General features: G+C 61.7%; 51 protein-coding genes, 1 pseudogene and 1 riboswitch (1 of these 53 cut by a window edge). Of the genes and pseudogenes, 23 read left to right on the plus strand and 29 right to left on the minus strand.

All coding sequences use genetic code 11. The annotated features are described in order from the left end of the window. From DKK66_RS00260 to DKK66_RS00275, 4 genes are all read left to right on the plus strand, one after another. Positions 1-319, plus strand: partial view of a carbon-nitrogen hydrolase family protein gene (locus DKK66_RS00260; protein ID WP_207389828.1) — the final stretch only. The gene continues 623 nt to the left of window position 1, outside the view; 319 of the gene's 942 nt are visible here — the last part of the coding sequence; the start codon falls outside the window, past its left edge; its stop codon occupies positions 317-319. 125 nt (positions 320-444) lie between these two features. After that, positions 445-1,899, plus strand: a complete 1,455-nt coding sequence (locus DKK66_RS00265; RefSeq protein WP_131354411.1) for a biotin carboxylase — start codon at positions 445-447, stop codon at positions 1,897-1,899. Positions 1,900-1,961: 62 nt separating this feature from the next. Continuing rightward, positions 1,962-2,954, plus strand: a complete 993-nt coding sequence (locus DKK66_RS00270) for a C45 family autoproteolytic acyltransferase/hydolase (protein WP_131354413.1) — start codon at positions 1,962-1,964, stop codon at positions 2,952-2,954. 247 nt (positions 2,955-3,201) lie between these two features. Continuing rightward, complete coding sequence (locus DKK66_RS00275; RefSeq protein WP_131354416.1) at positions 3,202-3,612, plus strand: hypothetical protein; 411 nt, start codon at positions 3,202-3,204, stop codon at positions 3,610-3,612. A gap of 128 nt (positions 3,613-3,740) precedes the next feature. Here the strand turns inward: DKK66_RS00275 and DKK66_RS00280 are convergent, their stop codons facing one another. Further along, on the minus strand, positions 3,741-4,616 hold the full coding sequence (locus DKK66_RS00280) for an endonuclease (RefSeq protein ID WP_242673532.1): 876 nt from the start codon (positions 4,614-4,616) through the stop codon (positions 3,741-3,743). A 171-nt stretch (positions 4,617-4,787) separates the two neighbouring features. On the opposite strand from DKK66_RS00280, the gene DKK66_RS00285 reads away from it, so the two are divergent. The 3 genes from DKK66_RS00285 to DKK66_RS00295 all read left to right on the plus strand — a co-directional run bounded on the left by DKK66_RS00285 (position 4,788) and on the right by DKK66_RS00295 (position 7,818). Further along, positions 4,788-5,807, plus strand: coding sequence for a LacI family DNA-binding transcriptional regulator (locus DKK66_RS00285; RefSeq protein ID WP_207389829.1), 1,020 nt, complete (start codon positions 4,788-4,790; stop codon positions 5,805-5,807). Between the two features lie 154 nt (positions 5,808-5,961). After that, positions 5,962-6,483 carry a gluconokinase gene (locus DKK66_RS00290; protein ID WP_131354419.1) on the plus strand — a complete coding sequence of 174 codons (522 nt, stop codon included), beginning with the start codon at positions 5,962-5,964 and terminating at the stop codon, positions 6,481-6,483. Positions 6,484-6,510: 27 nt separating this feature from the next. Next, the gene (locus DKK66_RS00295; protein WP_131354421.1) at positions 6,511-7,818 is read left to right on the plus strand and encodes an MFS transporter; all 1,308 of its coding nucleotides are present in this window, start codon (positions 6,511-6,513) and stop codon (positions 7,816-7,818) included. A 44-nt stretch (positions 7,819-7,862) separates the two neighbouring features. Here the strand turns inward: DKK66_RS00295 and DKK66_RS00300 are convergent, their stop codons facing one another. Then, positions 7,863-8,153: a putative quinol monooxygenase gene (locus tag DKK66_RS00300; protein ID WP_131354424.1), complete on the minus strand. Its 291-nt coding sequence runs from the start codon at positions 8,151-8,153 to the stop codon at positions 7,863-7,865. 191 nt (positions 8,154-8,344) lie between these two features. Here DKK66_RS00300 and DKK66_RS00305 point away from each other — a divergent pair, with 191 nt between their 5' ends. Continuing rightward, positions 8,345-9,526, plus strand: a complete 1,182-nt coding sequence (locus tag DKK66_RS00305; RefSeq protein ID WP_131354427.1) for an acetyl-CoA C-acyltransferase family protein — start codon at positions 8,345-8,347, stop codon at positions 9,524-9,526. A gap of 199 nt (positions 9,527-9,725) precedes the next feature. Beyond that, positions 9,726-10,766 carry a substrate-binding domain-containing protein gene (locus DKK66_RS00310; RefSeq protein ID WP_131354430.1) on the plus strand — a complete coding sequence of 347 codons (1,041 nt, stop codon included), beginning with the start codon at positions 9,726-9,728 and terminating at the stop codon, positions 10,764-10,766. An 18-nt stretch (positions 10,767-10,784) separates the two neighbouring features. Here DKK66_RS00310 and DKK66_RS00315 read toward each other — a convergent pair whose 3' ends face one another. Then, positions 10,785-12,062 (minus strand): haloacid dehalogenase-like hydrolase, encoded by a 1,278-nt coding sequence (locus tag DKK66_RS00315; protein ID WP_131354433.1) that lies wholly within the window; start codon positions 12,060-12,062, stop codon positions 10,785-10,787. 207 nt (positions 12,063-12,269) lie between these two features. On the opposite strand from DKK66_RS00315, the gene DKK66_RS00320 reads away from it, so the two are divergent. The 5 genes from DKK66_RS00320 (at position 12,270) to DKK66_RS00340 (ending at position 15,908) form a co-directional block, all read left to right on the plus strand. Continuing rightward, entirely contained in the window at positions 12,270-13,037 is a 768-nt protein-coding gene (locus DKK66_RS00320) for a DeoR/GlpR family DNA-binding transcription regulator (RefSeq protein ID WP_131354436.1), read from the plus strand. A gap of 108 nt (positions 13,038-13,145) precedes the next feature. Then, positions 13,146-14,075 (plus strand): CysB family HTH-type transcriptional regulator, encoded by a 930-nt coding sequence (locus DKK66_RS00325; RefSeq protein WP_131354438.1) that lies wholly within the window; start codon positions 13,146-13,148, stop codon positions 14,073-14,075. A gap of 123 nt (positions 14,076-14,198) precedes the next feature. Beyond that, a complete protein-coding gene (locus DKK66_RS00330) occupies positions 14,199-14,564 on the plus strand; it encodes a hypothetical protein (RefSeq protein ID WP_131354441.1) in 366 nt (121 codons plus the stop codon). 118 nt (positions 14,565-14,682) lie between these two features. After that, positions 14,683-15,237 (plus strand): lipid IV(A) palmitoyltransferase PagP, encoded by a 555-nt coding sequence (gene pagP / locus DKK66_RS00335; RefSeq protein ID WP_045848016.1) that lies wholly within the window; start codon positions 14,683-14,685, stop codon positions 15,235-15,237. Positions 15,238-15,509: 272 nt separating this feature from the next. Next, entirely contained in the window at positions 15,510-15,908 is a 399-nt protein-coding gene (locus tag DKK66_RS00340) for a hypothetical protein (RefSeq protein WP_131354444.1), read from the plus strand. Between the two features lie 86 nt (positions 15,909-15,994). Here the strand turns inward: DKK66_RS00340 and ureG are convergent, their stop codons facing one another. The 12 genes and pseudogenes from ureG to urtA all read right to left on the minus strand — a co-directional run. Then, entirely contained in the window at positions 15,995-16,606 is a 612-nt protein-coding gene (gene ureG / locus DKK66_RS00345) for an urease accessory protein UreG (RefSeq protein ID WP_131354446.1), read from the minus strand. Between the two features lie 26 nt (positions 16,607-16,632). Then, a complete protein-coding gene (locus DKK66_RS00350; protein ID WP_131354449.1) occupies positions 16,633-17,316 on the minus strand; it encodes an urease accessory protein UreF in 684 nt (227 codons plus the stop codon). After that, a complete protein-coding gene (gene ureE / locus DKK66_RS00355; protein WP_131354452.1) occupies positions 17,313-17,810 on the minus strand; it encodes an urease accessory protein UreE in 498 nt (165 codons plus the stop codon). Before ureE ends, DKK66_RS00350 begins: the two co-directional genes overlap by 4 nt. Positions 17,811-17,891: 81 nt before the next feature. Beyond that, positions 17,892-19,592, minus strand: coding sequence for an urease subunit alpha (ureC, locus tag DKK66_RS00360; protein ID WP_131354455.1), 1,701 nt, complete (start codon positions 19,590-19,592; stop codon positions 17,892-17,894). Then, positions 19,589-19,894: an urease subunit beta gene (locus DKK66_RS00365; RefSeq protein WP_131354458.1), complete on the minus strand. Its 306-nt coding sequence runs from the start codon at positions 19,892-19,894 to the stop codon at positions 19,589-19,591. The genes ureC and DKK66_RS00365 overlap by 4 nt, the downstream gene beginning before the upstream one ends. Before the next feature lie 25 nt (positions 19,895-19,919). Beyond that, positions 19,920-20,222: an urease subunit gamma gene (locus DKK66_RS00370; protein WP_045848009.1), complete on the minus strand. Its 303-nt coding sequence runs from the start codon at positions 20,220-20,222 to the stop codon at positions 19,920-19,922. A 14-nt stretch (positions 20,223-20,236) separates the two neighbouring features. After that, positions 20,237-21,097 (minus strand): urease accessory protein UreD, encoded by an 861-nt coding sequence (locus tag DKK66_RS00375; protein ID WP_242673533.1) that lies wholly within the window; start codon positions 21,095-21,097, stop codon positions 20,237-20,239. A 77-nt stretch (positions 21,098-21,174) separates the two neighbouring features. Beyond that, complete coding sequence (urtE, locus tag DKK66_RS00380; RefSeq protein ID WP_131354461.1) at positions 21,175-21,873, minus strand: urea ABC transporter ATP-binding subunit UrtE; 699 nt, start codon at positions 21,871-21,873, stop codon at positions 21,175-21,177. Position 21,874: 1 nt separating this feature from the next. Continuing rightward, positions 21,875-22,711 carry an urea ABC transporter ATP-binding protein UrtD gene (gene urtD, locus DKK66_RS00385; RefSeq protein WP_131354464.1) on the minus strand — a complete coding sequence of 279 codons (837 nt, stop codon included), beginning with the start codon at positions 22,709-22,711 and terminating at the stop codon, positions 21,875-21,877. After that, positions 22,708-23,808, minus strand: coding sequence for an urea ABC transporter permease subunit UrtC (gene urtC / locus DKK66_RS00390; protein WP_045848007.1), 1,101 nt, complete (start codon positions 23,806-23,808; stop codon positions 22,708-22,710). Before urtC ends, urtD begins: the two co-directional genes overlap by 4 nt. A 10-nt stretch (positions 23,809-23,818) precedes the next feature. Then, positions 23,819-25,402 carry an urea ABC transporter permease subunit UrtB gene (urtB, locus tag DKK66_RS00395; protein WP_207389830.1) on the minus strand — a complete coding sequence of 528 codons (1,584 nt, stop codon included), beginning with the start codon at positions 25,400-25,402 and terminating at the stop codon, positions 23,819-23,821. Positions 25,403-25,543: 141 nt separating this feature from the next. After that, a pseudogene (gene urtA / locus DKK66_RS00400) lies at positions 25,544-26,731 on the minus strand (urea ABC transporter substrate-binding protein); the annotation flags it as partial. Between the two features lie 261 nt (positions 26,732-26,992). Here urtA and DKK66_RS00405 point away from each other — a divergent pair. The 4 genes from DKK66_RS00405 (at position 26,993) to DKK66_RS00420 (ending at position 30,295) form a co-directional block, all read left to right on the plus strand. Next, the gene (locus tag DKK66_RS00405) at positions 26,993-28,183 is read left to right on the plus strand and encodes an MFS transporter (protein ID WP_131354467.1); all 1,191 of its coding nucleotides are present in this window, start codon (positions 26,993-26,995) and stop codon (positions 28,181-28,183) included. 47 nt (positions 28,184-28,230) lie between these two features. Further along, entirely contained in the window at positions 28,231-29,325 is a 1,095-nt protein-coding gene (locus DKK66_RS00410) for an FUSC family protein (protein WP_131354470.1), read from the plus strand. Between the two features lie 180 nt (positions 29,326-29,505). Then, positions 29,506-29,958 (plus strand): MerR family transcriptional regulator, encoded by a 453-nt coding sequence (locus DKK66_RS00415; protein WP_131354473.1) that lies wholly within the window; start codon positions 29,506-29,508, stop codon positions 29,956-29,958. Beyond that, positions 29,915-30,295 carry a carboxymuconolactone decarboxylase family protein gene (locus DKK66_RS00420; protein ID WP_131354476.1) on the plus strand — a complete coding sequence of 127 codons (381 nt, stop codon included), beginning with the start codon at positions 29,915-29,917 and terminating at the stop codon, positions 30,293-30,295. Before DKK66_RS00415 ends, DKK66_RS00420 begins: the two co-directional genes overlap by 44 nt. A gap of 80 nt (positions 30,296-30,375) precedes the next feature. Here the strand turns inward: DKK66_RS00420 and DKK66_RS00425 are convergent, their stop codons facing one another. The 4 genes from DKK66_RS00425 to DKK66_RS00440 are packed head-to-tail and all read right to left on the minus strand — an operon-like array spanning position 30,376 to position 36,512. Further along, positions 30,376-31,296, minus strand: a complete 921-nt coding sequence (locus tag DKK66_RS00425) for a DNA-binding response regulator (RefSeq protein ID WP_131354478.1) — start codon at positions 31,294-31,296, stop codon at positions 30,376-30,378. A 13-nt stretch (positions 31,297-31,309) separates the two neighbouring features. Continuing rightward, entirely contained in the window at positions 31,310-34,699 is a 3,390-nt protein-coding gene (locus DKK66_RS20630) for an ATP-binding protein (protein WP_207389831.1), read from the minus strand. Positions 34,700-34,753: 54 nt separating this feature from the next. Next, entirely contained in the window at positions 34,754-35,587 is an 834-nt protein-coding gene (locus tag DKK66_RS00435; protein WP_131354484.1) for a DMT family transporter, read from the minus strand. Between the two features lie 28 nt (positions 35,588-35,615). Next, positions 35,616-36,512 (minus strand): LysR family transcriptional regulator, encoded by an 897-nt coding sequence (locus DKK66_RS00440; RefSeq protein WP_131354487.1) that lies wholly within the window; start codon positions 36,510-36,512, stop codon positions 35,616-35,618. A 238-nt stretch (positions 36,513-36,750) separates the two neighbouring features. Here DKK66_RS00440 and DKK66_RS00445 point away from each other — a divergent pair, with 238 nt between their 5' ends. Further along, complete coding sequence (locus tag DKK66_RS00445) at positions 36,751-37,965, plus strand: MFS transporter (protein WP_131354489.1); 1,215 nt, start codon at positions 36,751-36,753, stop codon at positions 37,963-37,965. Here the strand turns inward: DKK66_RS00445 and DKK66_RS00450 are convergent. The 10 genes from DKK66_RS00450 to htpX all read right to left on the minus strand — a co-directional run bounded on the left by DKK66_RS00450 (position 37,947) and on the right by htpX (position 50,560). Continuing rightward, entirely contained in the window at positions 37,947-38,729 is a 783-nt protein-coding gene (locus tag DKK66_RS00450; protein WP_131354492.1) for a CDP-diacylglycerol diphosphatase, read from the minus strand. The genes DKK66_RS00445 and DKK66_RS00450 overlap by 19 nt on opposite strands. 62 nt (positions 38,730-38,791) lie before the next feature. Further along, on the minus strand, positions 38,792-40,009 hold the full coding sequence (locus tag DKK66_RS00455; protein WP_082696185.1) for an MFS transporter: 1,218 nt from the start codon (positions 40,007-40,009) through the stop codon (positions 38,792-38,794). 327 nt (positions 40,010-40,336) lie between these two features. Then, the gene (locus tag DKK66_RS00460) at positions 40,337-41,074 is read right to left on the minus strand and encodes an IclR family transcriptional regulator (protein WP_207389832.1); all 738 of its coding nucleotides are present in this window, start codon (positions 41,072-41,074) and stop codon (positions 40,337-40,339) included. Positions 41,075-41,160: 86 nt separating this feature from the next. Next, entirely contained in the window at positions 41,161-42,780 is a 1,620-nt protein-coding gene (locus DKK66_RS00465; protein ID WP_131354498.1) for a GMC family oxidoreductase, read from the minus strand. Beyond that, on the minus strand, positions 42,777-44,024 hold the full coding sequence (locus tag DKK66_RS00470) for a mandelate racemase/muconate lactonizing enzyme family protein (protein WP_131354501.1): 1,248 nt from the start codon (positions 44,022-44,024) through the stop codon (positions 42,777-42,779). Before DKK66_RS00470 ends, DKK66_RS00465 begins: the two co-directional genes overlap by 4 nt. Then, entirely contained in the window at positions 44,024-45,307 is a 1,284-nt protein-coding gene (locus DKK66_RS00475; protein WP_131354504.1) for a nitrate/nitrite transporter, read from the minus strand. Before DKK66_RS00475 ends, DKK66_RS00470 begins: the two co-directional genes overlap by 1 nt. Positions 45,308-45,416: 109 nt before the next feature. After that, positions 45,417-46,841, minus strand: a complete 1,425-nt coding sequence (gene aldA, locus DKK66_RS00480) for an aldehyde dehydrogenase (protein ID WP_131354507.1) — start codon at positions 46,839-46,841, stop codon at positions 45,417-45,419. Positions 46,842-47,002: 161 nt separating this feature from the next. Then, complete coding sequence (locus tag DKK66_RS00485; RefSeq protein WP_131354510.1) at positions 47,003-48,286, minus strand: voltage-gated chloride channel family protein; 1,284 nt, start codon at positions 48,284-48,286, stop codon at positions 47,003-47,005. A gap of 77 nt (positions 48,287-48,363) precedes the next feature. Then, positions 48,364-48,463, minus strand: a riboswitch (Fluoride riboswitch). Positions 48,464-48,572: 109 nt separating this feature from the next. After that, positions 48,573-49,577 (minus strand): TerC family protein, encoded by a 1,005-nt coding sequence (locus tag DKK66_RS00490; RefSeq protein ID WP_242673534.1) that lies wholly within the window; start codon positions 49,575-49,577, stop codon positions 48,573-48,575. A 101-nt stretch (positions 49,578-49,678) separates the two neighbouring features. Beyond that, complete coding sequence (gene htpX / locus DKK66_RS00495) at positions 49,679-50,560, minus strand: protease HtpX (RefSeq protein WP_062790904.1); 882 nt, start codon at positions 50,558-50,560, stop codon at positions 49,679-49,681. Between the two features lie 141 nt (positions 50,561-50,701). Between htpX and nhaR the strand changes: the two genes are divergently transcribed. The 4 genes from nhaR (at position 50,702) to ald (ending at position 57,127) form a co-directional block, all read left to right on the plus strand. Further along, entirely contained in the window at positions 50,702-51,601 is a 900-nt protein-coding gene (gene nhaR, locus DKK66_RS00500) for a transcriptional activator NhaR (protein WP_131354515.1), read from the plus strand. A 208-nt stretch (positions 51,602-51,809) separates the two neighbouring features. Next, positions 51,810-53,840, plus strand: a complete 2,031-nt coding sequence (locus DKK66_RS00505; RefSeq protein WP_242673536.1) for a site-specific recombinase — start codon at positions 51,810-51,812, stop codon at positions 53,838-53,840. A gap of 114 nt (positions 53,841-53,954) precedes the next feature. After that, positions 53,955-55,556 (plus strand): GGDEF domain-containing protein, encoded by a 1,602-nt coding sequence (locus tag DKK66_RS00510; protein ID WP_131354518.1) that lies wholly within the window; start codon positions 53,955-53,957, stop codon positions 55,554-55,556. Between the two features lie 446 nt (positions 55,557-56,002). Further along, positions 56,003-57,127, plus strand: coding sequence for an alanine dehydrogenase (gene ald, locus DKK66_RS00515; RefSeq protein ID WP_131354522.1), 1,125 nt, complete (start codon positions 56,003-56,005; stop codon positions 57,125-57,127). The last annotated feature ends 50 nt before the right edge of the window (positions 57,128-57,177 follow it).

A 57,177-nucleotide genomic window follows, 5' to 3' on the forward strand; every position in this document is an offset into this window, starting at 1 on the left:
GGACCCGTCCGGTCATGTATTGCACCAGGCCGGGTCGGGCGCGGAAATCATTCCGGTGGAAGTGGATTTCGACAAGGTAAGGCGCGAACGCGAACGCGGCCTGCGTGGTCTGGGCCAGCCCCTGAAGAGCTTTCGCGATCGCCGTTGTGAATTCCCCGTCTATCAGCGCGACAGCGGGGTGGATGGCTTCCTGCATACGCTGGGACCGCTGGTCAAGCCGGAAGACCACGACCAGAGCGGGCTGTCCGGCCCAGGTGGCCCCGTGCCGGACACCCCGGCCCTGCAGACCGCCGGGACCGGTGAGCAAGACCCGCAATGATAGCCAGTGCCATGGCCATGCGCTGGCTGCGCCATTGCCGGCAGTGGCTGCAATCCATGTCAACCGCCAGCCGGCAGCACCAGACAGCAAAAACACCACCGCGAGCCGTTCAGGGAGAACCAACCATGCAAAAAGTCAGCAATATTTCCGATCTGCGCCTGCTGTTTCACCGCAATGAACGGCCGATCTACTTCATCAGCGCCACCAATTTCAATCTGCTGGGCATAGACCAGTGGGTGAACCGCTTCAAGTACATCAACTACATCGACTGTTTCGATGGCCGCCACCCCAATGTCTTTGTGCCGCCACAGTTGCCGCACGAAGAATTCCAGTCCATCGAAGACATCAATAACTACCTGCTGCAGCACAAGGACGTGGTGGATTATGTCGAGCGCGCCGGAGGTCGACCGGTGGCGGTATTCCTGATGTTCGATGCAGAAACCGAACGGCTGTGCCATGAGCTGGGCATCGAAGTATGGTTTCCCAGCGCCAGCTTACGCGAGCGCTGCGACAACAAGATGGAAACCGTGCGCATCGGCAACAAGGCCGGCGTGCCCTCCGTCCCCAACGCCCTGTGCAAGGTGGATAGCTATGCCCACCTGCGCGAGATTGCCGACGCGCATGACCTGGGCGAACAGCTGGTGGTGCAAACCGCCTTTGGCGACTCCGGCCATACCACCTTCTTCATTTCCAGCGAAGCCGATTTCGACCGTCACGCCCAGGACATCATCCAGGACCCTGAGGTCAAGATCATGAAGCGCATCAACTGCCGTGGTGCCACGCTGGAAGCCTGTGCCACCCGCAGCGGCACCCTGGTGGGGCCACTGCTTACCGAGGTGGTGGGCGAACCGGAGCTGACCCCCTATCGCGGCGGCTGGTGCGGCAATGAAATCTTCCCCGGCGCTTTCAGTGAAGAAGTACGCGCCAAGGCACGCGAAATGGCTTACCGTTTTGGCAACCAGCTGATGGCGGAAGGCTACCGTGGCTATTTCGATCTGGATTTCCTGATCGACAAGGACACTGACGAAGTCTATCTGGGCGAGCTGAATCCGCGCATTTGCGGTGCCAGCCCGATGACCAACCACGCAGCCTTTGCCTATGCCGATGTGCCGCTGTTCCTGTTCCATCTGCTGGAATTTTCCGGCATCGACTTTGAACTGGATGTGGAAGAACTGAACGCCCGCTGGGCCAACCCGGCCTTCATCGACAGCTGGAGCCAGCTGGTAATCAAGCATACCGCCAACAATGTGGACATCATCACCCATGCCCCGGCCACCGGCATCTACCGCATGGCAGAAGACGGCTCGGTGTCCTACCATCGCTTCGATTACAAACGCCAGGATATCGAATCGGAAAACGAAGCCTTTTTCCTGCGCATCAGCGGGCCGGGCGACTATCGTTATGAGGGGGCGGACCTGGGCATCCTGATTACCCGTGGCCGTTCGATGAGCGACGACTTTGCGCTCAATGAACGTGCGCGCCACTGGATAGCCGGCATCAAGAAATACTATGCAGCCAAGCCCATCATGGCAGTGCATGATGAAAGCCTGCCTGCACCCGGAGCCTTCAAGATCCTGTAGTCCCCGCTACCAACCTGGCAGTCGCCTGCAGCACGGCGGTGGCCTCAGCCCCAGTGAGACACATGCGCTGTACATTTGAAGCGATACGAGAAGATACGCCGGGAGCACGCTGGCAAGCACTGTTTCAATTACGCTGGCCAGCCTATCAGCAGTGGTTCCTGCGCGATGGCTACCGGGCACGGCCCTCTTACCTGGCGGGGCGGCGCGCACTGCGCCAGCACATGCCGGAACTGTCCGGGCTGTATCAGCAATTGTGCGAACTGGCTGGCGGTGGCGATCTGGAAGCCCGCTTCCTGTCGCAATGGTGCCCGCCCTCCTACATCACCGGCTGTTCGCAGGCCGTCTGGCTGGACCCGACCGGGCAGGAAGGGCCTGTACTGGCACGCAATTACGACTACGCTCCAGCCCTGCTGGAAGGCAGCTGGCTGTCTACACGCTGGCTGGGCCGCCAGGTGCTGGTGATGAGCGATTGCCTGTGGGGTGCGCTGGATGGCATCAACGAAGACGGCCTCGCCGTTTCCCTGTCGTTTGGCGGGCGCACGGCAGTGGGCGAAGGTTTCGGCATTCCGCTGGTGCTGCGTTACCTGCTGGAGGCAGCCAGCAATACCGCCGAAGCCATCGCCATCCTGCAGCGGCTGCCGGTACACATGACTTACAACATCAGCCTGCTGGACCAGCACAGCCACTGGGCCACGGTATTTGTCGCACCGGACCGGCCGGCCGAAGTGGTGCATCGGCCGGCGGTGGCCAACCATCAGCATGGGGTGGAATGGCAGGCCCATGCCAGGGCAACACTGTCGGAAGAACGCGAATGGATGCTGAGCCAGGGGGTGCGCAAGGCAGCGCATGCGGATGATGTGGTACGTACCCTGTTGCGGCCACCCTTGTTCCAGACCGCCTATGGGCGTGGCTATGGCACGCTCTACACGGCGGCCTACCATCCTCAAACCCTGATGGCCGAACTGTTGTGGCCAGACATGCGCTGGCCGCAATACTGCCTTGATGTGCAGGAAGGTGTGCTGAACGTACGCTTTGATGCCAATCACAGCCTGTAATGCCAGCGGCAGCCAGCGCAGTGGCTTGCTACGGCTGCTGGCTTGCAATCCTGTTTGATCACAAGCCGACACATTCATACAGCATGAAAAAACGGGTCAAATCATGACAGAATGACTATTTGTCATGAAAAGGTAATAATTTATTCGCATTGCCTGTGGCAGACTGTGCCTTGCTTTTACAACATTTATGTACAGTTGTTATGACTGCTTCGTCCAGTAATACACCGTACCAGCAAGGATCATTACCATGAATGCCGCCAAGAAAATCCGTCGATTCATTGAAGAAAACCAGGACCCGGAACAAGTCCAGGTACTCAAGGATCTGGCAGCGGCGCTGGAAATGGGACGTGCTTTTGACCTCGGCAGCCTGTACCAGATCGATATGCGCTATTTCGAAGTTGCCCTCGACCTGCTGAAAGACTGGCGATTTGATCACCACATCGCCGCCCGCAGCAAGCTGCTGGAGCAGCTGCTGACCGAGATCGCCCCGGACCTGCGTGCCGACAACAGCAGTGCCACACCGGCAGCTGCGGTTGAAACCAGTGTGGAAGCCGCAGAAACCAGCAGCCCGGAACAAGCAAGCAAACCAGACAGCGCTGAACCGGCAGCCAGCAGCAAGCCTGCCACCAGCCGCCGTCGCAAAACCGCCGCCGAGTAAGTCTGGCTGTCAGCCGTTCTGACTCAGAGCGGCTAACAGAATAGTCCTGGGGCAAGGCGCGCCGACGCCGACACTACAAGGTACGGCAATAAGGCGCAACGCAGCAGCAGGGGCTTTGTCAGCGGTGCTTACTGGCATAGTTCCGCCAGCCGCTGCGGCTGGCTGACCAGGTAATTGCCCTCCCCTTGCAGGCTGACAATGCGCGCATTGCGGCGTGTCTCCCAGCTGTCCACCGGGTACTGCCTTGCCCAGGCACACATCAGTTGCCGGTCCTGCCGGCTCATGTTCAAACCGTAGCGCTGATGCATGTACAAGGTAATGCGGGCAGCACGCCCGCGCACTTCCTCCCGCGGTTGCACCCGCTTGCCGGCAAAATCCACCACCGTGCCACACTGGCCGTAAATGCGTGTCGGCTGCTTGGCCCAGGCACCATAGGAAAGATTGCTGCGGTCGGCATTCACCTCGCCCACGGCCGGTACCAGATTGTTCAGATCCCCCTCCGCCTGCCGGAAAACCGCATCATTGGTCGCGCAATTCTTGCGTCCACCTGCCTGCCAGCACTGGCGCTGATGTCCCAGCACCCAGGCCGGCACCACATGTTCCCATTCGATACGCTTGGCCCGCTCCGGATTCTTGCGTGGCACATAGCCACAGGACAGCCAGTCCACCTCTTTGCCCTCATATGAGCAACCGCAGTAGAAATCCTGCTGCATGCCGGCAAATACCCTGGGCAATACACGTTTGGCGGCGATGAAGTCGCGGTGCCCCACAGCCTTTTCTCCACGCACCAGCGGCGATAGCTCCACCTTGTCCTGAGCCCGATCCGCCCGTGCGGATTGGCCTGTGCCGCTTACATCCAGCTGGCGCACGACTGTTTCGCCCAACTGGGCCAGTGTTTTCACTTCGCGCGGCAGTTTGACCGCTCCGTCCTTGTCACAAGCGCCCAGCGCCAGTAGCAAGACGGCTAATACCAGTTTTCTCATTGTTGGCAAGGCCAGCAACATGCCATTTCGTACTGGCCACATCCTGTACTTTAGGGAGGGGCACTATAACCGCAGCCAGACCATTTTCAAACCATCTGCGGTAGAGATCTGCCAGCAACCGGCACGCCGCCTGCGTTACAATCCCGCCATCAGGCCAGTTGGCCTGGCCATTCACAGCAGATCAGGTCCCGCATGTCCAGAAAACCCCGCTTGCGTTCCGGCACTGGCGTCACCATGCATGATGTCGGCCAGGCCGCCGGTGTCAGCGCCATTACCGTCTCCCGCGCCTTGCACTCGCCAGAGCGCGTGTCTCCCGCCCTGCGTGAGAAAATCCTGCAGGTGGTGGAACAGCTGGGCTATGTGCCCAACCGCTCTGCCCGCCAGCTGGCCTCGGCCCGCTCCCATACCGTACTGGTGCTGATTCCCTCACTGAGCAACACCGTTTTCATTGATGCACTGGCCGGCATCGAGTCGGTGTTGCAGCCGGCCGGTTACCAGATGCTGATCGGCAATACCCATTACAGCGACAGCGAGGAACTGGCCCTGCTGCGTGCCTATTTGCAGCACAGCCCGGACGGCCTGCTGGTCACCGGGTTGAACCAGTTGCCCGCATTCCGCCAGATCGTCGCGCAGCAGGCACTGCCCGCGGTGTACATGATGGATTTGAGTGAAGACGACAGGCCCTGTGTCGGCTTTTCCCAGGAAGCCGCCGGTGCCAGCATGACCGGTCATCTGCTGGAGCGCGGCAAGCGCCGTATCGCCTTTCTGGGTGCACAGCTGGACGAACGGGTGATCAAGCGGCTGAATGGCTACCGTTTGGCATTGCAAGAGGCCGGCTGTCATGACCCGGCGCTGGAATGGCTGAACCCGTCACCCTCCAGCATGCAGATGGGTGCCGACATGCTGGATGCGCTGCTGGCTGCCCACCCTGACTGTGACGGTATTTTCTGCTGCAATGACGACCTGGCCATCGGTGCGATTGCCCGCTGTCAGCAACGGGGCATCGCTGTGCCCGCGCAACTGGCCATCGGCGGCTTCAACGACCTGCAAGCCGCCGCCTGGACCACACCAGCCCTCAGCAGCATTGCCACGCCACGCTTTGACATTGGCGTGGCTGCCGCACGCCTGTTGCTGCAACAGCTGAATGGCGAAGCCATGACGTCGCAAAAGCTGGATCTGGGCTTCCAGCTCAAGATACGCGGCAGTTCCTGAGCGTCGTCCCGCACAAGCTGCAAGCCCCCTGTCCGCCCGTACTGGCATTGCTGCCATGCAGCACATGATTTGATTGCCGCGCCGATATTGTTAGCGCTAACATCGCGCCAGATTGCTCAGGCAAATTTTTTTATCTCAATTTGTTAGCGCTAACATGAAAACTCCGAACATTGTGGTGATGGGCGTGGCCGGCTGCGGCAAGAGCAGCCTGGGCCAGGCACTGGCTGCCGCCCTGTCATCCGCCTACATCGAAGGCGACCGCTTTCATCCACCGGAAAACATTGCCCGCATGCAGGCAGGCATTGCCCTGACCGACGCCGACCGCGCCGGCTGGCTGGCACAACTGGCCGCGCAACTGGACAAGGCCAGGGCAGAACAACAAGCCGTGGTGCTGGCCTGTTCTGCCCTCAAGCGCCGCTACCGCGACATCCTGCGCAGCGGCGACCCGGACTTGCTGCTGGTGCACCTCAAAGGTGACAAGGCGGTCATTGCCGAGCGCATGGCGGCCCGTGATGCCCATTTCATGCCGACTTCACTGCTGGACAGCCAGTTTGCCGACCTGGAGCCACCGGAAGCACAGAGCGAAAACGTCATCACGCTGGATGTCAGCCAGTCCCTGAGCACCTTGCTGCAACACAGCTTGCATCAAATAGCACAACGTCAGTCCCAAGCATAAAAACCGAGACAACAGAGGAGACTTCAGGTGACACAACAATCCACTCCACATCGCAGCACACCACGCCGCTGGCGCATTGGCGGACTACTGGGCATTGGCGTACTGGTGAATTACTTCGACCGCATCAGCCTGTCTGTTGCCGCTCCGCAGTTACAGCAGGAATTTCATCTCTCCAGCAGCGACCTGGGGGTATTGTTCAGTGCCTTTTTCTGGACCTATGCCTTATTGCAGATTCCGACCGGACTGATCCTCGACCGCTTTGGCGTGACCCGCGTCGGGCGCTGGGGTGCCTTGTTGTGGGGAGTGGCCTCCACCCTGACCGCCTGTGCCGGTGGATTCGGCGGCGTGTTTGTCGCCCGCGCCTTGCTGGGCGTGGCCGAAGCACCGGGTTTTCCGGTCAGTGCCAAGGCTACCGGCTACTGGTTTCCGCGCCGCGAACGCGCGATGGCAACGGCCTTGTTCGATGCGGCAGCCAAGTTTTCCAATGTGATTGGCGTGCCGCTGGTTGCCCTGACCGTGGTGAACCTGGGCTGGCGCTGGGGCTTTGGCCTTACCGCCCTGCTCAGCCTGGCGTACTTTGTCGCCTTTACCCTGATTTATCGTGACCCCAGCCAGGACAGCAAATTGTCGGCCGAGGAATACCGCCACATCACCGAAGGCGGTGCCGCCGCCGAAGGGGTAAGCCAGGCCGGATCGCTGGCCATGCTGGGCTACCTGTTACGCCAGCGCAAGGTATGGGGTTTGTCCATCGGCTTTGCCGCCTATGGCTATGTGTTTTACCTGTTTCTCACCTGGCTGCCCGGCTATCTGGTGCAAACCATGCACATGAGCATTCTGAAATCGGCCAGCTATGCGGCCATCCCGTGGATATTCGCCACCCTGGCCGACCTCCTGGTGGGCGGCTGGCTGATTGACCACCTGATTGCCCGTGGCCATGACGAAACCCGGGTGCGCAAGGGCGTATTGCTGGGTGGCATGCTGCTGGGGCTTGCCGTATTCGGCACCACCACGACCAGCGACCCGCTGATTGCCATTGTGTGGATCAGCATCGCCCTGAGCGGGCTGGCTGCCGCTGCGCCGGTAGGCTGGTCGCTGCCCTCGCTGATTGCCCCGCGTGGCGGTACCGGTACGGTGGGCGGCATCATGAATTTTGCCAACAACATGATGGGCGCGGTGGCACCGATTGTTACCGGCATCATCGTGGGCAATACCCACTCCTTTACCAACGCCTTCCTGATTGCCGGTTTCATGCTGTTGATCGGGGTGCTGTCCTTCCTCTTCCTGCTGGGTCGGATTGAACCCATTGCGGAGCCGCCAGCAAGCTTGGCGAAGTGACCGGTCCGGGGCCGGGTAAAAGTTTCAGCCCGGCCCCCTGGCTATCAATCCAGCGCGTGCAACAGTTTCACTTCCACCGGTGCCGCCAGCTTGTCGGCCACCCAGGCCCGGTAAGCCTGGTAATGCGCAGAAGCGCGATGGGCCTCCACCGCAGCCATGTCGCGGTAGCGTTCAAACACATGCAGCACGTCGGCAGCACCCTCTTCCTGCAATACCTGGTACACCTCACAGCCTGCTTCCGCCAGACTGTCCCGCTGCATGTCACGCATGGCATCACGCAGCGCCAGGCTGTACTCGGGCAGGCAACGCAAACTTGCAAAGATAAATACACTCATGTTTTCCCCCTGGAATAAACCGCTTTGCGGTCGTCAATCATACTGCAAAGCAGCAGTGCCAGACTGTAGCTGCGCCCAGCCCCTTTGCTGACGACATTGCATGGACCACAAACCAAGCAATTGCTTGCTTGCATATATTTGTGACTGGTAAGGTGATGGCTTCAAACAACACGACACGGGAGAAACTACAAATGAAACAACGCGATATCGTGGTATTGAGTGCCGTGCGTTCGGCGATCGGTACCTTTGGGGGCGGCCTGAGCCACCTGGAACCGGCCGAACTGGGCGGCATGGTGATGAAGGAGGCCGTGCTGCGCTCCGGCGCAGACGCCAGCAAGATTCACCACGTAACAGTGGGCAATTGCATTCCGACAGAAAGCCGCTATGCCTATGTGGCACGGCTGGCTTCGATTGCGGCCGGTTTGCCGATGGAATCTGTCGCCATGGCAGTCAACCGCCTGTGTGGTTCCGGCCTGCAAGCCGTGGTGTCCAGCGCCCAGGCCATCATGCTGGGTGACTGTGACTATGCCATCGGCGGCGGGGTGGAAGTGATGTCGCGCGCCGGCTACCTGTTGCCGCAATTGCGCAGCGGTGCGCGCATGGGCGACGTCAAGGCGCTGGACATGATGACCGCCGCGCTGACCGACCCCTTCGGTGTGGGCCACATGGGCATTACCGCCGAGAACCTGGTGGACAAATGGCAGCTCAGCCGCGAAGAACAAGACCAGTTTGCGCTGGCCTCGCAACAGCGCGCTGCCGCCGCCATTGCCGATGGCCGCTTTGCCAGCCAGATCGTCCCCATCGTGACTCAGACCCGCAAGGGCGAAGTGGTGTTTGATACCGACGAACATCCGCGTGCCACCACGCTAGAGGCGCTGGCCAAGATGAAACCGGCATTCAAGAAGGACGGCTCGGTCACCGCAGGCAATGCCTCGGGCATCAATGATGGTGCGGCCTTCCTGGTGCTGGCCAGTGCCGAAGCCGCCACAGCAGCCGGACAGCAGCCAATGGCACGGCTGGTTTCCTACGCGGTGTGTGGCGTGCCCAACCACATCATGGGCGAAGGCCCGATTCCTGCCACCCGCGCTGCCTTGCAACGCGCAGGGCTGACGCTGGACCAGATGGATGTGATCGAATCAAACGAGGCCTTTGCCGCGCAATCGCTGGCCGTGTGCAAGGCGCTGGAGCTGGACCCGGCCCGTGCCAACCCCAATGGCGGAGCTATTGCCCTGGGTCACCCGATTGGTGCCAGCGGTGCCGTGATTGCCACCAAGGCCTTGTACGAACTGCAACGCATCAATGGCCGTTATGCACTGGTCACCATGTGTATTGGCGGTGGACAAGGCATTGCCGTCATTTTCGAACGGCTCTGATCCTGCGCCATTGCACTGCAACCGCCCGCCTGCCGGGCGGTTTTTGCTTGCCATTCTCTGCGGCAGGACAAGCAAGATGCATATTCAATACACATATACGGCCTTGGCCCTATAAAATGGCAGTAGCGTAGCGCTCTGTACAGCCTGCCAGTTGACTCTTTTCTCCAACCCTCATGGGCCATCAAGCCGAAAGGTTGCCATGGCAATCAAACGCACACTGCTGATAGTGCTGATGCTGGCCAGCCAGGGCCTGGCGGCGGCATTGGCTGAGCAGCGCTGGGACGGCCCACGCAGTGGACCTCCCCGGCAGCCGGGCCATTATCAGGTGCTGTATCTGGCGCAGGATCTGCGCAATGGCGGCATTGCCGGCAGCTATCGTGCCTTTGCCACTGCCGCTGGGCTATTGGGATGGCAGTTACAGATGATCGATGGCAAGGGCAGCAGTGCGCTGCTGCGCCAGGCGCTGGCCAGCGCCATTAGCCAACGCCGGGTGCAAGGGGTGATTCTGGGTGGCATTGCTGCCAGCGACCTGAGGGTGGAAATCGGTGCGGCCAGGCAGGCCGGCATTCCGCTGGTTGGCTGGCATGCCACCGCCACGCCGGGAGCGCAGGACGGCTTGTTTTTCAATGTCACCACCGACCCGCAGGAAGTGGCGCGGCTGGCCGCCAGCTATGTCATCCAGCAAAGCCAGGGCAAGGCTGGCGTGGTCATCTTCAACGACGAGCGCTTTGACATTGCCAATGCCAAAACCCGCTTCATGCAGCAGACACTGGCACAGTGCAAGACCTGCAAGTTGCTGAGCGTGGAAAACATCCCCATCAACCATGCGGCAGAACGCATGGATGCGGTGGTCAGGCAGTTGAACCAGCGCTATGGCAAGCAATGGACGCACACGCTGGCCATCAACGATGTCTATTTCGATGAAATGAACTATCCGCTGCTGCATGTGCAGCGTGCGGACATCCGCAATGTCTCCGCCGGAGACGGTTCCAGCAAGGCCATCACCCGTATCCGCGCCGGTTTGTCACAACAAAGTGCAACCGTGGCCGAACCACTTGCGGCGCAAGGCTGGCAGATGGCAGACGAACTCAACCGCGCCTTTGCCCATGCCAGCCCCAGCGGCTATGCCAGCAAACCCATCCTGCTTACCCGTGAGGTGTTGCAACAGCTGGGCGAGCAGGAGGTGGATGCCGCCCTGCCCTACCAGCAAGCCTATCGCGCCATCTGGCGCTTGCGTTAAGCCACGATTGCTGCCCGCTCAGGCCAGCAGCTTACGCTCGGTCTTTCCGTATTTGAGCGACTTTTCATCCGGCAACATCAAACCGGTGGCCTCGTCACGCCCTTGCAGGATGAAGCGCGCCTGCGGCTGCCCCAGTTGCTGGGCGGCCAGCTGGCTGTCTGCGCCGATTTCACCCTTTTTCATGCGGTTGACGATCAGCCCCACCGAGGTATCGGCAAAGTCACGCAGCATCCAGGCATCGCCATCGCTGTCGCCGGCCACCAGCACCGGGCCATAACCCTTTTTCGCCTGCAACTGCTGGCGGATGCCCACGGTCTTGCCCGGGCCCCAGTTGAAATGCCAGCCATTCAGGTAGCGATCGGTATAGCGTCCGTTTTCCATTTCCAGCCGCAGGCCAATGACATTCTCCGGCGGCACGCCATAGCCAAAATCGGCATGCCCGGCAAACACCCGTACCACGTCGTCGATGGAGGCGGTGCTGACATACACATCAATGCCGTTGGCGCGCAGGGTATGCATCAGGCCGCGGATTTCCTCATGCACGCGGATGCCATGAAAATGGGTGTCGGCCACTACCCCGGCCTTGCCCGGCAGGGTTTCCGGGCTTTGGTAGCGCACCTTGCGCAGGCCATCCCCCAGCGCCGCCTTGTTGGAGGCCATGGCCATGGCCTGCAGTTCGGCCGTGCTCATGTTCTTGTAGAAATAGATGATCCACTTGTAGCCGATTTCCAGCGGGAAGCTGTCGCAGATGGCGTCATACATGAAGTAAAGCTTGGCGCGGAAATCCTTGAACTGGTCGCTGGCCTGCACGTCTTCCAGGCTGCGGCTGCCGGCCAGGCCCTGATAGTTGGCATATAGCCAGCGATAGTCTGCCACCACGTCGGCCGCGATATCGGCCATGCGCACCGGCTTGCCATCCACCGTCTTGTAGTCGGCCATGAAGGTTTCATCCGGCACGTCTCGCCACACGACCTGGTGGAACTCCTCCGGCGTCAGCTTGTACTGCAAGTGGTTGATCTGGTACATCAGCAAGGCTTCTTCACAGTCATTCATGATGCAGGTGTTATCCCAGTCGAACACGGCGTAAGGCTTGCGGTCGGCACGGTAAGCGGGGCTGTGGCGGCCATGCTGGTCCAGCAGCAATTGCAGGCGCGCCGCATTGCGAGGTGACCAGCGTGCGCTATCCAGCGGAACGCTGGCCGTGCTGCTCTGGGCACGGGCTGAAGAAGAGGCCAGCAACAAGGGACTGCTGGCAGATACGGCGGCAAGGGCATGAATGAACTGGCGGCGTTGCATGGTATCTCCCGATCCGGATGACAAAGGAAGACGGGAGGCCATGCCAGCCCGTCAGCATGGCCAGCATAATAAACACCCAATATTACAACTTTGCCACAAAAGTACACAAAGCGCGCAAATCCGACCTGCAAATCCCAGCAGGCGACCGGCTTGACAGGGCAGCTAAGCCAGGGAGAATGAGCAGGCACTTATCAGGTGGAGAAGCCCATGTGGCAAGAAGAGCGCTACCAGCGCATCCGTGCCTTGCTGGCACTGGAGCAGCGCATCAGCACTGATCGGCTGGTCAGGGAGCTACAGGTATCGCGGGAAACAGTCAGGCGGGATGTCGCCGCGCTGGAAGCGCTGGGACAGTTGCGCCGCACCCATGGCGGCATTGTGCGTCCCAGCGCAACGGAAGCCCCGATTGCCGAACGGGCGCAGCTCAATGTCCGTCTCAAGGAAGACATTGCCCGTGCGGTATGCAGCAGGCTCAGTGCGGGGCAAACCGTGTTCATTGATGCCGGCACCACCACCGCCCTGCTGGCCCGCCAGCTGGCCGGGCTCTCCGGCCTGACCATCATCACCAATGCCTTTGATGTGGCGCTGGCTTTGCGCCAGCCGGAGGGCGGCAAACGCCATCAGGTCATCATGCTGGGGGGTGAGCTGGGCGAACGTGCCGCAGCCACGGTGGGCGGCAGCACCGTCAATGCCATCCGCCATTACCGGGCCGACATTGCCTTGCTGTCCCCGGTTGGCGTCAGCTGCGATATGGGGGCCAGCAATTACGATCACCACGAGGCCGAAGTGGCCCGTGCCATGAGCGAGCAGGCAGATCAAACCTTTATCCTGGCCGATACCAGCAAGCTGGGCCTCAGCAGCCGCTTCAGCCTGTGCCGGGCGGAAGCCATCGACCTGCTGGTCAGCAACCGGCAGGACGCCCCGTCGCCAGCCTGCGAGGCACTGGCAGCGCAAGTGGGAGAGCTATGGCTGGTTTGACGGATCAAGCTGATACCAAGATGGCATATGCAAACAAGTAAATGTTATTTTTGTTATATTAAAAACAGAAATATCCTGCTTTGAGTTATATAAATTCAAGGCATGGTCATGAACTTCCAGCAACTGCGCATCATCCGCGAAACCGTGCGCCAGAACTTCAACCTCACCGAAGTCGCCAACGCGCTGTACACCTCGCAATCCGGCGTCAGCAAACACATCAAGGACCTGGAAGACGAACTGGGTGTCGAACTGTTCGTCCGCAAGGGCAAGCGTTTTCTGGGGCTGACCGATCCGGGCAAGGAATTGCTGATCATCGTGGAGCGCATGCTGCTGGACGCCGGCAACATCAAGCGCCTGGCCGAACAGTTCAGCCTGCGCGACGAAGGCCAGCTGACCATTGCCACCACCCACACCCAGGCGCGCTATGCGCTGCCCAAGGTGGTGGCTGCCTTCAAGAAAGCCTTTCCCAAAGTACATCTGGTGCTGCATCAGGCCAGCCCGGAAGAGCTGGTGCGCCTGCTGCAGTCCGGTGATGCCGATATCGGTATTGCCACCGAAGCGGTGGCCGAAGTGCCCGAGCTGGTTTCCTTCCCCTACTATGGCTGGTACCACAGCGTGATTGCCCCGCCGGATCACCCGCTGCACCAGCAAACCCTGTCGCTGGAAACGCTGGCCGAATACCCTATCGTCACCTACCACCAGGGCTTTACCGGCCGTGCGCAGATTGACCGTGCCTTTGCCCGCGCCGGGCTGGTGCCGGACATCGTGATGTCGGCACTGGATGCCGATGTGATCAAGACCTATGTGGAACTGGAACTGGCCGTCGGCATTGTTGCCTCCATGGCCGTGGACCCGCAGCGTGACCAGGCGGTGAAAGTGGTGCCGGGCGAGCCGCTGTTCGGCCAGCAAACCACCCGCATTGCCATTCGTCGCGGCCATTACCTGCGCAGCTATGCCTACCGCTTCATCGAGCTGTGCTCGTCCGCGCTGGATGAAAGCACGGTGCGCAGCGCACTGAACCCGGCCCTGCAGGACTGAAATGGCAGGCAACGCCCGGCATTACAACTATTGATGTTTCTTGCCGCAAGTTGACGTACGGACAGGGTATGGTGCGGGGTTTCCCACCATACCCTGCTCCAGGCAGGCCAGGACTGCCGTGCCATGCTCAAGGCGCTTTCCCGACTGATTTCCCGACGCCCGCCACTGCCCGCGCTGACGCATGCCAGCATCAATACCCTGTGCCATGATTTTCTGCCACGCGTCCAGGCGCTGAACCGGCAGCGGCTGGACACCATCCAGCAACAGCCAGCGCAGCACCCGGCGCTGTTCCGGGAAGACAGCATGAACCTGTACCAACGCGCGAGCCTGTATCTGGAGTACGGCGAATGGCACAAGGCACGCCAGTTGCTGGACGCGGCGGCCCGACGTCTGCAGGCACACGCCCCGGATGCGGCCAGCACCCTGCTGCATTTGTGCCGCGACATGCAGGCAGCCGAGCGGCAACAACGGGAACTTCTGCGCAACTAAGCCGGTCTAGCCGAGCTGACTTGACCTGCTGGCCAGTACAGGTAACATCCCCAGCCCTGCCCTATTTTTTGCAATCGTGCTGCCGTTCTGGCTGGCAGCACACCGCCAGTTGAGATTCATGTCCGCTTACACCCGCCTTAGCACCGCCCTTGTCCTTGGCAGCGCCTTGTCCTGTCTGTTCTCCAGCCCGGCCCGCGCCGAATCATGGCTGGAGAGTGCCAGTAATGAAGTCCAGCATGTCTGGAACGATGGCACGCTGGATGCCTACCTGCCCTTGAACACCTATCACATGCGCTGGGCCTATACCAAAGAGAAGATCGCCGAGTTCAATGAAAACCCCTGGGGTTTTGGCCTGGGCCGCAGCCTGCGTGACGACAATGACAACTGGCATGCGCTGTATGCCATGGCCTTTCTCGACTCGCACAAGAAGGTAGAGCCGATTGCCGGTTATGCCTATACCCACCCCTTTTTCCGCGCAGGTGAGTGGCGTGCAGAGATCGGCTATACCGCCTTCATCACTTCGCGCACCGACACCCTGCACTCCTTCCCCTTCCCGGGTGTGCTGCCGCTGGTGGGTATCAGCTATGGCAATCTGACCATCAACAGCACTTATATTCCCGGCGGCAAGGGCAATGGCAATGTGCTGTTTACCTTTGCCCATTACCACTTCTGAGTTCGGCTAACAAAAACACTGCTGCTGCGCTGCGCCTCCTTGCCGTACTCTTTTACTGTCGGCGTCGGCGCGCCTTGCCCCAGGGATGCAACGCTATTTTGTCAGCCGCTCCAAGCCCGAAAACTTGCTCCGGCAGCGCATGTAAAACATGTTAAACGGGGCTAATTGGCTTCACTTCGCTCAAAGCGGTGTAAAGCTGGCAGCCACAAGCTTGTAGCGCTGCCAGCGCCTGACTAAGGTGGGCGCATTGTCACCATGAAGGCAGGACTCTCATGCGCCCCTCTCACTTTATTGCTGTCAGCGCCACGCTGGGCCTGCTGTTGTGCAGCACCAGCCATGCGGCAGACAGCAACATGCCGGCTGACTCAGCTGCACATCGTTGCCAGGCCGGGCATCAGGATGCCTCGGAACCGGGGCACCACCAATGCGATCCGCACGGCCCGCATCCGGCCGATGAGCATGGACACATGCCACCACCGCCGCACGAGCCGCCGCTGGCTGCCGTCAAAGCCTGCGTGGGCAAGAAGACAGGCAGCAAGACCACCATTTACCTGCACGGCGACAGCATTCCCGCCATATGCCAGCCCTACGACGGCATGGTACTGGCCAAACCGCTGCGTCCGCTGCTCCCGCCGCCGCCACCAGATGAAGGGTCGCACGCTCCGCAGTAAGAACTCGGACGCAATGACAAGACAAGGCCGGGCTTCGCCCGGCCTTGTCACATCAACTCACCATCTGTTTGCCCAGAACAACTGGCTTACAGCTTGAGCATGCCCTTCTCCTCGATGATGGCGATGATGTCCGCCAGGCCCTGCCCGCTTTTGAGATTGGAGAACACAAAGGGCCGCTCGCCGCGCATCTTGCGTGCATCGCGCTCCATCACCTCCAGCGAAGCGCCCACCAGCGGTGCCAGGTCTATCTTGTTGATCACCAGCAAGTCGGATTTGCAAATACCCGGCCCGCCCTTGCGCGGAATCTTGTCACCGGCAGACACATCGATCACATAAATGGTGAGGTCGGACAACTCCGGGCTGAAGGTGGCGGCCAGATTGTCACCGCCGCTTTCGATGAAGATGACGTCCAGCCCCGAATGACGGGCATTGAGCTGTACCACCGCTTCCAGATTGATGGACGCATCCTCGCGGATGGCAGTGTGCGGGCAGCCGCCGGTTTCCACGCCAATGATGCGGTCCGGCGACAGCGCCTCGTTCCTCACCAGAAACTGGGCATCTTCCTGGGTGTAAATATCGTTGGTGACCACGGCAACGTTGTAGATGTCGCGCAGGGCGCTGCACAGCGCCCAGGTGAGGTGGGTCTTGCCCGAGCCGACCGGCCCGCCGATTCCAACGCGCAAGGCGGTTTTCTGCATGATGTATCTCCTCTGGCCTGTTTCGCTCAGGAGCGGAACAGGCGGCTGTACTGGGTTTCGTGTTTCATCGCCGCCCACATCAGGCCGGGGGCGAAATTACTGTGTTGTCCGGCAGGCAGGCTGATGGCGCGCTCCACCGCCTCCGCCAGCGCGGGCAGCAGGGCCGACAGCAGCAGCTGGCCTGCGCTCTGGCCCATGGGCATGGCCTTGAGCAGCACCATCACCTGGTTTTCCAGCCAGCTCCACAGCAGCGCGGTCACTGCTTCGCGCTCGTCTATGCCCAGCGCACGGGCCGCCAGCGCCCATGCCAGCGGCAGGCAGACGTCGCCATTGGCCAAGCCATCCGGCCAGCTCATGGCCTGGCCTTCCGGCAAACCCGCCAGCAACTGGCGCAGCGAGTAGCCCATTTGTATGGTTTCCTGTCTTTGCTCGCGACAATCGCGGCTGGCCAGATAGCGCTGGTTGAGCCGGTACAATGCAGCCTCGTCGCCAGCGGTCACCGCGTGCAGCATGCGGGAGAGCATGGCGGCATCAAAATGGCAGACCGGGCCTTGCAAGACTTCATGCAACCACTGCTGCGCGCTGGCGGCATCGTGTACCAGGCCCAGTTCCAGCGCACTTTCCAGCCCCTGCGAATAGCTGAAACCGCCAATCGGCAGGCCGGGGCTGGCCAGGCGCAGCAATTGCAGCAAAGGCAGCAGTGTGCTCATGCGGGCTGACCGAACAGATGCAGCTTCGGCGCGTACTGGAAGGCGGCATCCTTGCCGTGCGAATGATGATGGCCACCGCCGTAGGCTCCGCTTTCCGGATTGAACGGCGCAAACAGCCGGCTCACTTCCGCCCCCATTTGCTGCAGCATCTGCTCCAGCACATAGTCGTCCAGCAGCCGCAACCAGCCCTCGCCCACCTGCAAGTGAACGTGACGATTGCCCAGATGGTAGGCCGCACGGCACAGTGCTTCCGGGCTGGCGCAACGCACATGCAGCAGGGGCTCGTCCGCCGCCAGTATGCGCACCACGCGGCCATCTTCCGCCCGCAGGCACTGACCATGCGCCAGCGGTGCGCCGGCGGATAAAAACAGGCCGGCTTCCTCGCCATCCACGGTACGGGTACGCAGCCGGGTCTTGCTGCGCAATTCAAAGCTGAGCAGCAAGTCGGCATCACTGCGGCAGGCTTGCGGCAGTCGCTCGGTAATCACCAGCATGTTCTTTCCTTGTTTGTCTGTTTTCCGGGCCGCAACCCGGTGGTTTCCAGGCCATGAATGACCTGTGCCAGCTGTGCCTGTTCAGAACAGGAAATAGCGCTGGGCCATGGGCAGCACGGCGGCCGGTTCGCACCACAACAGCTGTCCGTCGGCTTTTACCTGATAGTTTTGCGGGTCCACTTCAATCTGCGGCAGGTAGTCGTTGTGGATCAGGTCCGTCTTTTGCACGCTGCGGCAGCCATGTACCGCCACCAGTCGCTTGTTCAGCCCCAGCGCCTCGCCTATACCGGCATCCAGCGCAGCCTGTGAGACAAAGGTGACGCTGCCATCGGCAATGGCCTTGCCGAAACTGCCGAACATCGGCCTGCTGTGCACCGGCTGCGGCGTGGGAATGCTGGCATTGGCATCGCCCATGGCGGCCATGGCGATGATGCCGCCCTTGAGGATGAGCGATGGTTTGACGCCAAAGAACATCGGCTTCCACAGCACCAGGTCGGCCAGCTTGCCCACTTCGATGCTGCCCACTTCGTGGCTGATGCCGTGGGTGATGGCCGGGTTGATGGTGTACTTGGCGATATAGCGCTTGATGCGGGCGTTGTCGCAGCCTTCGCTGTCCCCCGCCAGCGGACCGCGCTGCTGTTTCATCTTGTCCGCCGTCTGCCAGCAACGCAGGATGGTTTCCCCCACACGGCCCATGGCCTGGCTGTCGGAGGACATCATGGCAAAGGCACCCAGATCATGCAGGATGTCCTCGGCGGCAATGGTTTCGCGCCGGATACGGCTTTCGGCAAAGGCCACGTCTTCGGCAATCGAGGCATGCAGGTGATGGCACACCATCAGCATGTCCAGGTGCTCGTCGATGGTGTTGACGGTGAAGGGCCGCGTGGGGTTGGTGGAACTGGGCAGCACATTGGCAAAGCCACAGGCCTTGATGATGTCGGGTGCGTGGCCGCCACCGGCCCCTTCGGTGTGATAGGTATGAATGGTGCGGCCCTTGAATGCTGCCAGCGTGGTTTCGACAAAACCGGCTTCGTTCAGCGTGTCGGTGTGAATGGCCACCTGCACGTCCATTTCGTCCGCCACACTCAGGCAGTTGTCGATGGCCGCCGGAGTGCTGCCCCAGTCCTCGTGCAGCTTCAGGCCGATGGCCCCGGCGCGTACCTGTTCGCGCAGCGCTTCGGGCAGGCTGGCATTGCCCTTGCCGGTAAAGCCCAGGTTCATGGCAAAGCCTTCCGCGGCCTTGAGCATGCTGGCCATATGCCAGGGCCCCGGCGTGCAGGTGGTGGCATTGGTGCCGGTGGCCGGGCCGGTGCCACCGCCAATCATGGTGGTGATGCCGGCGGCGAGTGCCTCTTCGATCTGCTGCGGGCAGATGAAATGGATATGGGTGTCGATGCCACCAGCGGTGATGATCATGCCTTCACCGGCAATGATTTCGGTGGCCGCACCAATCAGGATGTCCACACCGGGCTGGATGTCCGGGTTACCTGCCTTGCCGATGGCGGCAATGCGGCCGCCCTTCAGGCCGATGTCAGCCTTGACCACGCCCCAGTGGTCGATGATGAGCGCATTGGTAATCACGGTATCCGCTACCTCGGCGGCCACGCACTGACCCTGGCCCATGCCGTCGCGAATCACCTTGCCACCGCCGAACTTCACTTCTTCGCCGTAAACGGTGAAGTCGCGCTCTACTTGTGCCCACAGGCCGGTATCAGCCAGTCGCACCGCATCGCCCGTGGTGGGGCCAAACATCTCGGCATAAGCCTGTCTGCTGATTTTCATAAGTCCCCCATCACCCGGCCCTGAAAGCCGAATACGCGGCGTGCGCCATCCAGCGCCACCAGTTCCACCGTGCGGGTCTGGCCCGGTTCGAAACGCACCGCCGTACCGGGGGCGATATTCAGCCGGAAACCACGTGCGACAGCGCGGTCGAAGCGCAGTGCGTCGTTGGCTTCGGCAAAGTGGTAATGCGAGCCGACCTGTATCGGCCGGTCACCACTATTGGCCACCTCCAGCTGCAAGGTGGCGCGGCCGACATTCATTTCGATATCGCCGCTGGCAAAGCGGATTTCTCCTGGAATCATCGCAATCTCCTGTTGGCGGGCTGCGTCAGACAATGGGCTGGTGCACGGTGACCAGCTTGGTGCCATCCGGAAAAGTGGCCTCCACCTGGATGTCCGGAATCATCTCCGGCACACCGTCCATCACTTGTTCGCGCTTGAGCAGCGTGGTGCCGTAGTGCATAAGCGCGGCCACGCTCTGCCCGTCGCGTGCGCCTTCCAGAATGGCGGCACTGATATAGGCCACGGCTTCGGGATAATTCAGCCGCAGGCCACGGGCCAGGCGGCGCTCTGCCACCAGCCCGGCAGTAAAAATCAGCAGCTTGTCTTTTTCGCGGGGGGTCAGTTCCATGGGGTGCTTTCTTGTCAGCTTGCCCAGATGCGCGGCTGGCTGGCTACGCGTCCGTGGCTGAAGGGATAGATCAGGTTGCGACAGCCTCGCAGCCAGTGATGGGCGGCTTCGGCACTGTCACCAATAAAGCGGGCCAGCCAGATGCCGGGCAGCTGACTGGCAGCGGCACGCCCGGCACAGGGCAGTTCCAGACAGGCCTGATGGATGTCTGGCGGCAGTGCCGGCCCGGCCCACAGCAAGGTAGCCAGCACGGTGTGGCCACCCATGCCCACCGGGGATGCCAACAAGGGGCTGTCACCGGGCACATGGTTGTGCTCGCACCACAGCAGGGTGTCGTCACGCCAGACTTCGCTGCCTTGCTGCCACAGGCCACGGTCAAAGTGTTCGGCACTGGCCGGGCGGCCCAGGCACATCACCTCGCCAGCCAGCAGGCGGGCATCGCCCTGCAGACGGAAGCAGTTGTCCAGCTGCACGGTACTGCCGGCATACAGAATGGTTTCCTGCGGCAGCCATTCCAGCAGGCTGCCTGGCTGCTGGCGCACTTGCAGCTGCTGGCCGGCCGGCCGACCGAAGCTGTCATACCATTTGGCCGCGCCGGGGCTGGTAAGCAGTACCTGGCTGTCTGCGGACAGATCGATATCCAGCATCAATCGGTCCCCGCCAGCCATGCCGCCCGGAGGATGCACCACAATGTGCTGGCACTGGCCATGCGCGTCGATGAAGTGTTTTTGCACCCGCAACGGCCCCTGGTGACGTCGATGCACCGGCACGGTGCGGCCTTGCACCAGGGCATAGCCCAATTCCAGTGCGGCATGCCAGCCGGCTTGCAAACCGGCAGGCAAGGCATTGGCCATGCTCAGCGCGTTCAGATTCATCAGCAGTCAATCAGCAAGGTGGATGGTGCAAGACTCAGCAATTAGCGTGCCGGGAGACAGGCTGGCAGCCTGCCGTGTCAGATGGCCAGCAGTTCGCGTACTCCGTCCCGCGCCATGTCGGCACCAGCTCCGCAACGTATCACCTCGCCGCGTGACATCACCATATAGCGATCGGCCAGTGCTTCGGCAAAGTCGTAGTACTGCTCCACCAGCAGGATGGCCATGTCGCGCCGGGCGGCCAGGTTGCGGATGACTTCACCTATCTGCTTGATGATGGACGGCTGGATGCCCTCGGTGGGTTCATCCAGCACCAGCAGCGATGGCTGGCTGACCAGCGCCCGGCCAATGGCCAGTTGCTGCTGCTGGCCGCCGGACAGGTCGCCACCACGACGCTGGCGCATGTCGTACAGCACCGGGAACATCTCGTACACCGAGGCCGGAATCTCGCGCCCGGCCTTGCCGCCAAAGCGCGCCAGCCCCATGCGCAGGTTTTCTTCCACCGTCAGCCGGCCAAAGATTTCCCGCCCCTGCGGCACATAGGCAATGCCGCGCGCCACGCGCTGGTGCGGCGCGCAGCGGCTGATGTCCTCTCCCTGCCAGCGGATGCTGCCGTTTTTGGCCGGCAGCTGCCCCATCAGGCAGCGCAGCAAGGTGGATTTACCCACGCCATTGCGGCCAAGCAGACAGGTCACCTGGCCGATTTCGGCTTGCAGGCTGACGCGGCGCAGAATGTGGCTGCCGCCGTAGTATTGGTCCAGTTCTTGTATGTCCAGCATGTCAGCGCCCCAGATAGACTTCGATCACCCGTTCATCCGCCTGCACTTGCTGCAGGCTGCCCTCGGCCAGTACCGCGCCCTCGGCCAGCACTGTCACCTTGCCGGCAATGCTGGCGATGAAATCCATATCGTGTTCCACCACCATCAGGGAATGGCGGCCCTTGAGGGTGAGCAGCAGCTCGGCAGTCTTTTCGGTTTCGGCATCGGTCATGCCCGCCACCGGCTCGTCCAGCAGCAATAGCTGCGGCTCCTGCGCCAACAACATGCCGATTTCCAGCCACTGTTTCTGGCCATGCGACAGCAGCCCTGCCTGCCGCGCCCGCTGCTCGCCCAGGCGGATCAGCATCAGCAATTCGTCGATCCGGTCACGCTGCTGCCCGGAGAGACGGGCGCGCAGACTGGCCCATACCGAACGCGGCCCGGCCAGCGCCAGTTCCAGGTTTTCCTGCACCGTCATCGCCTCGAACACCGTGGGTTTCTGGAACTTGCGTCCTATGCCCAGCTGGGCAATTTCCGCCTCGGAATGCTGGGCCAGATTGATGGTCTGGCCGAAAAAGGCCGAGCCGCTGTCGGCACGGGTCTTGCCGGTAATCACGTCCATCATGGTGGTCTTGCCCGCGCCGTTGGGGCCGATGATGCAGCGCAGCTCACCCACGCCGATGGACAGGGACAGACGGTTGAGTGCACGGAAACCGTCAAAGCTGACGCTGATGTCGTCCAGATACAGGATCTGGCCATGGGTGACATCCACCCCCGGCTGCAACAGGCGGCCACTGGCCGGGGTATCGCCATCCCAGCTTTCACGCTGTAGCACTTGCGAAGTAGTGACGGGCATCATGCCTTCTCCTTGTGACGGCGCAGCAGGCCCAGCAGGCCGCGCGGCAGGAACAGCGTGGTGGCAATGAACAGCCCACCCAGGAAAAACAGCCAGTATTCGGGAAAAGCCACGGTGAACCAGCTTTTGGCTGCATTGATGAAACCCGCGCCCAGTACCGGGCCGATCAGGCTGCCACGCCCGCCCACTGCCACCCAGATGGCAATTTCGATGGAGTTGGCCGGCGACATTTCCCCCGGATTGATGATGCCCACCTGCGGCACGTACAGCGCCCCGGCCAGGCCGCACAGCATGGCGGACGCCACCCAGATGAACAGCTTGTAATACAGCGGGTTGTAACCGCAGAACATCAGCCGCGACTCGGCATCGCGAATGGCGGTGAGGATGCGGCCGAACTTGCTGTTGACCAGCCAGAAACCGGCGGCCAGCGCAGCCACCAGCAGCAGCACGGTCAGCAGGAACAGCGTGGCGCGCGTGCCGGGCGCGGCAATGCCATAGCCGAGGATGCGCTTGAAGTCGGTAAAACCGTTATTGCCGCCAAAGCCGGTTTCATTGCGGAAAAACAGCAACATGGCGGCATAGGTGAGCGCCTGGGTCATGATGGAAAAGTACACGCCCTTGATGCGCGAACGGAAAGCCAGCCAGCCGAACACCAGCGCCAGCAGGCCGGGCACGCCCACCGCCAGACACAGCGCCCAGGCCAGATGCTCGCTGCCCTGCCAGAACCACGGCAGGGTTTTCCAGTCGAGAAACACCATGAAGTCCGGCAGGTCGCTCTGGTAATTGCCGTCATGGCCGATGGCACGCATCAGGTACATGCCCATGCCGTAGCCACCCAGGGCAAAGAACAGGCCGTGACCCAGGCTGAGCAGGCCGGTGTAGCCCCACACCAGGTCCATGGCCAGCGCCACGATGGCATAGCACAGGATCTTGCCCACCAGGGTGAGGGTGTAGGCCGACACATGCAGGCTGCTGGCCGGGTCCGTCCATAAATGCAGGGCCGGCATGGCCAGCAGCACGGCCAGTGCTGCGCCACCTGCCAGTTTCAGCGGCTGCGGCCCCAGACGGGTGGCCAGCCGCAGGGAAAGTGCGGTTTGCATGATGGTGCTCCTAGTCCAGTACCCGGCCCTTGAGGGCGAACAGGCCTTGTGGACGCTTCTGGATGAACAGGATGATGAAGCCGAGGATGAGGATCTTGCCCAGCACCGCCCCCAGCGACGGTTCCAGAATCTTGTTGACGATGCCAAGGCCCATGGCCCCGGTGACGGTCCCGGCCAGCTGGCCTACTCCGCCCAGCACCACCACCATGAAACTGTCCACGATATAGCCCTGCCCCAGTTCCGGGCCGACGTTGCCGATCTGGCTCAATGCCACACCGCCCAGCCCGGCAATGCCCGAACCCAGACCGAAAGCCAGCATGTCCACCTTGCCGGTGGGCACGCCCACGCTGTCGGCCATGCGGCGGTTTTGCGTGACGGCACGCACGAACAGGCCCAACCGCGTCTTGTTGAGCAGCAGCCAGGTCAGCACCAGCACGCCCGCAACAAAGGCGATGATGGCCAGCCGGTTATACGGCAGGGTGAGCGCCGGGGTGATTTCCCAGCCGCCGGACAGCCAGGACGGGTTGGCCACTTCCACGTTCTGCGCGCCAAACAGCATGCGCACCGCCTGGATCAGCATCAGGCTGATGCCCCAGGTGGCCAGCAGGGTTTCCAGCGGACGGCCATACAGATGGCGGATGATCAGCCGCTCCAGCGCCATGCCGATGACAAAGGTGACGGCAAAGGCCACCGGCAGCGCCGCCAGCAGATAGGCATCGAAAGCGCCCGGCCACCAGCTGCGGAACAGGTTCTGCACCACATAACTGGCGTAGGCGCCGATCATCAGCATTTCGCCATGCGCCATATTGATGACGCCCAACAGGCCGTAGGTGATGGCCAGCCCCAGGGCGGCCAGCAGCAGTACCGAGCCCAGGCTGATGCCGCTGAAGGCATAGCCCAGCATGTTGTAACGCCACTGGCTGGACTTGATGTCGGCCATGGCCTGACTGGCGGCGGCGCGCACGCTGGCTTCCGGCTCGCTGGCGGCGACTGTCAGCGGGGCCAGCAGGCTGAGGGTGGCCGGGTCGGCACTGTCGGCCAGGGTGTGGATGGCGCTCAGCCGCTGTGCGGCATCCGGGCTGGCCAGTTGCAGGCGGGCGCTGGCCATGTGCAGGGCCTGTCTGACCTGGCTGTCCTGTTCCTGCTGTTGCCGGCTCAGCAGCAAGGGCAGCAGGCCGGGGTTGGCACTGTCCTGCAAGGCCTGGATGGCGCTCAGGCGCTTGCTGCGGTCCGGGTCGGCCAGATCACCGGCCGCATGAAACGCCTCCAGCGCGCTGCGCACGCTGTTGTTGACCGGCAAGGCATCCAGACTGCTGGCATCGCCAGCCACCGGCTGGCCGTTGTCCACATCGCTGAGCTTGCCGTCAGCGCCTTGCAACAACACATGGTTGCCATCGGCGCTGGTAAACAGCCTGCCCTCTTCCAGCGCGGCAACCGCCTGACGGCGCGGGCCGTCGGCCTGCACCGTCCACTGGGTGATCAGCCCGGCACGGTCGGCCGGGTCGGCATGTGCCAGCTCGGACAGCGGGCTGGCCGCAGCCAGGCTGCTGCACAGTGACAGCAGCAGCAGGAACAGGGGTTTGAACAATTGCATGGTGCTTTCCTTACAGGATATGCCCGCCACCACCCGGACAGGGCAGCAGCGGGCAAGGGCGCGCGTCGTCCCGTGCTGCGCCTGAAACAATCAACCAGAGCGGCTGCTAAACAGGCACAGCAGGGATGTTGTCAGCCGCTGTTACTTGCTCTTCACCGGGGTGTCGGGCTTCTTGTCATTGCCCGGAATGAAGGGGCTCCACGGCTGCGCGCGGATCGGGGTCTTGGTTTTCCACACCACCGAGAACTGACCGTTAGGCTGGATCTCGCCAATCATCACCGGCTTGTGCAGGTGATGGTTTTTCGGGTCCATTTCCAGCGTGAAACCGGACGGGGCGGCAAACTTGATGCCGGCCATGGCCTTGGTGACGGCGGCGACATCGGTGGTGCCGGCTTTCTTCACTGCCTCGGCCCACATATTGATGCCCACATAAGTGGCTTCCATCGGGTCGTTGGTCACCAGCTTGTCGGCATTCGCGAGGCCCTTCTTCTTGGCCCAGGCGCGGTAGTCGGCAATCCACTTGCTGTTCACCGGGTTCTTCACGCTCATGAAGTAGTTCCAGGCAGCCAGATGGCCCACCAGCGGCTTGGTGTCGATGCCCTTGAGTTCTTCCTCACCCACCGAGAAGGCCACCACCGGCACGTCGGTGGCTTTCAGGCCCTGATTGCCCAGTTCCTTGTAGAAGGGCACGTTGGAGTCGCCATTGATGGTGGAGATGACCGCCGTCTTGCCACCGGCAGCGAATTTCTTGATGTTGCCGACGATGGTCTGGTAATCGCTATGCCCGAAGGGGGTGTACATCTCCTGGATGTCTTCGTCCTTCACGCCCTTGCTGTGCAGGAAGGCCCGCAAAATCTTGTTGGTGGTGCGCGGGTAGACATAGTCGGTCCCCAGCAGGAAGAAGCGCTTGGCACCGCCACCTTCCTTGCTCATCAGGTATTCCACCGCAGGAATGGCCTGCTGGTTGGGCGCAGCACCGGTGTAGAACACATTGGGCGACATTTCCTCACCCTCGTACTGCACCGGGTAGAACAGCAGGCCGTTCAGCTCCTCGTACACCGGCAGCACCGATTTGCGCGATACCGAGGTCCAACAGCCGAAGGTCACGGCCACTTTGTCCTTGCTCAGCAGCTGACGCGCCTTTTCGGCAAACAGCGGCCAGTTGGAGGCCGGATCCACCACGACCGGTTCCAGCTTCTTGCCCAGCACGCCGCCCTTGGCATTGATCTGGTCGATGGCAAACAGCGCCATGTCCTTGAGCGAGGTTTCCGAAATGGCCATGGTGCCGGATAGGGAGTGCAACACCCCCACCTTGATGGTGTCGGCGGCAAAGGCCGGCATGGACAGCAGGCCGGCGGCGGCCAGAACCAGCGGAGCGGACTTCAGAAAAGTGCGACGAGTGCTTGCCATGAGATTCCCCTGATGATGTGAGATGGATTGTTGCGCTGCGTCATCAAGGTAACCGCAGCCTGCGGCCGGAAAAATACGTTACATGACGTAGATGGCTACGCAGGCGGGCGACAAGGGCTGCTTGGCGCAGCGCCATGCCCTTGTGCTAGGCTGTCTCTCCCATTCCCCCCGGAGCTGTTCATGCTGCCACGCAGCGCCTGGCGTGATTTTGCCGCCGTCATCTTCAGTGTCGCCCTGCTGGGCCTGGGGCTGGGCAGTACCATGCCGCTGACCGCCCTCACCCTCACTGCCCGCGGTTTCAGCCCGGAAGTCATCGGCTGGACCGTGGCCGCCGGTGCGCTGGGCGGGGTGCTGGCCACCATGGCCGCCCCGGCGCTGGCGCTGCGGCTGGGGCGGCGCAATGTGATGCTGGGCTGCCTGCTGCTGGCCTCAATGTCGGTGATGCCGCTGCAATACCTGCAGTCGATTCCCGGCTGGATGCTGGCGCGCTTTTTGTTTGGTGCCGCCATGGCTCCGCTGTTCGTGCTGGGCGAAAGCTGGATCAACACCCTGGCTGGCGACCATGCGCGTGGCCGCATCGTCGCCATCTACTCCACCTGCTTTACCGCCTGCCAGGTGCTGGGACCGATGCTGACCGACTTGCTGGCCCGCTGGCCTGATCAGGCATTTCTCCTGTGTGGCGCGCTGTTTTTGCTGGGGATTCCGGGCATCATGCTGGCCCGGCCGGAAGCACGTGACGGCAGTCATCCGCAACATTCGGCGTCCACCACCGACGACAAGGCCAGCGACACCGGCTGGCTGGGCATTGTGCAAGCTGCGCCCGCCATTTTGCTGGGCACGGCGTTTTTTGCCTCTTTCGATACCGTGATGCTCAGCTTCCTGCCGCTGGTGGCGATGGAAGGCGGCATGAGCCAGAGCCGCGCGCTGGCATCCGCCTCCATCCTGCTGGCAGGCGATGCCACCTTGCAGTTTGGCATCGGCTGGCTGGCCGACCACCTTGGCCGTCGCCGGGTACACCTGCTGTGCGGGGTGCTGGTGTGCCTGCTGCTGCCCTTGCTGCCATGGATGATGCAGCTGCCGCTGCTGTGGGAGGCTTATCTGTTTGTGCTGGGCGCGTGTGCCGGTGCCATCTATACCTTATCCATGGTGGCCAGCGGCGAACTGTTCAGCGGTGCCGCCCTGCTGCGTGTTTCCGGGCTGATTTCACTGAGCTGGAATGCGTCCAGCAGCCTGGGCCCGGCTGCCACCGGTCTCTTGATGCAGCATGCCGGTTCGTCCTGGATGGTGGCCGTGCTGTGGGCCATTGCCCTGCTGTTTGTGCTGAGCGGCTGGCGGCAGCGGCGCGACACTGAGCGCTTGCCAATGCACTGACTTTTTCGTCAGGCTGCACTTTTTATTGGCTATTGACGGAAATCACCATGCAGCCAGCCAGACCAGTACCGCGGATACGCGCCCTGATTGCCCGCGAATGGCAGCAATTACGCAGTTTTCAAGCCAGCGACCGGCCATGGCAGATGCCGCTGACCGCCGCGCTGGCCACCGGCCTGCCGCTGTTGATTGCCGCCTGGACCGGCCACCTGGCCTTGGGCCTGCTGTCATCCCTGGGCGGCATGGCCTTTCTCTACCTGCCGGCCACGCCCATGCACCATCGCATGGTCACCATCATGGCCTGCAGCTTCGGTCTGATCGCCAGTTTCACGCTGGGCCTCCTCAGCCAGTTGCTGCCGCTGGCCACGGCCCCGGTGCTGGCTGTCATCACCATTCTGGTGACGATGATCTGCCGCTTTTACCGCCTGCCACCACCGGGCAGTTATTTCTTCGTGATGCTGGCTGCCCTTGCCGCCTACACCCCGGTACCCGTGCTGGAGATACCGCTGCGGGTTGGTCTGGTAGCCATGGGCAGCCTGCTGGCCTGCGTGCTGGCCTTCGGCTATAGCCTGCATGTGCTGCGCTGGCGCACGCCCAAACCGGTCCAGCCCTTGCCTGCGCCGGATTTCGACTTCGTGGTGATGGATGCGCTGATCATCGGCCTGACGGTTTTCCTGTCGCTGCTGCTGGCCGAATGGCTGCAACTGCAACGGCCCTACTGGGTGCCGGTGAGCTGCCTGGCCGTGCTGCAAGGAGCCAGCCTGCGTGCGGTGTGGAACCGCCAGTTGCAGCGGCTGCTGGGGACGGCACTGGGGCTGTTGCTTACCTGGGGTGTTTTCAGCCTGCCGCTGAACGCCTGGACGGTGTCGCTACTGGTCATGCTGCTGAGTGTGGTGGTGGAAACGCTGGTGGTGCGCCACTACGGCATGGCGGCAGTGTTCATCACGCCGATGGCGATATTGCTGGCCGAGGCGGCTCATCTGGGCCACGGGTCGGCCTTTGCCCTGATCGAGGCGCGCTTCTACGACACCCTGGCTGGTGGCCTGGTGGGCCTGCTGGGTGGACTGGCCCTGCACCTGCCAGCCTTGCGTCAGGGCATCAGCCGCCTGATCCTCCGCTTGCTGCCGGTGAAGGACGGCAGCTGAGTCCGTCCTTGTCATCCCACACATCGCATCGACCTGCAAGCGGCAGTAGGCAAAGCCGATGCAGCAACATCTCCGCCTCACCAGCCGGAAGGCATAAGGTGAGATGGCAGCGGCACGGCAGGCAAACACGCTATCATCAGGCTTGACTTAGAGTGCACTAGAAGCTTCAGGCTGAACCCCATGACTACACTGACCATCCGGCAAATGGCACGCGCCAGCGGGCTGTCCGCCCATACCTTGCGCTATTACGAGGACATCGGGCTGATAGACCCGGTACGCCGCAGCGCCAGCGGCCACCGCTGCTACAGCGAGCACGACCAGCGCTGGATTGCCTTTCTGCTGCGTTTGCGTGCCACCGGCATGTCGATACAGGACATGCTGGCCTATGCCACGCTGCGCCGGGACGGGCAGCAACTGGACAGTGTGGTCCGGCGTCAGCAGATGCTGCAACAGCATGTGCTGGCATTGGAAAACCGGCTGGCGGCATTGCAAGACAATCTGAGCGTGATGCGCGACAAGGTTGCCTTCTACACCGGACTTGCCAGCGCCTTGCAAGCAGACGCACAGCCTGACAGCACAGGAGCAGACCATGACCAACCCTCTTTACCAACAAGGCTGGAACCGCCTGCGTGAAGTCGACGCAGAGGCAGGCGAACGCGTGATTGCCAGCTTGCAGGACATCAGCCCGGACCTGGGGCGTTACATCATCGAATTCGGCTTTGGCGAGGTGTATTGCCGCCCCGGCCTTAGCCTGCAGCAGCGCGAGCTGGCCACCATTGCCGCGCTGACGGCACTGGGCAATGCCACACCGCAGCTGAAGGTGCATATTGCCGCCGGGCTGAATGTGGGCCTCAGCCAGCAGGAAATCCACGAAACCATCCTGCAGATGGCGGTGTATGCCGGTTTTCCGGCCGCGCTCAACGGCATGTTTGCGGCAAAAGTGGTGTTTGCCGAACATGACGGCTTGTGATTAACAGTTTCGGGCCAAGTGCGGCTGACAAACGCTGAGCAAACCGCGTAGCGAAGCCTGCCGCGGGGGGTTAGCGGACCTTACACATGCCCGCGCCCCAGCGCCATGGCGGCGGCAGAGGTGCGGGTTTCCACTCCCAGCTTGGCAAACACATGCTCCAGATGCTTGTTGACGGTGCGCGGGCTCATGCCAAGGATGTCGGCAATGTCACGGTTGGTCTTGCCCAGGCTCAGCCAGTGCAGCACCTCGGCCTCGCGCTGGGTCAGGCGGAAAGCCGCAATCAGCGCAGCCAGCGTGGCTTGCAGCCCTTCTTCGCGCAGCACCACCAGCCATTCCGGCTCGCCGGGAGTCAGATGAAAGCTGGCCAGCAGCTTCTGCCCGGCCTCACCCGGCCATTGACCGGGCAATTCTTCTCCTTGCAGCCTGGCCTGCCGGGCAAGCCTGGCCCAGCGCCACAGTGACTCCGGGGCCTGTTGATCCTCGACACCGAAGTAGCGTTGCAATAGCTGCCGGGCCAGCGCGGTTTGCCATACCAGCCGTCCACTATCCGGGTTCAGAGCCAGGGTGGCCTGACCAAAGGCATCCAGCGCGCTGCTGGCCTGCTGCATCTGGCGGGCATTGGCGGTGTGGGCGGCAATGCGTGCCAGCACTTCCGGCGGGCGCAGCGGTTTGGTGACATAGTCGGCCCCGCCGGCGGCAAAGGCCGCCACCACGTGTTCGCTATCGGTAAGGCCGGTCATGAACACGATGGGAATGGCGCGGGTGACAAAGTCCTGCTTCAGGCGACGCGCCACTTCAAAGCCATCCATGCCCGGCATCACCGCATCCAGCAGGATCACATCCGGCAGGCTCAGCCTGGCCCGCTGCAAGGCGGCTTCGCCATGGGTGGCCACCAGCACGGTATGGCCTGCTGCATCCAGCGCATCGTGCAACATTTGCAGGTTGTCCGGCATGTCATCCACGATCAGCACCAGCGCGCTGCGGTTGGCCGCCTGTTCCATCAGTCTTGCTCCATCAATCTGTTTCTTCCTGGTACTGCAACAAGCTGCGCAGTGCATCAAAGCGGAAGGCGTCCACCAGGCTCTGGGCACGGCGCAGGAATTCGCCATGTTCGGCCGCCTGTCCGGACAAGGTCTGCAAGGCCGCTTTTACTCCCTTGGGGTAACCCAGCTCCAGCGCCTCGCGCAGCGGGTGCAGCAAGGCGGCATCCGGCAGGGTGAGGCTGGCGGCGCTGGCATGCAGGCCTTGCAGCACGGTGTCGGGCATGGGCTGGCTGTCGGTCTGCCATTCCAGCTGCAAGCGCCTTCCCAGCCAGTCCAGAATGTCGTCGATGCGGATGGGCTTGACGAAGAAATCTGCCGGCAGAATGCCGACATCGTTGTCCTGCCCCTTTTCAAAGGCATTGGCCGAGATGATGGCCAGGGCGGCGGCATCTGCCATGCCTGCCTGCGCCTGACGAATGGCGCGCAAGGTTTGCCAGCCATCCATGCCGGGCATGGCCAGGTCCATGAACACCGCATGCGGGCTGAAGGCGGGCAGCAGCGCCAGACAGTCCTCCCCGTTGCTGGCCTCGGCCAGCTCAAAGCCCAGCGCTTGCAGCATGTGGCGCAGCATGGCGCGGTCCACCGCCTCGTTATCCACCAGCAATACACGGCGGCGCGACCCCAGATAGCCGGTACGCTGCTGGCGTGGCAGGGCCTGTTCGGCTTGCTGGCCGTGCAGGGCCGGCAGGAACAGCCGCACGGTAAACAGCGCGCCCTGCCCCGGCGTGCTGTCCAGGCGGATTTCCCCGCCCATCAGGTCGGTCAGCATCTTGCTGATGGTCAGGCCCAGGCCGCTACCGCCCTGCTGCGACTGGCGGCCGCGCTCGAAAGGCTCGAACAGCCGTGGCTGATCGGCCTCGGCAATGCCCGGGCCGGTGTCGCGAATGGTAAAGGTGGCCATTTCGCGCTGGTAGCGCAGCCCCAGGCTGACCTCGCCGCGCTCGGTGAACTTGACGGCATTGCCCAGCAGATTGATCAGGATTTGCCGTAGCCGCTTTTCATCCGCCCGCACCACCGTTGGCAGTTCGCCTTGCGGAACAAAGCTGAAATCCAGCCCCTTTTGCTGCGCCTGCAGGCTGAACATGGCCACCAGCTGGCGCATGAAGGCGGTGAAGTCCAGCGGGCGCATGTCCAGCGTCAGCTTGCCGCTTTCAATACGGGCGATGTCCATGGTGCCTTCAATCACCGACAACAGGTGGTCGCCACTCCTGCGCACCACCTCCACCGACTGGCGCGCCGCGGGCGGCAGGCTGGCATCGGCATGCAGGATTTGCGCATAGCCCAGAATGCTGTTGAGCGGGGTGCGCAGCTCGTGGCTGATGGTGGTGACATAGCGGCTCTTGGCCTGATTGGCTTGCTCTGCCGCCTCACGCGCTTGCTGCAATAGCTGGTCGGTCTGCCGGTGCAGGTCGATCTCGCGTTGCAGCAGGCCGGTCTGGCGGCGCGATTCCTCCTGCGCCACCTGTCGGCTGTTATGGGTCAGCACCATCCACCAGGCCAGCACGCTGCTGGCCAGCAGCAAGACGGCAAACAGGCGGAACAACAAACCGCCCAGCCCGGCTACCGCGCCTTCCTGCACGGCGATGAAGTACAAGAGGCCCAGCAACAGCAGCCAGAAGGTGCTGATACCGGCCATCAGCAACAGGTAATGCCCCAGCCCGCGTTGCAGATAGGGCTGCAAGCTCCGTGGCAGCAGCCGCTGCAACAAGCCCTGCCATTGCGCCGCCAGCGTGGCCTGCGGCTTGCACAAATCGCCGCAGCGTACGTCCAGCGTGCAGCACAGCGAGCAGATATGCCCCTGATACGCCGGGCAAACCACGATGTCCTCCGCTTCATACTCGCGCTGGCACAGCACGCAGCGGTGATGGGCGTGCGCACTGGCCGAGGGGCGGCGCGCCAGGTAGTAACGCCCGCCACTAAGCCAGGCAAACAAGGGCGAGAGCAGCAGCGCCGCACACATGGCCACCAGCGGGGACAGCGCCTGTGCCACCTCGCCCAAGGCCCCCAGATGGGCGGCCACCGCCAGCAGCGACGCCAGCGTCATCGTGCCCAGCCCCACCGGATTGATGTCGAACAGATAGGCCCGACGGAACTCGATGCCGCGCGGACTCAGGCCCAGCGGCTTGTTGATCAGCAAATCCGCCACCACGGTCATGATCCAGGAAATGGCGATATTGCTGTACAGCGCCAGCACCTGACCCAGTGCCTGGAATACCTCCAGCTCCATCAGCAACAGGGCAATCACGGTGTTGAACACCACCCACACCACCCGCCCCGGATGGCTGTGGGTGAGGCGGGAAAAGAAATTTGACCACGCCAGGCTGCCGGCATAGGCGTTGGTGACGTTGATTTTCAGTTGGGAGACGATGACAAACAGCGTGGTGGCGGCAATCGCCAGCTTGCCGTCGCTGAACACGTGGGAATAGGCAATCAGATACATCTGGTTCGGGTCCACCGCCTTGGCCAGCGGCACCGCATTGCGCAGGGCCAGCCAGGCCAGCAGTGCGCCACCCAGCATCTTGGCCACCCCCGGCAATACCCAGCCCGGCCCGCCCAGCAGGCAGGCCAGCCACCAGCTGCGGGCATTGCCGGCAGTGCGCGGCGGCATGAAGCGCAGGTAGTCGGCCTGCTCGCCCATCTGGGTGATCAGCGCAATGCCCACGGCAAAGGCCGCACCAAAACGGCGCAAATCAAACTGCATGCCTGTGCCCTGCGCACCAGGGTAATGCCACAGGCCTTGCAGGGCTTCGGGTTCCTGCCACAGCAAACAGGCATAGGGCAATACCAGCAGCAACAGCCACAGGGGTTGGGTCCAGCTTTGCAGGCGGCTGATGGCCGTGACGCCGTGGGTAACCAGCGGCAGCACCAGCAAGGCACACAGCAGGTAACCGGCTACCGGCGGAATACCGAAACCCAGTTCCAGCGCATAGGCCATGATGGCCGCTTCCAGTGCAAAGAAAATGAAGGTGAAGGAAGCGTAAATCAGCGAAGTGACGGTAGAGCCGATATAACCGAAACCCGCGCCACGGGTAAGCAGATCCATATCCACCCCGTAGCGGGCGGCATAAACGGAAATGGGCAGCCCGGCCAGCAGAATCACCAGCCCGGTCAGCAGGATGGCGAGAAAAGCATTGAAAAACCCGGCTTGCACCAGCATGGTGGCGCCCACGGCTTCCAGCACCAGAAAAGACGCAGCCCCGCCCAGCGCGGTATTGGCCACCCGCCACAGCGACCACTGGCGGAAACGGCGCGGGGTAAAACGCAGGGCGTAGTCTTCCAGCGATTCACGCGCCACCCAGCTGTTGTAGTCACGACGCAGCTGGATGACTTGCTGGGGCGGCGAAGGCGGTGGCTTGGACACGGTGCATTCCTGCAAGACAGATCAACTGGCCAACGCAAGAAGCCTGCCAGCCGTTCAGGCCAGCCGCAGCAGGACAACGCCCGACAACATCACCAGCGCGGCCAGCAGGCGCAGTCGCCCGGTGTGTTCGCCCAGCACCAGCCGCGCCAGCAACAAGCCGAACAGGATGGAGGTTTCCCGCAATGCCGCCACCACGGCAAGCGGTGCCTGGGTCATGGCCCACAAGGCCAGGCCATAGGAGCTGATGGTGCCCAGCCCGCCCAGCAGGCCACGCCACCAGTCGCGCCGCAAGGCCGCAGCCAGTGCTGCCGGTTGCCGCAGCGCAGCCCACAACGGCAAGGGCAAGCCGCACAGCAGGAAAATCCACAAGGTATAACTGGCCGGTGCTGCGGACAGCCGCACGCCCACGCCATCCACCAGGGTGTAGCCGGCAATCACCAGGGCATTGAGCAAGGCCAGCCCTACCCCATTACGCCGCCCACGCGGCACCGAACAGGCCATGCCCAGCAAACCGGCGCACAGTACGCCGATACCGGCCAAGGCCATGCCGCTGAGCTGTTCACCCAGCAGCGCGACATTGCACAGCGCCACCAGCAAGGGCGCAGTACCGCGCATCACCGGGTATACCAGCCCCAGCTCAGCCTGGCCGTAGCTGCGGGCGATCAGCCACAAATACAGCAACTGCAACAAGACCGAAGCGGCAATACACGGCCAGCTGGCCACGGCGGGTGTCGGCAGGAATGGCAGGGCGCACAAGGCCAGCAGGCTGGCAAAGCCCGCCACCAGCACGGTGCCGAACCAGGCCGAGGTTGCGGCCTTGATCAGGGTATTCCAGCTGGCATGCAGGCAGGCGGCCAGCATCAGCAGGGCGAAAACACTGCCGCTCATGCTGGCCTCCGTCTGCGGGCTGCATTTTTCATGCGCTTGTTCCGTCCGGGTCTGGCGGCAGATAGCGGGCCAGCAGATTCAGGAAGGCTGCCGCCGCAGGGGTGGGGCTGTCGTGACTGGCCAGATACACCCGGCGCCGCGGGCCGTCGCGCACCGGCCGCGCCACCAGACCGGCATGTTCGCCAGCCCCCAGCGCGGGCACCATGGCCACGGCACCCAATGAGTGCACCAGGCTGATCAGCATGTCGGCATGGTTCACCTCGAACGCCACCCGCCTGCGGATGCCCTGCACAGCAAAAGCCATGTCGGTTTGCAGGCGCGGCCCGCTGCCTGCCGGCCAGTCCACCAGGGTGCAAGCAGCCAGCTGCTGCAAATCCAGCTGTGGCAAGGCGGCCAGCGGGTGGTCCGGACGCAGCAAGGCCAGCAAGGGCTCCTCCCACAGCAAACGGGCATCCAGCCCCAGCACCGGCTCCCCCGGCCACACGCCAAGAAAGGCGACGTCGATCTGCTGCACGCGCAGTTCTTCCATCATCACATCGCTCATGCGCATGGCCAGCTGCACATCCACCTGCGGATGACGGCGGTGGTACTCCGCCAGCAAGGCGGGCAAATCCAGCCGGCCAAGCGTGGAGATACTGCCAATGCGCAGGCTGCCACGGATTTCACCGGTAGCGGCCGCCATTTCGTCTTCCAGCCTTTGCGCCGCTTCCCGCACCTGACGCGCATGCTTGACGAAAGTCTGCCCGGCAGGAGTGAGCGTGACCTGGCGCGAGGTCCGTTCGAACAGCCGGGCACCGAACTCCTGTTCCAGCCGGGCAATCTGGTGGCTCAGCGCCGATTGCACGGTATGACAGCGCTCGGCGGCACGGGTGAAGTTTTCCTCTTCGGCCACCGCCAGCACGTAATCAATCTGGCGCAAGTTCATTCAATCCATCTCGTTTCACGATGAAAAACATGAAAACAATACATTGGAGTCATTCTTTAGGCCAGTAGATACTGCCCCGGCATGCATTAATTGCCGCTGACAAAACAGCGTAGTGTCCCTGGGGCAAAGCCTGCCGACGCCGACAGTACAAGGGTACGGCAAGGAGGCGCAACGCAGCAGCAGGGGTTTTGTTAGCGGCTCTGACAACACCCTGCGCAGTCACACCGAAAGCCAACACATGCAAACCACCCACACCCTCCCCCACCCCGGCCATGAACATGGCGGGCTCAGCCCGCTGCTGATGTGGCTGATGACGGTAGCCACCGGTCTTGCCGTGGCCGGTAATTATTACGCCCAGCCCTTGCTGCCGGAAATCAGCCGGGAACTGGGCATCCGTGCTGCCAGTGCCGGTAGCATCATCACCACGGCGCAGCTGGGCTATGCGCTGGGCTTGCTGCTGATTGTGCCGCTGGGCGACATGCTGGAGCGGCGACGGCTGATTCTCGTGATGATGTTGCTGGCCAGTTGCGGCCTGTTGATCAGCGCCACGGCAGGCAGCATCAGCCAGCTGTTGCTGGGCACGGCAATAGCCGGCGTGTGTTCGGTGGTGGCGCAAATCCTGCTGCCGCTGGGTGCCAGCCTGGCCAGCGAAGCCGAGCGTGGCCGGGTGGTGGGTACCATCATGAGTGGCCTGCTGACCGGCATTTTGCTGGCCCGCACCGTGGCAGGCAGCCTGGCCGACCTGGGCGGCTGGCACACCGTGTACTGGTGCGGCACCGGCGGCATGCTGCTGATGACGCTGGTGCTGTCCCGTCAGTTGCCGCACACGCCTGCCACACCGGGCTTGCGCTATGGACAGCTGCTGCAGTCGGTACTGCGCCTGTTTGCGGAAGAACCCAGCCTGCGCCTGCGCGGCCTGCTGGGTGCCATGTCCTTTGCCACCTTCAGCGTAATGTGGACTTCGGTCGCCTTCTTGCTGTCTGCGCCGCCATTCGGCTTTTCCAACAGCACCATCGGTCTGTTCGGCCTGGCCGGGGCCGCCGGGGCCTTGTCGGCCAATATCGTGGGACGGCTGAGTGACCAGGGCCGTGGCGCGCTGGCTTCACGGCTCAGCCTGGGCCTGATGTTGCTGGCCTGGCTGCCGCTGGCGCTGGCACCGCATTCGATTACCGCCCTGCTGCTGGGCATCCTGCTGCTGGACCTGGGGGTGGCGGGCTGCCATGTCAGCAATCAGGGGGCGATTTACCGCATCCGGCCAGAAGCCCGTAACCGGCTGACCTCAGCCTACATGACCAGCTATTTCATCGGCGGGGCTGTCGGTTCGCTGGCCTCAGCCTGGGCCTATGGTCACTGGGGCTGGATGGGTGTGGTGCTGGCCGGGGCAGCGTGCAGCCTCACCGGCATCTGCGCCTGGGCACTGTCCGGCCCCCGCCATCATGGCCTGACTGGCTGAGGGGACAGTACCTGGCAGTCATGGTCCTGCACATCCCCCTCGGAGGAAGCAAAGTTGCCGGCCAGCACATCCGCCTTGCTGGCCAGTAGCCAGAAACCCGGCCCGTCGGCGAGGCGGGTAGCAATCACCGCCAGCGTGTAGCTGCCCATCTGCCCGCTGGCACCGGCCACCTCATCGGCCAGCAAACGGAATGGCTGCACGCCATCCAGTGTTTCACCCGGCACTGCACGCGCCAGATAGGCATGGCCGTTGATGCCGTCCGCCAGCGGCTGCCACTGCAGTCCGATGCCTGCCTGCTGCAAACGGGCGGGTAACTCTGGCCGGACGCAGGAAACATGAATGTGCAGCTGGTTCTGGCTGCGGCCCCATTGCGAGTTCACCGTCAACGCCACCGCCTCGCGCGGCAGCACACTGCCATGCAGCCGCTCCATCCACTGCCTTGCCTGCCAGGCGGCAGCCCAGTAGTCCGGTGCATCCGCCTGCAATAGCAGCGGGCTTTCAATACCGGTGACCCGCGCGGTGGGAATCAGCAGATATTGCAAAACGCCGTGGATGTCCTTGAGGATGGCATGCCCTTGCGGCTCACCCTGCGTCATGTCCAGCGCGGCACACGGGGCCGGGTCCTGCGTCTGCTGCCAATGCGGCACGCATTGCTGATGCACGATATTCCACAAGGCATCGGCATTGGCGGCATGCACCGCCCACGACACCAGCAAGCCAAGCAGCGCCAGCACGACACTGCCGCGGAAGATTTTCACCGTCATGGAATGATGCTTTCGCCAAAGGAAAAACCGCATGATCAATCAGGCAGCTGACAAACCGTCGCTCAGCGCGGCGGCAGCAGGCTGGGCAAGGGCCAACGCTTGACCGTCCACTGCGCATACAAGCCCAGCAAGCCTGCCAGACCCAGCGATACCACGAAATAACCGGCAGGCCCGACGGATGCCATCACCGCCGAACACAGCAAGGGCCCCAGCGTGCCACCCAGCGCATACACCATCAGCAAGGACGCGCTGATTTCCACCCGGTGGCGTGGCGGCATGGCATCGTTGGCAATACCGCTGAGCGTGCCGTAGAAGGTAAAGGCAATCGCCACGTACACCATCACCAGTGGCAGCATCCAGCCCGAGCCGGTCAGCAGGATCAACACCAGCGACAACACCGCCACCACCAGTGCCGAGTAGGCCAGCAACTGGGCACGGTCGCTGCTGTCCGCCCATTTGCCCATCGGCCATTGCAACAGCGGTGCGGCCAGCAAGGCCATGCCCATGAAACCGGCGATATCAGCCGCCGACCTGCCCAGCTGGCTGAGCATGGCGGGCATCATGGTATAAAAGGCACTGTTGAAACAGCCAGCCAACAGCGCACCCACCAGACTGAGCGGTGCACGCCGCCCCAGCAGACGCAAGGTACGCAGCGCCCGTGCCAGCACATTGCCGGCAGCCGGTGCCGACAAGGCCTGCGGCCGTTGCCCGGTAAGCGTGACCGGAATGATGGCCAGCGAAAACAGCATGGCCACAATGATGAAGGCCCAGCCAGGCTGGCTGAACGGCAGCTTGAGCAGCCACTGCCCGGCACTGGCGCCCAGATAGCTGATGATCAGGTACAGGGAAAACAGCTGGCCACGCTGGCTGTTGCTCACACAGCCGTTCAGCCAGCTTTCCACCACCATGTAGATGCCCACCATGGCCAGGCCATTCCCCAGCCGGGCCAGCAGCCATAGCCAGGGGGAAGTAAACAGGGCCTGACACAGGGTCAGCACGCAGATCATGGCGGTAAGCGCGGCAAAGGCGCGGTGATGGCCATACTGGCGGATCATGCCGCTGCAAAAGAAACCGCCAATGAAAAAACCGGCATAGTAGGCCGACTGCACCATGCCCGCCACGGCCACCGGCACGCCATTGGCCAGCAGGCTGAGCGAGGTTTCGGTATTGCCCAGCGCATTGCCCACCACCAGCAAGGCATAGGCCAGCAACAGGCTGGCCACCGCCCGCAGCATGCTGCGCCAGCTACGCTCCACCACCATCACGCCTTCCATTGCCATGCCACCCCTTGCCACGCCATTTCAAAACAATGTCATTATCCATGACAAACCCAGCCCTGACTTGCCATCAATCGACAGCTACGCTGCTTTGTTCAGCATTCCGCACGCATGCCGCTGCAAACAGAAAACCGCCCACAGTTAAAGTGGGCGGTCTGCCATGTGCCGCACTGCGGCAAGCAATCACGCTGCGCCTGGCTGTCGTGCCGTTTTCCGACAGCACACTGCACATCAGCAGCAGGTCGGGTGAGCATAGCATCCGGTATGCCAGGCTGCACCCGCTGGGAACCCCAAGGCAAGGCGAAATGCAAAATCAGGCCAGCCGTTGGCTCAGCCTATGCGCGCGGCCAGCTGGCGCGCCGCCTGGATCAGGGGGCTGGAATAACTGCGGCTTGCCTGTTCGCTCAGTTCATTGCTGGCAACGCAAATGCTGATGGCGGCAATCGGCTCATGGCTCAGGTTCACCACTGGAGCAGCCAGACAGCTGACGCCACTTTCGATTTCATCATGCGTCACGGCATAACCCAGGCGCTGGGCACGCTCCAGCTGGGTGCGCAGCTCCGGTGGTGCAAGCAGGTATTCGCCATCCAGATACGCTTGCAGATAATCCTTGCTGCGCAGGCTGAGAATGGCCTTGCCAGCAGCGGCACGGTGCAAGGGCAAGGTCTGGCCGATATAAGCGTGAAAACGATGGCCGAGTGCGGACTCCAGCTTGGCCACCACGACCACGGTATTACCCACCGGAATGCTCAGCAGCACCGTTTTGTGTACTTCGTTCTTGAGGATTTCGGCAATCGGGTGGAAATAGGGAATGATGCTTTGCCGGCCATAAATGGAGGAGGCCATCTGGAAAATCCTGGAGCCGATGGCGTAGGACTTCTTGCGCCCCGGGTCCATCACCACCAGCTGGGCCTGTAACAGGCTGCCCAGAATACGGTAACAGCTGGCGACAGGAATACCGGTTTGCGCACTGATCTCGGCCTGGGTCAGCGGATAGGAGGCATTCACCAGCAACTGCAAAATGGCAATGGAGCCGTCGACAGCGGGGGCGGTTGGTCGCGCGGGCAAGATGCGTTCCTGTGACAAAGCCCTGCGCTGTCGGCGGTGACGGCCTGCGCAGGGCCTGGTTGATAACAATGCGGATGCCAAGCGGCTCAGTGCCAGTCCTGCAAAATCATCTCGGCCGCCTTTTCCGCCACCATCATCACCGGTGCATTGGTATTGCCGGAGGTGATATTGGGGAAGATGGAGGCATCCACCACCCGCAGCCCGGCAACTCCATGCACTTGCAGCCGGTGGGAGACAACAGCACTGGCCGGATCCGGCCCCATCGCACAGCTGCCGCACAGATGATAGATGGAACCGGACTCCTCGCGGAAGAAGCGCAGCATGCTGTCGTCGTCGTCCACCCTGCCTGCCGGAGAAACCTCCTCCACCGTAATGCGGCGCAAAGCCTCCGCCTGCATCAGGCGACGGATGAAACGGCTGCCCTGCACGGCTTCGCGCCGGTCCTTGTCGGTAGACAGGTAATTGGGACGGATGCTGGCAGGCCGCGCCGGGTCGGCACTGCTGATGACAACCGAACCCCGGCTGCTGGGGCGGCAGGGATTGAAGCACACCAGAAAGCCCGAGTAAGGTTCCGGCTTGAGTGCCGCCCTGGCATCCTTGGGAATGCTGTAGGACAGCGGATTGAAATACAGTTGCAGATTCGGCCGCTCCTCCTCTTCACTGCCACGGAAAAAGCCCCCGGCCTGATTCACACTCAGCGCCAATGGCCCCTTGCGGGTAAGGCCATAGCGCAGCGCCGCCATCCCCTGCCCCCACAGGCTGCCCAATTCATCATTCAGCGTCTTGCAATTGGCGCGGTAGTAAAAGGACACGCACAGATGGTCTTGCAGATTCTGCCCCACCGCCGGCAGGTGCCGGCGCAGTGGAATGCCCAGTTCTTGCAGCAAGACGGCATCGCCAATGCCCGACAATTGCAGCAGCTTGGGTGAGTCCACCGCACCGGACGCGACAATCACTTCCTTGCTGGCAAAAAAGCGGCGTGCCACCCCGTTTTGTCTGACCGTAACGCCGTTGGCACGCCCGGCAGTGTCAAACAGGATGGCTTCGGCCTGACAGTGGGTTTCGACCGTGAGATTGGCCCGCCCCATGGCCGGGTGCAGATAGGCCAGCGCACTGGATGCACGCTCGCCATGCCGGATATTTGCCTCGTAAATGCCCGCCCCTTCAAACCGGGCGGCGTTGAAATCGTCATTCAGCGGCAAACCCAGCTGCTGGCAGGCTTCCAGATAGTTCTGGCAGATGGGGTGCGCCTGCTCCCGCATCGGCGTAATGCCGATCAGCCCCTTGTTGCTGCGCCATGCGGTTTCGCCAGCCGGGTGGTTTTCCAGCTTCCTGAAGTACGGCAGCACATCGCGAAAGCCCCAGCCCGGATTGCCTGCGGCTTCCCAGTCGTCGAAATCTGCCGGCTGCCCGCGCACATAAATCATGGCATTGATGGCACCGGAACCACCCAGCACCTTGCCGCGAGGTGCATACAGCTTGCGCCCGGCAAGGTTTGCCTCCGGCTCGGTGTAATACATCCAGTTGGTTTGCGGGTTGTAGTAGTTCTTGACGTAGCCCACCGGCAGACGGAACCAGAAGGAATCATCCTTGCCACCGGCTTCCAGCAACAATACGCGATGCTGGCCGGACTCGCTCAGGCGGCTGGCCAGGATGCATCCGGCAGAACCCGCCCCCACGATGATGAAGTCGAATTGTTGGCTCATAGGCTTTTATCCGTGTTCCAGCGGTTTTTCCAGGCGTCGGATGACTGCGTCCGCACATCAAACGGCTTGGGGTCCATCAGCAGGTGCAAACGCTCTCCCACATAGGGCGAGTGCGCCTTGACCACGTCCATGTTCAGTTCCACGCCAAGGCCAGGCTCGGTTGGCGGAATGATGAAACCGTCTTCCCAGCGGATAGGCTGCTTGAGCACCTGGGAATGGAAACCATCCCAGGTCATGATGCTTTCCTGGATCAGGAAATTAGGCGTGGCGGTGGCCAGTTGAATGCTGGCCGCAGCACCCACCGGCCCGTTGTACAGATGCGGGGCAATCTGGGCGTAATGAGCTTCGGCCATGCCGGCAATTTTCTTGGCTTCCAGAATGCCGCCCACCCTTCCCAGATTCATCTGCAAGATGGAAGCCGCGCCCTTTTGCAAAAGCTCATGGAATTCATACTTGGTGGTCAGGCGCTCGCCGGTGGCAATCGGGATGCTGGTCTTGCGGGCCACTTGCGCCATGGCGTCGGCCTGACCGGGCGGCACCGGCTCCTCGAACCATAGCGGGTCGTATTTTTCCAGCCTCTTCGCCAGACGGATGGCGGAGGCCGGCGTCATCTGGCCATGGGTGCCGAACAGGAGATCGCACTTGCTGCCGACGGCCTCGCGAATCCTGCGGCAGAACAATTCGCACTGGTCCATCACCTCCAGTGACAGGTGGTGGCCGGAATACACGGTATAAGGCCCGGCTGGGTCAAACTTCAGTGCGGTAAAGCCTTGCTGCATGTACTGTGCGGCACACTCTGCTGCCAGGTCGGGGTCGTCGTAGTCGTACTGACCGTGGGCATTTTCGGGATAAAGATAGGTGTAGGAGCGCAGGCGCTCATTCACCTTGCCGCCAATCAGCTGGTAAACCGGCTGATTGGCCGCCTTGCCGATGATGTCCCAGCAGGCCATTTCCAGACCGCTGGTGATGCCCATCATGGTCAGGTCCGGGCGCTGGGTGAAACCGCTGGAATAACACTCGCGAAAGAAGCGCTCCACCTGATGCGGGTCATGATTGAACAGATAGCGCTCGAAGACGTCGTTGATGGCAGGCACCATCACCGTGGGATGGAAGGTGGCGGCATAGACCTCTCCCACGCCTTCAATGCCACAGTCGGTTTTCAGCGTGACAAAAATCCAGTACATACCGCCAACATGCGGCGGAGGAACTGCCACGACATGTGTTTCCATGGAGATGATTTTCATCACACAGACTCCCGTTGTTTATTCAGTTGTTTGAAATAAAACACCGCAATCGTGCCCAGCAGGCCGCAGCAGGCGATATAGGCGAAATAGAAGCGGGTGCCATCGATACCGGGGTAATGCGCGGCAAACGCGGTATTGATCATGGGCAGGAAAATGTCCGGCAAATAGCCGATGACCGAAATCAGGCCAATGGCCAGTCCGGTTACGGATAACGGCACCCGGCAGGCATCCAGCAAGGACCAGTACAAGCCGCGGATGGCATAGGTGAGCACGCCGATCAGCAGCACCAGCGCCAGCAGGAAATACATTCCGCCACTGCCAGGGAAAAAGATCAGGCCACACAGGCTGAGCGAGGCAAACAGCATGCACAGCCCCAGAACGCCCTCCTTGGAAAAACGGTCGCCCAGAAAACCGCCGCCAATCCCGCCGATGGGACGCATCCACAATTTGGTGACGGTAATGAAACCGGCCGCCACCGCGCTCATGCCATAGCCCTGCTGCAAGTAGGCCGAAAAGGAATAGGTGGCCCAGAACAGCTGATAACCACAGAAAATGATGACAGCCAGCAGCCAGACTTGCGGGATGCCCAGCAACAGCCGCAAATCAGCCAGCACATTGCTCTGGCGCGCAGCCCCGCTGTCGCGCTCCGCCACGCCCTTGTCCAGAAACAGCAGAATCAGCACGGCAATGGCCAGACAGGTAAAGGAATACAGATAAATCACCTGCCGCAATGCCAGCTTTGCCTCGTCGCCCTGCTGGACATGAAAGGCAAAGATGGCCAGCGCAATGGAGGCCAGCACCGCCTCGACCAGGCCACGGCCGCCATCCAGAATGCCAAAGAAACGCCCTTGCTCATTGGCGGCGGCCAGCATCTTCACCCCCTTGAGCAGTGCCGCCCAGAAGGTCAGCCCGGCAGCCAGCCCCCAGCCGACAAAGATGATTTCCAAAGCCTGATAGGCCGGAAAGGTGGCAAACCACAGCCCCAGACCACCCACAACAGACAAGGAAAAGGAAATCAGCAAGCGCGGCGGGAAGCGGTCTGCCAGCCAGCCGCTGGGCAAGTAGCTGACGGCGTACACCACGCCGAGCATGGAATAAAACACGCCCAGATCGCTGCTGCTGATGTGGAAGCTTTGCAGGATGGTGGTTTCAAAATTCTGCCGCAGGTACAGCAGCGGATAGATGGCACCAGCGGCCAGCAGCAGCAGGCCGAACTGGAAAAAGCGCAAACGATTGCGGGCATGCAGCGGCGACGCTGCAACCATGGTGTCAGCATGTTTCATCTTGATGGTGTCTCCTGCTGCACCGCAGGATTTGTGGCTGGCCTTATGCGTTGGCCATCCTGTCGTGTGCAGACTTGTTGTGATTCCGGATGAATGACCGGGAGGAAGATCAGTATTTCAGGACGACCAGCCGCGTCTGGGTGAACTCCAGCATGCCGTGCTTGCCATCGTCGCCCCCCAGACCGGAGCGTTTCCAGCCGGCGTGATAGCCCTGATAGGGGTCGGCCGGGGTGCGGTTGACATACAGCTCGCCCGCTTCGATGTGGTTGGCAAAACGCATGGCGGTGCGGTAGTTTTCGGTGAACAGCACCGAGGCCAGGCCAAACTGGTGGTCATTGGCCAGCTGCAAGGCCTCTTCTGCCGTGCTGTATTTCAGGACACACAGCACAGGACCGAAAATTTCTTCCTGTACGATTTCCATGTCCTGACGGCAGCCGGTGAGCAAGGTAGGCGGGTAAAAAAAGCCAGGGCCTTGCGGTATGAAACCGCCGGTTTCCAGCACCGCGCCATCATCGACAGCCCGCTCGACCATCTGGTGGATATTGAGCCGGGTGGTCGCATTCACCAGCGGACCCATGTAGTTGGGATGCCGGGCCCGATTGCCGTACTGGCGTGCCGCAAAGCGCTCCTTGAGCAAGCGCACAAAATCGTCGTACACGCTTTCCTGCACATACACCCGCTCCACCGAGGTACACAGCTGGCCGCAGTGGCTGAGGGCGGATGCCACGATGTCATTGGCTGCCTGCACCAGCCTGGCATCCGGCTCGATGATGGCCGGGGTCTTGCCACCCAATTCCAGCGATGACCTGGCAATATTCACCTGGGAATATTCCAGCACCTTGCGGCCGGCCCCGACGCTGCCAGTGAGGGTGATCATGCCCACACGCGGATGCGTGCACACCGCTTCGGCCACCACATGGCTCATGGTCAGGATATTCACTACCCCGGCAGGCAGGCCGGCATCCAGCACCGCCTGGGCAATTTCAAAGGCTGAACAAGGCGTGTTGTTGCTGGGCCGCACCACCACGGTATTGCCGGTGATCAGTGCTGGCGCAATCTTGCGCAGCAAGGTGTAGACAGGGAAGTTGAACGGAATGAGGCAGACCACCACGCCAATGGCCTCGCGCATCAGCAGCAGGTTTTCCTGCGGGTTGTCGCTGGGGATGACCTCCCCTTCGATACGTCTGGCCCATTCGGCGTGAAAGCGGGTGATTTCAGCCGCATAGCCAGCTTCGGCCATGGCATCACTCAGGCTCTTGCCAGACTCATCCGCCAGTGCGGCACCAATCTGCGGTGAACGCGCCTGTAGTGCCTCTGCCAGTTTGTGCAAATACTGTGCACGCTCACAGGCAGGCAAGGCTGCCCAGCCTTTTTGTGCAGCTGTTGCTGCCTCGACTGCCGACAGCGCTTCGGCAGTGGTGGCAGCGGACACCTGCGCACAAGGCTGGCCGGTGGCAGGGTCCGCCACGATGAAACCGACATCGCTCTCGGGCTGGACAAAGCGGTTGTTGATGAAATTCTGATAGCACTGCATGGGGCCAAACTCCTTGACTAGAGTATTGGCTCCATCAAACCAGTCACCTATCCCGCGGTCAAAATAATTCCATGGATGAACATTTAATTTCACCCATGAAATTTACTGCCTTGCAGGACAGTCAGACCGTCAGAAAAAACCTGCATTTACAGCAGCTTCATTCACTCCTGGCGACGCCGCCAGGCAGCCAGCTCGCTCAGTCGCAAGCCACGCGGAAAAGGCCGGTGCTTGCCATGGGCAATACGCTGTGAGCGGTAAATGCCGCTATGGCCTGAAAAATAATAACTGGCCACGCAGGCCAGCGCGGCGTAGATACCCACCTCACTGCCAAACAGCTCCATCGCCATGATGGTGGAAGCCAATGGCGTGTTGGCCGCCCCGGCAAATACCGCGACAAAGCCCAGCCCGGCCAGCAGGGAGAACGGCAGATGCAATAGCGGCGACAGGGCATTGCCCAGCGTGGCGCCGATGAAAAACAGCGGCGTCACTTCCCCGCCCTTGAAGCCGCTGGCCAGTGACAGTACGGTCAGCCCCAGCTTGGCGGCAAAGTCATAGGCAGGCAGCGGCTGGGTGAAGGCATCCACAATGGTGGGAATACCCAGCCCGATAAAGCGCTCGGCACCGCTGGGCCAGACAATGGCCACCAGCAACACACCACCCAGCAAGGGCCGCAAGGGCGCATAGGACACATGGCGCTTGATCAGTGCCGACAAGGCATGGGTGCTGTTGGCAAACAGCTTGCCAACCAGGCCAAACAGCGCCCCGGCCACCAGCGTGGCCAGCAAGGTCCAGGCACTGAGCACGGGAAACTGGCTGATGGCGTAATGGGTGTGCTGCACACCCCAGGCCAGCCCCACCTGATCGGCCACGATGGCCGCCAGCAGACTGGGAAACAGCGCGTCATAGCGCATGCGGCCAATGGCCAGCACCTCCAGCGCAAACACCGCCCCGGCCAGCGGAGTACCGAATACCGAGGCAAACCCGGCAGCAATCCCGCACATCAGCAGGATGCGCCGGTCGGCATTGCCCAGTCGCAGCAAATGGGTGACCTGATCGGCCAGCGCCCCGCCCATTTGCACGGCGGTGCCTTCGCGCCCGACCGATGCGCCAAACAGGTGGGACATCACCGTGCCCCACAGCACCAGCGGCACCATGCGCAAGGGCACGATGCGGGTGGGGTCGTGGATTTCATCGATCAGCAGATTATTGCCGGCTTCCACCTGACGGCCATAGCGCAGGTAGACCCAGCCCACGGCAAAACCGGCCAGCGGCAGCACAAACAACAACCAGGGCTGGCTTACGCGCAAGGACGTGGCCCACACCAGGCTGTGCAGAAAGAAGGCAGAAGCAGAACCGGCCAACAGGGCAACCAGGCAGGCCAGTAACAGCAGCTTGCTCATGCGCGGCAGCATGGCAAGGGTTTCGGAACGGGAAATGGCAGACATGGAATTCTTCTGAATGAGGACTCGAAATCACCCCCAATGCCGGAACATACTGACGCACCTGCAGCTCCCGGCACGGGATACCTGCAGGCATCATCAGCCCGGACGGGCGGTTCGCTGCCGCTACTTCCGGGCAGGAAGCAGCCAACAGGCGGGAGGAATGCCATCTCCCGAAGAAAAGTCATGCTAGCGGCAAAGCCGGCCGGCGACAAGCAAAAAGCCGGGCGGCCCCAAAGGGACAGCCCGGCCAGACCAGCAGCAGAACAGGTATTAAACCGGCAGATCCGCCTCAGGACAGACTGTCGCCCGACTCATTACGTGTCTTGTACAGCGAATACAGCACGCCACCGGCCAGCAGGCCCAGTGTCACCACCAGCGACACGCCAGTCGGGATATGGAACTGCACCAGCTGGATATCGTTGAGATACACCAGCCCCACTTTCACCCCGATGAACACCAGCACCACGGCCAGCGAGTACTTGAGGTATTCAAAGCGGTGCACCATGGCCGACAGGGCAAAGTACAGCGCGCGCAGGCCGAGGATGGCAAAGATGTTGGAGGTGTACACCAGGAAAGGGTCCTGGGTGATGGCAAAGATGGCCGGAATGCTGTCCACCGCAAAGACCAGATCGGCACTTTCCACCAGCAGCAGCGTCAGCAGCAAGGGGGTCGCCCACCAGCCGCGGCTCAGCCCGTGCTGCTCGCCACGCACCAGAAAATGATGGCCATGCAAGGTGGGTGTCAGGCGCAGGTGACGGCGCAGCCACTGATACAGCTTGTTGTCATCCAGCGAAGGATGGCTTTCCTCCTGGCTGAACAGCATCTTGACCCCGGTCAGCAACAGGAACAGGCCGAACAGCACCAGCACCCACTTGAATTCGGCCACCAGTACCGCCCCCAGGCCTATCATCAGCGCACGCAACACGATGACGCCCAGAATGCCCCAGAACAACACCCGGTGCTGATACAGGCGCGGCACCGCCATGCCGCTGAAAATCAGCGACATCACGAAGATGTTGTCCATCGACAGCGATTTTTCCACCAGATAACCGGTGAGGTACTGCATGCCGGCATCGCCACCGCGATACCACCACACCCAGCCACCAAACGCCAGCCCGATGGCAATGTAAAAGGCCGACAGCTTCAGGCTTTCACGCACCCCGATTTCGTGGTCGTCCTTGTTGAGCACGCCCAGGTCAAATACCAGCAAGGCCGCAACGATGCCCATGAACATCAGCCACATCCACAAGGGCGTACCGGCAAACAGCAGATTCAGCCATTCCATTGTTTTCATCTTTCCTTTTGGTTCACTGCCATGACGGCAGGTGACCGGATAAAACGCAGATGAGCAGGCCGAGCCTGCTCATCGTTCACTCCTGAAACCGCCCGGATGAATCAGCGCGCAGCCTGCAAGGCAGCAATGCGCGACTCCAGCGACGGGTGGCTGGACATCAGCCCCATCAGGCCGGCGCCACCGGAAATACCGGACGCAGCCATGTTCTGCGGCAGTTCACCAGCATGCACACCACCCAGACGGTGCAGCGCGGCAATCATCGGTTGCGGGCTGCCCAGCAGCTTGGCCGCACCGGCATCGGCACGGTATTCACGCTGACGCGAGAAGTACATCACGATGAAAGAGGCCAGGATGCCGAACACGATTTCACACACGATGACCGTAATGAAGTAGCCGATACCGGTACCGCTGGACGACTCCTCGTCATTGCGGCGCAGGAAGTTGTCCACCACATAGCCCACCACACGGGCCAGGAAGAAGACAAAAGTATTCACCACGCCCTGGATCAGGGTCAGCGTCACCATGTCGCCATTCTGGATGTGGGCAATTTCATGGGCCAATACGGCTTCCACTTCCTGCTCGGTCATGGAGGCCAGCAAGCCGGTGGACACCGCCACCAGCGAATTGGACTTGCTGGCGCCGGTGGCAAAGGCATTCGGCTCGCCCTCATACACGGCGACTTCCGGCATCGGCAGGCCGGCACGGTCGGCCAGCTTGCGTACGGTAAACAGCAGCCAGCGCTCGGTTTCGTTAGCCGGTTGCTCAATCACACGGGCACCGGTGCTCCACTTGGCCATGGTCTTGGACATCCACAGCGAAATGAAGGCACCGCCAAAGCCCATCAGGGCGGCAAAGGCCAGCAGGCTGCCCATGTTCAGGCCGCCGGCGGTGATGAAGCGGTTGATACCCAGTAACTGGGCGGCGATGCTCAGCACCAGCATCACCGCAATATTGGTGGCGATCAGCAGAATCACGCGTTTCATGATCTATCCCCTCGGTGGTGGTTGGTTGATGGCCCGTATCCCTTACGTGGCCACGACATTCAGATGCTGCATGATAGATGTTTCTTCGCCACGAAAAAATCAAATAAAATAGTAATGTTATTACGATTTTTTCGAATCATCATGCTCAGCAATCTCAACTACAAGCATTTGCATTATTTCTGGGCCGTGGCGCGCGCCGGCAGTGTGACTGCCGCCGCCCAGCAACTGGGCATGAGCGCCCAGACGGTAAGCGGCCAGATTTCCCGGCTGGAGCAGCAAATCGGCCGCGCCCTGTTCAAGCAGCAAGGACGAGGCCTGGTGTTGACCGAGGCAGGGCGCATGGCGCTGACCTATGCCGACCGCATCTTCCAGCTGGGTGAGGAGTTGCAGGAGCTGCTGGCTGACGAACAACTGGACAACACCCTGCGCCTGAGCAGCGGAGTCAGCGATGTGCTCCCCAAAAGCATTGCCTATCGCCTGCTCCAACCGGCACTGGCCTTGCCGCAGCGCTTGCGGCTGCAATGTACCGAAGGTGCGTTCGATCAATTGCTGCATGAGCTGGCCAGCCATAGCCTGGATCTGGTACTGGCCGACCGCCCTGCCCCGGCAGCCGGACAGCAAGCCATGCAATCGCATTTGCTGGCACGCTGCCCGGTAATGATCTACGCCACGCCAGAGCTGGCCGCGCGCTACCAGGCGGATTTCCCGCACAGCCTGCAGCGCGCGCCCTTGCTGCTCCCCAGCCGTGACAATGTGCTGCGGGCGCAACTGGAGCATTGGCTGGACGAGCTGGGCATACGGCCGGAAATCGTGGGGGAATTCAAGGATGGCGCGTTGTTGCAAACCTTTGGCGAACAAGGCGCGGGCCTGTTTCCTGCCCCGGCATTTTCTGCTGATGACATTACCGGAAACGGCAAGCTGGGCCTGTTGGGGCAAGTCAGTGGAGTGGAAGAACACTATTACGCCATTACCAACCGCCGTAAATTGCAGCACATGGCGGTTCAGGCCATTATTCAGCAAACTCTTGCTGCAGAACGCTGAACGGAAAAATGACACTCGAGATCCAGACTAATCCATTCTGGATTGAACTGAATTAACATAAGAATAGTCTGATATTTCCTTTGCCAGCCCTTGCCCAGCCAGGCCATGTCTCCGGCAAGTTCCCACTGCAGCGGAAACTGCTGCAACACGGCCTGATGCCACACTGCCCGGCCCGCGGGCTGGCACCAACAACGGAGCGCTGTTCACCTTGCCACATACCACGCTAGACACCTTGTTTTTCGACCTGCAGCAGGGAAACATCACCCCGGGTGCGGCACTGGCCGAGCTGGTGCGCCAGCTGCGCCCCTCCCATGCCGACAAGCATGAACAGGCGGTAATGAACATGCGTGCGCTCAGCTGGCTGCTGGAGCACAACGCCGACTACCGCCAGGCCTTGCGTAGCGCCTTGCTGGAATTACTGACTCAAACCCGCCAGATTCCGCTGTATACCGAGTCCGGCATCCTCGCCAATACCGGCTTTTTCTCCACCCTGTCCAAGCGGGTGGGTGAACGGCTGCTGCCCATGCCGGTACGGGAAGATTCGCTGCAAGACCGTTTTGGCCGCCTGTTTCGCTGGAAGCGGGACCATGTCTGGCTGGCCGGTATTCCGGACGACACCTGGCAGCAGCTTTGGCAAGCCATGGCCTGGCATGAAGAACAAGACCGCACCGGCTGGACCCAGACTCGCCTGCAAATGGTGGAGGCGGTGCAAATCCTCAGCGCGCGGGTCACGGCCATTGGCCTTGAGCCAGAACTGGTTCGGGTGTATCCGGACATCGAACGCTTCGAATCGCCCTTCCTGCACCTGAACGCCGCCGTGCTGAGCTATGCCGACAGCTATCGCCAGGCACTGGCCGATGGCACTGCGCTGGCGGAGGACGACAAGCACATTCTGGTATTGCTGGAGCAATGCGAGCTGATTCTGGGCAAGATCCGCAAGAATGCCTCGCGCAATGGCATCTCGGTCAATCTCACTTATCAGGCCCTGCGCCTGCTGCAAAGCCTGAACCGCCTGCGTGCCCTGCTGTGCCTGCTGGAACCGGATCACGACCCGGCGCGCAATCCTGCACTGTTCCACCTGCTACTGGACTTTGCCCGGGCGGAAAACCGCAAGTACAGCGTCAGCGATGTGTTCAAATCCAATACCGAACTGCTGGCCCTGCAGGTAACCGAACATGCCGGCCGCCATGGCGAGCACTATATTGCCGAAACACGGCGGGAATGGAGCAGCATGGCGCGCGCGGCCATGGGTGCCGGGCTGATTGTCGGCGTGATGGCGCTGATCAAGCTGCTGCTGGCCCAGGCTCACCTGCCCTTGCTGTGGGAAGGCCTGGCTTATGGCATGAACTACGCCATCGGCTTCATCATCGTGCAGCTGTTGCACTTCACCATTGCCACCAAGCAACCGGCCATGACGGCAGCACGTATTGCTGCGGCGCTGCATCAGCAGGAAAAGAGCGGCAGCCGCGTTGCACTGGATGATCTGGCCGATCTGGTCACCAAGGTCATGCGCACCCAGTTTGTCGCCATTCTGGGTAATGTGCTGCTGGCCATCCCCACTGCCGCACTGATTGCCTATGGCTGGCAGGCCTTGTTCGGTACACCGGTGGTGTCGACAGAAAAGGCAGCACACCTGCTGCACGATCTGGACCCGTGGCACAGCCTGGCCTTGCTGCATGCCGGCATTGCCGGGGTTTACCTGTTCCTGTCCGGGCTGATTGCCGGTTATTACGACAACAAGGCCATTTACCGGCGCATTCCGGAACGGCTGGCCAACCACCCGCTCTTGAACAGATTGCTGGGCAAGCACCGCGCCTGGAAGCTGGGGCATTATGTGGAACACAATCTGGGCGCACTGGCCGGCAACTTCTATTTCGGCCTGTTTCTGGGCCTGACCGGCACCATCGGCATCATGCTGGGTTTGCCGCTGGACATCCGGCACATTACCTTCTCGGCCGCCAACCTGGCTTTTGGCCTGGTGACGCTGGATTTCCAGTTGCCGCTGGCGCAGATGGCACTCTATGCCGGCGGTGTGGCGCTGATCGGTCTGACCAACCTGGCAGTCAGTTTCATTCTGGCCTTGTGGGTGGCGCTACGGTCGCGCAAGCTCTCCGGACATCAGGTGTTGCCCCTGCTGCCCTTGCTGTTCAAACGCTTTATCCGCCAGCCCTTGCAGTTTTTCATTCCGCCAGCCGGCAGTCCGGCCGAGCCGGATACGGAAGGCAGCAAGGAAGCCTGACGCCTTACCGCGACCGGCATGACAATTCCATAACAAGAAAAGGGGATTGGCGATATACGGAAGGAATGACGTCGGTTAAACTGGCCGGTCATTTCCTTTACCTTCCGTGCACTGATGAGCCTGCGCCGTATTTTTGACAGCATCATCACCCGTCTGGTGATCATGGTGGTTTGCCTGGTGAGCCTGGGTACGGTGGTGCGCTATTTTGCGCTGGGCAGTTTTTTGCGCCAGGACCTCAGTACCGTGGTGCAGGAACAGCAACAGACGCTGGCCAGCTATGTCGCGCGTGATATCGATGAAAAAATCACCCAGCGCGAGGCGCTGCTGGATCAACTGGCCGCAGACCTGCCACAGCAACTGCTGCAACAACCTGCCGCCCTGCAGGACTGGCTGCGTCAGCACTACCGCTACCAGAGCCTGTTTCCCGGCGGCCTGTTTGTCACCACCGCCCAAGGCCGGGTGATTGCAGATTACCCTACCGCACCAGGACGCCAGAACCACAGTTACACGGACCGCGACTATATCCACGCGGCCCAGCAAGGCAAACGCTACATCGGCAAGCCGGTGACCGGTTATGCCTTGCGCATTCCCATCCTGCCGATGGCCACTCCCTTGTTTGACCACAATATGCAGGTGACGGCCATCCTGGTCGGCATCACTCCGCTGTCCGCCCCCGGCTTTTTGGATGTGATGCAGAAATCCCGTATCGGCAATGGCAAGGGCGGATTCCTGCTGCTATCGCCACGCGACAAAATGTTTGTTGCCGATACCCAGAAGCAACTGACCATGACCCCCTTGTCCCCTGTCGGCGTCAACCCGCTGCAGGATACCGCCCTGAGCAGCTACCACAGTACGGAAATCACCACCAACATGCGGGGTGAGGAGGAAGTGTCCACGACAGTAACAGTCGCCAGTACCGGCTGGCTGGTAGTGGCGCATACGCCGGCCAGCGAAGCCTTTGCCACGGTCAGGCATGCGCAAGGCTTTGCCGTGCGCGGTGCCATCATTGCCACCGTGATGTTTGCCATGCTGGCCACCCTGTGCATGTATATCGTGCTGCGTCCGCTGTTTCAGGCAGCGGAAGATGCCGAGCGGATGACGCGCGGCGAAACCCCGCTGGTTCCCTTGTCGATCCGGCGCAATGATGAAGTCGGCCACCTGATTGCCGCCTTCAATCGCCTGCTGGGCAAATTGCACGAACAGCAAGGCCAGCTGGAGCGTATTGCCCACCACGACCCGCTGACCGGCCTGCCCAACCGCCGCCTGCTGGCAGACCGCCTTAAACTGGCTTTGGCGCAGTCGCGCCGCCACGGCACCCACCTGGCCCTGTTGTTCATGGACCTGGACGGTTTCAAGCAGATCAACGACAGCATGGGGCACGAGGCAGGTGACGAGGCCCTGCGCATGGTGACCGCCCGCCTGCAAGCCATCGTGCGCGAGACCGATACCCTGGCGCGTATTGGCGGCGACGAGTTTGTCCTGTTGATGTGCAATCTGGATGAGCACGCGGCAGAATCAGTTCGCACCGTGGCAGAGAAATGCATTCAGGCCATGCAGGAGCCATTGCACATCGGCACCCATGCCTACAAGGTAGGTATTTCCATCGGTCTTAGCCTGGCCGGGCCCGACAGCACGGCCGATTCACTGATGCAGGAAGCCGATCAGGCCATGTATCTGGCCAAGCATGCCGGCGGTGACTGCTACCGTTTCAATTAGCGCCAGCCTGCTGCCATCCGTGCTGCGCCTCCTGTAGCCCGTGCGGTTCCACCCTGCATGGCAGCTGCACCGGCTGGGCTGTCCAGCAACGACGCATTCATGCTGCATTGCACTGTTTACACCTGCAAAAGTACCGGGCCGGGACACTTTGTTTGACCATGATCAAGCCCGCTTCAGCCGCATGCAAAAACAGCATTTCATCACTGATTTTTTTGACTCAGACATGAAATTTCACTGTCCCTATTTTCAACAACAGTGAATAAGACCAAGCCGCGCTCCATATACTACAAATCAATCAATGCCGGGAATCAGCCTTTGGAACAGGCTCCTTCGGGGAGTCTGGACGCCATCAACCCGGCTTGTCGTGCAGGCAGTCTTGCCCGGCTGCTCACCCCCTGCCCGTGACGTTTGCTGTTGCTTCCATCCAATAACAGAAGGAGACGGTAATGTTGATCGGTGTACCCAAGGAAATCAAAAACCACGAGTACCGCGTGGGTCTCACCCCTGCTGGCGTGCGCGAACTGGTTGCCCATGGCCACAAGGTACTGGTGCAGACCCAGGCTGGCCTCGCCATCGGTTTTACGGACGAACAATACATACAGTCCGGTGCCTCCATTGCGTCCTCTGCCGAAGATGTCTTCGCCCGCGCCGAGATGGTGGTCAAGGTGAAAGAGCCTCAGCCGGTGGAATGCCGTCTGCTGCGTCCGGGACAAATCCTGTTCACCTACCTGCACCTGGCACCGGACCCGGAGCAGACCAAGCTGCTGACCGAATCCGGTGCGGTGGCCATTGCCTATGAAACCGTCACCGACGAACGCGGTGGCCTGCCGCTGCTGGCACCGATGTCGGAAGTAGCTGGCCGCATGGCCATTCAGGCGGGTGCCCATGCGCTGGAGAAAGCCCAGGGCGGCCGTGGTGTATTGCTGGGCGGCGTGCCCGGCGTAGCCCCGGCACGGGTGGTGGTGATTGGTGGTGGCGTGGTCGGCCTGAATGCGGCCCGCATGGCCGCCGGGCTGGGTGCCGATGTCACCATTCTGGACAAGTCCCTGCCGCGCCTGAAAGAAATCGACATGGTGTTTGGCGGTCGCATCAAGACTCTGGTATCCAATACCGCCAATATCGACGAATCCATCCGCGAGGCGGACATGGTAGTGGGTGCCGTGCTGATTCCGGGTGCTGCCGCGCCCAAGCTGGTAACCCGCGCCATGCTGGGCAATATGAAACCCGGTGCGGTACTGGTGGATGTGGCCATCGACCAGGGCGGTTGTTTTGAAACCAGCCGTGCAACGACACATCAGGACCCCATCTACGTGGTGGACGGCATCGTGCATTACTGCGTTGCCAACATGCCCGGCGGCGTGGCACGCACTTCCACCCAGGCCCTGAACAATGCCACCCTGCCCTTCACTCTGGAGCTGGCAGACAAGGGATGGCGTCAGGCCCTGCTGGATAATGCCCACCTGCGTAACGGCCTGAACGTCTGTCACGGCAAGATCACCTACAAGGCCGTGGCGGATGATCTGGGTTATTCCTTTGTCGACCCGGTTGAGGCCATCAAGGCAGCCTCCTGAGCGGAAACAGCAGTAAAAAACCGCTGCCCATGTAATGGGTCAGCGGTTTT

The sequence above is a fragment of the Aquitalea sp. USM4 genome, assembly GCF_004328945.1.
GTDB lineage: Bacteria > Pseudomonadota > Gammaproteobacteria > Burkholderiales > Chromobacteriaceae > Aquitalea > Aquitalea pelogenes.

What these genes read in the sequence shown, in the direction of transcription:
- urtD (WP_131354464.1), bottom strand. Translation starts at nt 22,711, where the DNA reads ATGATGCCCGTCACTACTTCGCAAGTGCTACAGCGTGAAAGCTGGGAT.
- DKK66_RS00265 (WP_131354411.1), top strand. Translation starts at nt 445, where the DNA reads ATGCAAAAAGTCAGCAATATTTCCGATCTGCGCCTGCTGTTTCACCGC.
- DKK66_RS00320 (WP_131354436.1), top strand. Translation starts at nt 12,270, where the DNA reads ATGTGGCAAGAAGAGCGCTACCAGCGCATCCGTGCCTTGCTGGCACTG.
- DKK66_RS00420 (WP_131354476.1), top strand. Translation starts at nt 29,915, where the DNA reads ATGACCAACCCTCTTTACCAACAAGGCTGGAACCGCCTGCGTGAAGTC.
- DKK66_RS00455 (WP_082696185.1), bottom strand. Translation starts at nt 40,009, where the DNA reads ATGGCAATGGAAGGCGTGATGGTGGTGGAGCGTAGCTGGCGCAGCATG.
- aldA (WP_131354507.1), bottom strand. Translation starts at nt 46,841, where the DNA reads ATGCAGTGCTATCAGAATTTCATCAACAACCGCTTTGTCCAGCCCGAG.
- DKK66_RS00365 (WP_131354458.1), bottom strand. Translation starts at nt 19,894, where the DNA reads ATGATTCCAGGAGAAATCCGCTTTGCCAGCGGCGATATCGAAATGAAT.
- DKK66_RS00285 (WP_207389829.1), top strand. Translation starts at nt 4,788, where the DNA reads ATGTCCAGAAAACCCCGCTTGCGTTCCGGCACTGGCGTCACCATGCAT.
- DKK66_RS00300 (WP_131354424.1), bottom strand. Translation starts at nt 8,153, where the DNA reads ATGAGTGTATTTATCTTTGCAAGTTTGCGTTGCCTGCCCGAGTACAGC.
- DKK66_RS00305 (WP_131354427.1), top strand. Translation starts at nt 8,345, where the DNA reads ATGAAACAACGCGATATCGTGGTATTGAGTGCCGTGCGTTCGGCGATC.
- ureE (WP_131354452.1), bottom strand. Translation starts at nt 17,810, where the DNA reads ATGCTGGTGATTACCGAGCGACTGCCGCAAGCCTGCCGCAGTGATGCC.
- DKK66_RS00450 (WP_131354492.1), bottom strand. Translation starts at nt 38,729, where the DNA reads ATGACGGTGAAAATCTTCCGCGGCAGTGTCGTGCTGGCGCTGCTTGGC.
- DKK66_RS00310 (WP_131354430.1), top strand. Translation starts at nt 9,726, where the DNA reads ATGGCAATCAAACGCACACTGCTGATAGTGCTGATGCTGGCCAGCCAG.
- DKK66_RS00510 (WP_131354518.1), top strand. Translation starts at nt 53,955, where the DNA reads ATGAGCCTGCGCCGTATTTTTGACAGCATCATCACCCGTCTGGTGATC.
- DKK66_RS00325 (WP_131354438.1), top strand. Translation starts at nt 13,146, where the DNA reads ATGAACTTCCAGCAACTGCGCATCATCCGCGAAACCGTGCGCCAGAAC.
- urtB (WP_207389830.1), bottom strand. Translation starts at nt 25,402, where the DNA reads ATGCAATTGTTCAAACCCCTGTTCCTGCTGCTGCTGTCACTGTGCAGC.
- DKK66_RS00445 (WP_131354489.1), top strand. Translation starts at nt 36,751, where the DNA reads ATGCAAACCACCCACACCCTCCCCCACCCCGGCCATGAACATGGCGGG.
- DKK66_RS00290 (WP_131354419.1), top strand. Translation starts at nt 5,962, where the DNA reads ATGAAAACTCCGAACATTGTGGTGATGGGCGTGGCCGGCTGCGGCAAG.
- nhaR (WP_131354515.1), top strand. Translation starts at nt 50,702, where the DNA reads ATGCTCAGCAATCTCAACTACAAGCATTTGCATTATTTCTGGGCCGTG.
- DKK66_RS00410 (WP_131354470.1), top strand. Translation starts at nt 28,231, where the DNA reads ATGCAGCCAGCCAGACCAGTACCGCGGATACGCGCCCTGATTGCCCGC.
- DKK66_RS00340 (WP_131354444.1), top strand. Translation starts at nt 15,510, where the DNA reads ATGCGCCCCTCTCACTTTATTGCTGTCAGCGCCACGCTGGGCCTGCTG.
- DKK66_RS00425 (WP_131354478.1), bottom strand. Translation starts at nt 31,296, where the DNA reads ATGGAACAGGCGGCCAACCGCAGCGCGCTGGTGCTGATCGTGGATGAC.
- DKK66_RS00270 (WP_131354413.1), top strand. Translation starts at nt 1,962, where the DNA reads ATGCGCTGTACATTTGAAGCGATACGAGAAGATACGCCGGGAGCACGC.
- DKK66_RS00275 (WP_131354416.1), top strand. Translation starts at nt 3,202, where the DNA reads ATGAATGCCGCCAAGAAAATCCGTCGATTCATTGAAGAAAACCAGGAC.
- DKK66_RS00475 (WP_131354504.1), bottom strand. Translation starts at nt 45,307, where the DNA reads ATGAAACATGCTGACACCATGGTTGCAGCGTCGCCGCTGCATGCCCGC.
- ald (WP_131354522.1), top strand. Translation starts at nt 56,003, where the DNA reads ATGTTGATCGGTGTACCCAAGGAAATCAAAAACCACGAGTACCGCGTG.
- ureG (WP_131354446.1), bottom strand. Translation starts at nt 16,606, where the DNA reads ATGCAGAAAACCGCCTTGCGCGTTGGAATCGGCGGGCCGGTCGGCTCG.
- DKK66_RS00375 (WP_242673533.1), bottom strand. Translation starts at nt 21,097, where the DNA reads ATGAATCTGAACGCGCTGAGCATGGCCAATGCCTTGCCTGCCGGTTTG.
- DKK66_RS00465 (WP_131354498.1), bottom strand. Translation starts at nt 42,780, where the DNA reads ATGAGCCAACAATTCGACTTCATCATCGTGGGGGCGGGTTCTGCCGGA.
- pagP (WP_045848016.1), top strand. Translation starts at nt 14,683, where the DNA reads ATGTCCGCTTACACCCGCCTTAGCACCGCCCTTGTCCTTGGCAGCGCC.
- DKK66_RS00470 (WP_131354501.1), bottom strand. Translation starts at nt 44,024, where the DNA reads ATGAAAATCATCTCCATGGAAACACATGTCGTGGCAGTTCCTCCGCCG.
- DKK66_RS00350 (WP_131354449.1), bottom strand. Translation starts at nt 17,316, where the DNA reads ATGAGCACACTGCTGCCTTTGCTGCAATTGCTGCGCCTGGCCAGCCCC.
- DKK66_RS00440 (WP_131354487.1), bottom strand. Translation starts at nt 36,512, where the DNA reads ATGAACTTGCGCCAGATTGATTACGTGCTGGCGGTGGCCGAAGAGGAA.
- DKK66_RS00405 (WP_131354467.1), top strand. Translation starts at nt 26,993, where the DNA reads ATGCTGCCACGCAGCGCCTGGCGTGATTTTGCCGCCGTCATCTTCAGT.
- DKK66_RS00490 (WP_242673534.1), bottom strand. Translation starts at nt 49,577, where the DNA reads ATGAAAACAATGGAATGGCTGAATCTGCTGTTTGCCGGTACGCCCTTG.
- urtE (WP_131354461.1), bottom strand. Translation starts at nt 21,873, where the DNA reads ATGCTGGACATACAAGAACTGGACCAATACTACGGCGGCAGCCACATT.
- DKK66_RS00435 (WP_131354484.1), bottom strand. Translation starts at nt 35,587, where the DNA reads ATGAGCGGCAGTGTTTTCGCCCTGCTGATGCTGGCCGCCTGCCTGCAT.
- DKK66_RS00280 (WP_242673532.1), bottom strand. Translation starts at nt 4,616, where the DNA reads ATGTTGCTGGCCTTGCCAACAATGAGAAAACTGGTATTAGCCGTCTTG.
- DKK66_RS00415 (WP_131354473.1), top strand. Translation starts at nt 29,506, where the DNA reads ATGACTACACTGACCATCCGGCAAATGGCACGCGCCAGCGGGCTGTCC.
- ureC (WP_131354455.1), bottom strand. Translation starts at nt 19,592, where the DNA reads ATGAAAATCAGCAGACAGGCTTATGCCGAGATGTTTGGCCCCACCACG.
- DKK66_RS00370 (WP_045848009.1), bottom strand. Translation starts at nt 20,222, where the DNA reads ATGGAACTGACCCCCCGCGAAAAAGACAAGCTGCTGATTTTTACTGCC.
- urtC (WP_045848007.1), bottom strand. Translation starts at nt 23,808, where the DNA reads ATGCAAACCGCACTTTCCCTGCGGCTGGCCACCCGTCTGGGGCCGCAG.
- htpX (WP_062790904.1), bottom strand. Translation starts at nt 50,560, where the DNA reads ATGAAACGCGTGATTCTGCTGATCGCCACCAATATTGCGGTGATGCTG.
- DKK66_RS00330 (WP_131354441.1), top strand. Translation starts at nt 14,199, where the DNA reads ATGCTCAAGGCGCTTTCCCGACTGATTTCCCGACGCCCGCCACTGCCC.
- DKK66_RS00485 (WP_131354510.1), bottom strand. Translation starts at nt 48,286, where the DNA reads ATGTCTGCCATTTCCCGTTCCGAAACCCTTGCCATGCTGCCGCGCATG.
- DKK66_RS00315 (WP_131354433.1), bottom strand. Translation starts at nt 12,062, where the DNA reads ATGCAACGCCGCCAGTTCATTCATGCCCTTGCCGCCGTATCTGCCAGC.